Consider the following 57,671-nt stretch of genomic DNA (forward strand, 5'->3'; position numbering starts at 1 on the left):
GATGGAGCGGATGTGTGTGTTACAGATGTAATCCGCCGTGCCCTCGATGCGCTGGCTGAACATGCGTTGGCGGCGCGGGCGATGAATACGCAATTCCTTGGCACCCGCGGCGATCGCGCTGTAGTGCTTTTGCAGTTCGTCCTCGGCTTCTCGTGCCGCTTCGAAACCTTTGATGCCTTTGGCCCGGGCAATGTATTGCACGACGGTGCCGATCACGATCGCGATCAACAGCAGGGCAAACATCGGCAGGGACAGGTAGGCCAGGTAACCCAGGCAACCGAGGGTGACGGTGAAAGCGATCGCCAGCGGCGCAAAGGAAAACGCGAAATCACTCACGGTGTCGACGTCATGGGTCAGCACCGGAATCAGGCGATGACTGCGAAACCGCTCGATCTGTTCGATAGGTGCCAGCAGGACTTTTTCGCCGAGTGATTTGCGCAGGCCGGCGATGATGTGCTGGCCGACATGGTTGGTGCCGATGTCCGACAGAATCGAAGTCAACAAGGCAAACGCGCAGAGGCCGGCAAACGTCAGCAGCACTGTGGCTGACGGAACGCCGCTACCGTTCAGGGCTTTGTTGATGGTCGCCAGCAGGGCGGTGACGCTGACGCCACCAAGCATGCCGAGCAGGATCGACAGCGCCACGACGACCCGGTAAGGCTTGAGCAGGCCGAGGACTTCACTGATGGCTCCGCGCGATTTTGTGGTCATGGAGGTTTCCGCTTCTAGTGCCGCTAACGGCATCGTTTCAAGGATTGGGCTGGTTAAAAGACGAAACCCGTGGGCGGCGATTTAGCCGACCACGGGTTTATCGAGGCTCAGGCGACGAGCGAGCGGCCCGCGCCGCCATGGCGGCTGTCGTTACCGCTGTCCTTAGAGATCGCGCGCGACGCGAAAACCGATCCAGTCGCCGCGCGTATCGCTGTAGGTGGCGTTGCGATTACCCGAGCGCGAGAACACCGGTGCTTCACCCCAGTCGTTGCCGCGGATGCGGCGGATCTTGCAGTCACCGGTCAGCCAGGCACTGCCGTCACTCGGCGCGCCGGCATAGTTTTCGTTGTAGCAGTCGGCGGTCCATTCGTAGATGTTGCCGTGCATGTCGTAGACGCCGAAGGCGTTCGCCGGAAACTTGCCCGCCGGCGCGGTGAAGTTGTAGCCGTCGGCGGCGCCATAGGTATTGGCGTGTTTGGCGATGCTGTATTCCTTGCCTTCATCGAAGGGGAACGGGAAAGGTCCGGCGCTGCCGGCACGGGCGGCGTATTCACGCAGCGATTCGCTGACCAGTCGATACGATTTACCGGTTTTCTTCGACAGCCAGGCTACATAGGCCTCGGCCTCGGGAAAGTCCATGCACACCGCCGGATGCTTGTCGGTGTACTGCTTTTTCGGATCGCTGCCCGCGTAGTCGGGAATACCGGCCTTGCACGCGCGGCCCGGGCGTTTGTCGCCGTCGGGCATCTGATAGCCGGTGTCGGCGAGGTAGGCGTCCCATTGCCCTTTGAGCACCTGGAAACGACTGATGGCCAGCGGTTTGGCAAAGGTCACCGGGTGCATCGGACCTTCGTCCGGCTCGCGGCCGACTTCGTCCTCCGGGGTGCCCATGGTGAAGGTGCCGGTGGGCAGCACGACCATTTCCGGGCAGTCCTTGCAGTCCTTGAAGACTTTGCCCGGTTTGAGCGGTTCGGCCGCTTGCGCCAGCCCCGACAAGGCACAACCGAGCAACGCGGCGAGGCCCAGTGCGGGCAAGGCCTTCAAGGAAAAATTACGCAGTTCACTACTGTTCATCATGACTCTCGATAACAGGTTGAAAGGAAACGTGGGAGCGGGGCGCCTACAGCTGTTTGGCCAATAGCGCCATCAAACGATCGATTTGCGCTTCGTCGTTGAGCAGGCCCGGTGCAGTACGAATCACCGGGCCCACGTCGCGGTTCACGGCGTCGGCGACCACCCGGTTTTGCATCAGGTACGCGGCGACTTTGTCGCTGTCCTGGCCCTTGACCCGGAAGAAAGTGAAACCGGCCGACAGTTGCGGACTCAGCGGCGTGACGAGTTCGATTTGCGGGTGTTCCAGCAGGCGCTTCTTCAGGTAGCTGTTGAGCGCGTGGATGCGCGCTTCGACCTCGGCCTTGCCCAGTTGCAGATGCAGCTTGAAGGCTTCGTCCAGCGCCCAGCGATACTCGAAAGAGTGGTAGCCACCGGGCGTCATGGTGGTGGAAAACGCGGTGGCTTCGGAGAAAGTCGGGGTGATCGGCGTCACGTATTTGACCTCCTCGAAACGGCTGCAGACGATGCCGGTGCCGCGCGGGCCAAACATCCACTTGTGGGTGCCGGCGATGAAGAAATCACAGTTCATCTGCGCAAAGCTCAGGTCGTCGACGCCGAAACCGTGCACGCCATCGACCACATAAATGATCCGGTCGGCATCGCTGCGGCCACGGTTGTGCTTGTCGACGATGGCGCCGATCTCACCGATCGGCAGCTTCACGCCGCTGCCCGAATGCACCCAGCACATCCCCAGCACACGGGTTTCAGGGCGGATGGCAGTGTCGATGGCGGCGAGGATTTCGGCTTTGGTCGCGGTCTGCGGATCCTTGAACAGACGGATCTTGCGCACCTGCGTGCCTTCACGTTCCTTGCGCAAGGCGAGGATGGTGTGGGTGGCGTAGTGTTCGTGGGCGGTGGTGAGGATTTCCTGATCGGGGCGCACATGCACACCGCCGTAAATCATCGTCAGACCTTCAGTGGTGCTGCCGGTCAGGGCGATCTGTTTTGCGTTTACCTGCAGGTATTGGCCGGCCCAGACGCGGACGTTTTCCTCGCGCTGCTCGATCACGCCGAGGTCCCAATCCATGGCCAGGCCGGGATTTTTGTCGAGGGCGGCGCGATGCCGTTCAATCGCTTCGCGCACCGGTTGCGGGTGCGAGGTGATCAGGAAGTTGGAAAAGTGCAGGTAGTCCGGATCCTGATTGAACAGTTGCTGCAACTGCGTCCACTTGCTGCGCGGCATTGGTGCAGCGGGCGCAGCCGTGGCGGCAGCGCTGGCGATGTTCGGCAGGCTGGCGCCCAGTGGCAGCGCAGCGGCGAGCAGTCCGGCCTGTTTCAGAAAATCACGACGATTGCTCATGGCTGCGTCGTTCCCTGCGCGTTGGCCAGCGCCGGTTTCGCGGCTTTTTCGACCTGATCCCAGACGCGCAGGAAGTTGCCGCCCCAGAGTTTGCCGATGTCGGCTTCGGAGTAACCGCGCGACAGCAGTTCAGCGGTGACATTGCGGATCTCGCCGACGTTCTCGAAACCTTTGACGCCGCCGCCCTCATTGAAGTCGGAGCTGATGCCGACATGGTCGATGCCGATCTTGCGCACGGCGTATTCGATGGCGTCGCCGAAATCCTTGAGGCTGGCCTTCGGTTCGTCTTCGAGGATCGCGTACAGACGGCTGGCGTACAGGCCGAATTTCGTTTCGGACCAGGCCGCAATGATCGGGTCGCCCGGCATCAGCGCCATCGCCAGGTTTGGCAGGGGCGGCAGGTCGAATTCCTTGCGCAGTTCGTTGAGGCGATCCTGGGTCTTCTGGGTCAGCGGCCGCAGGTACTGGGAGAACGCGACGATTTGCACCACGCCGCCGCTGTTTTTGATCAACTGCATCTCTTTGTCGCTGAGGTTGCGTGGGATGTCGACCATCGCGCGCGGCGCCGAGTGCGAGGCAATCAGTGGCGTACGGCTCAGCTGTGCGACTTGTTCGAGGGCTTTGGTCGACATTTGTGATACGTCGATGATTACGCCCAGATCATTGAGGCGCTTGACCGCCTGCTTGCCCAGATCGGAGAGGCCATCGAGGGCGTCCGGAGAATCATTGAGAAATGGCAACGGGCGCGATGAGTCCGCCCAGTCGTTGTTGCCGATATAGCTGAAACCGAACATGCGCATGCCACGCGCCGTCCACAGGTCCAGCAGATTCAAGTCATGGCCCAGTGGATAGGCGTTAAGCATGCTGATGAAAATCGCGAACTTGCCTTCGCCGTGCAGGCGGCGCATATCGTCCGGGGTGTAGGCGATCGCGACCTGATTGGGGAAGTCGCGCACCATGCCGGAAATGATCTTGTAGCGGATCTCTTGCTGGTTGCGTGCTTCATCAATGAAGCCCGCGGTAGGTTTGTGCGGGGCATCGGGGCCGTTCCACATTTCCGGCCAGCCGAAAATGGTCAGCGCCGCGCCAGACAAGCGACCGCGACTGGCCTTGGCCAGGTCGAACTGGCCGGAGCCATCCTTGTCGGCCTCGTGACCGTCGGTGCCGAAGTTCTGCATCAGGCTGACATGGCTGTCGAAGGAGAGCATGCGTTCGTGCAGTTCATCTGCCTGTTTCACAATCTTGGCGTCATAGCCAAGGTCGTCCTTGAACCAGTGATGCCAGACGGCAAAGCCTGCACCGGCACTGATCGCCAGGGCTAAGGGCAGGCCGATGAATAGAGCCTTTTTCGAACGTGGTTTTGTCATTGCCATCTCAGTCGGGTTCGCCATCGAGGTGCAGGCGCAAAGCCTTTGCTATCTGGGAAGAACGAGTGGATGGCCGTGGAATTTAGCTTGCCAGGTTAAAAGATCGCAGCCTTCGGCAGCTCCTGCAGGGATATACATTCCATGTAGGAACTGCCGAAGGCTGCGATCTTTTCAAACCCACATAAATTTACCCGCGCAACAAACGTTCTAGCTTGGATAAAGCCTGCTTCATGGCTGACACAGGTAGGGCAATGAAGATTTCTCGACGATGGTTCATGGCAGGTCTGGCGCTGACTGGCGCTGCGGTGCCTGCGGCTTGGTTTGGGCATCGTGAATGGACGAAGCCGGATCCGACGATCACTCCGGGTGAAGCGTCTTTCGACGTCGCCGACCTCGCCGGACAACGCTTGGCCAGTGCCTTGCGGGGCGTCTGGGATATTCGCTTCGAAGGCCGTGACGCAGGCCTTGAAGGGCTTCCGGCCAAGGGCCTGCAAGTGTTCCTCGACATCGGCCAGAAAGGCCGTGGCGTCTGTGGTTTTCTTGATACACCGGAGCGTTTGCGCTCCGGCGAAACACCTCGTTACCGAATTCTTGGCGATCTCGCCGGTGCCGACGCCGCGAAGTTGACCTGGCGGCTGATCGGTGCGCAAGACCAGATCAACTATGAGCTGGAGATGATCCTCGACGAGGTCTGGGCCGATTTCGGCAACGCCGGCAAAGGCACCCTCAGCGGTAAAGCCTTGCGCCTGGATCGCCCTCTGGCCTTGCCCGCACAGGACAACGGCTTCGTAGCGGTCAAGCGACTGTTTCCCGAAGCGCGTGAACGTACGCCGCTGAATCCGACGCTGCTGGCCTGGCTGATTTCCCCCGAGCACCGGCTGTTCCACCAGTTGTGGCATGCGACGCGGGACAAGTGGCACACCTTGCCAGAGGACAAGCGCGAAGCCTTGCGCGGCATCGGCTGGCAACCGGGGCCGCGCGACAAGGAGCGCGATGCTCGTGGGCCGCGCAAGGATCGCAATGGTTCCGGCGTCGATTTCTTCTTTATGCACCGGCACATGCTCGGCACGGCGCGCTCGATGCAGGACCTGCCATCGTGGCAATACTTTCCGCTGCCACAGCCGGAATTGATCCGTGATCGCCCGGGTTTCGCCCGTTACTTCGACAATCATGACGGCACGGCGCTGCCGCCTCCGTGGCTGGCCGACGGTGATGATGAATACAGCAAGTGGGTCAGCGATCTCAAGACGGCCGAGACCTACGAAAGCAACTTTCAGGTCTGGGAGTCGCAATACCGTGATCCGGCGTATCTGGCCAGACTGACGCTGGGCCAGTTCGGTTCCGAGGTGGAGCTGGGTCTGCACGACTGGCTGCACATGCGCTGGGCGTCTGTGCCGCGCGATCCGTCCAACGGTCAGCCCGTGCCTTTTGCGCGTGATCCTGCCGACTTCGCTGCACGTTGGTATGGCCCGGAAAATGACTTCCTTGGCGACCCGTTTTCATCCCATGTCAACCCGTCGTTCTGGCACTTCCATGGCTGGATCGACGATCGTATTGAAGACTGGTTTCGCGCTCATGAGCGTTTCCATCCGGGGGAGGTCACGCGCAAGGTGGTCAATGGTGTGCAGTGGTTTGCACCGGGACGCTGGAACGAAGTCGATGACCCCTGGCTGGGTCCGGTCACCCATGGTTGCAGCACCACGCCGGGGTTGCAGGCGGGCAAGACCGTGGAGATGGACCCGGAAACCATGAAGCTGGCGCTGCGCATCACCTTCCTAAACGACGAGGAAAAACTCGCCGGGCTGTTCCGCCGCGTGCCGCAACGACCGTGGTATGCGCGCAATCTGAAGGCCAAACAGACTCAGGCCTGATTACCGCGTCAACTTCTTCGCGAGCAGGCTCGCTCCCACAGGTTTTTTGTTGGGCCGCAATGGCTGCGACACCTTGAGTCATTGTGGGAGCTGGCTTGCCAGCGATGGCGTTGTGTCAGGCAACTTTGATGTTGGGAGTGGCGGCCTCATCGCTGGCAAGCCAGCTCCCACCGGGTGATTACAGTGCTTGCCAGCCGCCGCCCAAGGCCTTGTACAAGGCAATGCTCGCCTGCATTCGCGACAGCCGCAGTTGCACGTTCTGGTCCTGCGCCGCATACAGCGTGCGCTGGGTTTCCAATACGGTCAGCAAGTCCTCGGCGCCGGCCTGATAGCGGCTCTGGGCGATGTTGAAGGCGGTTTGCGCCTGGTTCAGCTCTTCGCTCTGCCACTGCCGTTGTTCATCGAGGCCGCGGATGCTGTTGAGGGCTTTTTCGACGTCGGCGAAACCGTTGATGATCGCGCCTCGATAGGTTTCCAGCAGCTCCTGCTGACGAGCCGTGGCTTTGTCGCGTTCGGCGCCCAAACGACCATTGTTGAAGATCGGTGCGATCAGCCCGCCGGTGAGGTTGTAGAACGGACTGCGCCACAGGTCACCCGCCTGATTGGCGCCGGAGCCGATGCTCGCGCTCAGGGTGATTTTTGGCAGCATCGCCGCGCGAGCCACGGTGACGTCCGCCTGGGCTGCCGCCAGTTGCGCCTCGGCGCGGGCAATGTCCGGGCGGCGGGTCAACAGCTCGCTGGGCAGGCCGGCAGCAATCTGCGGCCATTGCAATTGATCGAAGGACTCATGACCGGTCGGCAGGTCTTGCACTGGACGCCCGAGCAGCGCTGCCAGCGCGATTCGCGCATCTTGGGCTTGTTGCCGGACGGTCGGCAGTTGGCGTTGTTGTGCGGCCACCAGGCTTTTCTGCTGGGCCAGCTCCAGCGCGGTGGCCGAGCCGGCGTTGTAGCGCGTCTGCACCAGTTGCAGAACGCTTTGCGCATTGGCCAGGTTCAGCTCGGCAATGCGACTCTGCTCCTGCAGCGACAGCACCTGGGTGTAACTGTTGGCGACGCCGCTGAGCAAGGTCAATTCGACGGTGGCGCGATCGAACTCGCTGGCTTGCAGGCTGAACTGTGCACTGTCGCGCGATGCGCGCTTGCCGCCCCAGAAGTCGATTTCGTAACTGGCGTTGAGGCCGACATCGAAGTAGTCCACAGCCTTGTTGCTGCTGTCGGCATCCAGTTGACGGTAACCTTCGCCACGCAACAGCTTCTGCCGATTGGCGTTGCCGGTGCCTTGTATTTCCGGCAATTGCGAGCCACCGGCAATGACGGTGGCAGCGCGCGCCTGACGCACGCGAGCGATGGCTGCGGCCAGATCATAGCTGCCGACCTGAGCCTGTTCGATCAGTTGATTGAGCTGCGGGCTGGCGAAGCGCGTCCACCAGCGCAGGGTGTCGCGCTCGGCGCGGGTGTCGTGTGGCGATTGCCACGCAACAGGCGGGACAATGCCGCTGTCCGGACGTTGTGCGGAACTGCCGCAAGCGCTGAGTATCAGGCAGGCGGTCAACAGGCTGAGGCGCGGTTTCATAGAGCGATCATTCACTGGTAAGGGCCGTGACCGGGTCGAGTCGGGCAGCTTTGCGGGCCGGCATGAAGCCGAAGACAACACCGGTGACCAGGGCGCAACCAAAAGCGCCGAGTACCGCCATCAACGAGAACGCTACCGCGACTTCACTGAGAATCAGCACGCCGCCAATGATCAGCGCCAGGGCGATGCCGGCGATGCCGCCGACCACTGAGAGCATCACCGCTTCAGTGAGAAACTGGCGCAGGATGTCGCGCTGACGGGCGCCGGTGGCCATGCGGATACCGATCTCGCGGGTGCGTTCGCGGACGGTCATGAGCATGATGTTCATCACGCCGATGCCGCCGACCAGCAACGAGATCGCCGCAATCGAGCCGAGCATCAGCGACAGGGTGTTTTGTGTGCGCGCTTCGGCCTGGATCATCGCGGCGTTGTTGGTCAGTTCGAAATCCTTTTTGCCGTTGTGCAGGTTCAACATCAATTGTTCGATGGCATGTTCGGTGTCCTTGACCTTGCGTGCGTCGGCGGCAGCGATGGCCACGTACTCGGGATTGCGCGTGCCGAACAGCCTGACGCTGGCAGCGGAGTAGGGCACGGCGATGCGGTTGTCGCTGTCGGAGTCGCCGGAGCTGGCACCTTTTTCCGCGAGCACCCCGACCACCTGAAACGGTACGTTCTCGATCAGGATGTACTGGCCGATCGGATTGGGTATGTCCTTGAGGAGTTTGGTCCGCACCTTGTGCCCGATCACCGCAACGGCGGCTGCGTTCTGTTCATCGGCCTCAGTGAAGTAACTGCCCTGTACCACCGGCCAGTTGAAGATCGCCGGGAAATTGGTGTCATTGCCGCCGACGTAACTGAGGTGGTCGGCGTTGCCGAAGCGCACGCCGGCTTCGGCGCCATTGACCGGCATGATCCGCTGCACTTGCGGCAGGCTCGCCAGAGCGTGCACATCGTCGAGGGTGATGATGCCCGGTGGCGTTCGCGGGTTGGGCGCCGAGCCGCTGAGATAAATGATGTTCGAACCGAACGCGCCCATTTGCGCCATGACCTGACGCTTGCTGCCCTCGCCGACGGCGAGCATCACCACCACCGAGGCGACGCCGATGATGATGCCGAGCAGGGTCAGCGCGGTGCGGAAGCGGTTGATCCACATCACTCGCCAAGCGGCGTGCAGGGCATCGACCAGTTCACCTTTCCAGGCGCCGGTAGCTTCGGCGCCTTCGCTCAAGCGCTTGCGCAGATCCACCGCTTGCAGGGCGCCGGGATTGGCACTGTGCTGGGCATCGGGGTTGTTTCTGGCGCTATCGCTGATGATCAAGCCATCGCTGATTTCGATAATGCGCTTGGCCCGCGCCGCCACTTCGCGGTCGTGGGTGATGAGAATGACCACATGGCCCTGGCTCGCCAGTTCATCGAGCAGCGCCATGACTTCCTTGCCGCTGTGGCTGTCGAGGGCGCCGGTCGGTTCGTCGGCCAGAATGATGTGACCGCCATTCATCAGTGCGCGAGCAATCGACACGCGTTGTTGCTGGCCGCCGGACAGCTGATGGGGGCGGTTGCCGGTGCGCGCGGCCAGGCCGAGACGGTCGAGCAGGGCGGCGGCGCGCGCATGGCGTTCGGCGGCGGGTGTGCCGGCGTAGATGGCCGGCATCTCGACGTTCTCCTGGGCCGAGCCGGACGGAATCAGGTGATAGCCCTGGAACACGAAACCGAAGGCTTCGCGCCGCAGCCAGGCCAGTTCATCGCTGTCGAGGCCGGCGACGTTTTCCCCGGCGAAGCGGTATTCGCCGGACGTCGGCCGGTCGAGGCAGCCGAGAATGTTCATCAGTGTCGATTTACCGGAACCGGACGCGCCGACAATCGCCACGAACTCGCCGGCGTGAATCGACAGGTCGATGCCGCGCAACACGTGAACTTCGGGAGCGTCACCGCCGCCGTAGGATTTGCGGATGTCCTGCAGGTCGATCAGAGGCGTTTGCATTCAACCTCCGCTGCCGTCGGCCGGGCCGATCAGCAAGTGATCGCCTTCGTTCAAGCCCTCGATAATCTGCACTTTGAGACGGTCGCTGATGCCGGTGCGTACTTCGCGGGACTGAATCTGGCCATTGGCGGCGATGACCTGCGCGGTCTGCCGATTGGCCACCGCGCTGCCTTGCAGGGCAGCGACCGGTGCGGTGAGAACGTTTTTTGCCTGGTCGGCAACGAAGAACACTTGCGTGGTCATCTCTGCCATCAAGGCGTTGTCGGCGTTATCGACGTCCAGCAGCACGGTGTACAGCACCACGCGCGCGCTGCCGCTTTTACTCGAACTGGCCGGGCTGCCGCCGCCCTGACTGGTTTGATCCAGCGGTTTGGGTGGCACCGGCAGAATTTGTCGTACGGTGCTGCTCCAGCGCCGATTACCACCGCTGAGCGTGGTGAAGTACGCGGTCATGCCCGGTTTGACATGGCCGATGTCCGCCTCGGAGACCTCAGCCCAGACCGTCATTGGCGACAGTTTGGCGATACGCAGAATCAGCGGCGTCTGTTGCTGGGCATTGAGGGTCTGGCCTTCGCGGGCATCGAGTGCAACCACCGTGCCTTCCATCGGCGCATAGATGCGCGTGTAACCGAGTTCGGCCTGGTCACTGCGCAGACTGGCCTCGGCCTGACGGATCTGCGCACGGAACATGTCGATCCGCGCTTGGGTGGCCTTGAGTTCGGCGCGCGCGGTCTGCACGTCTTCTTCGCGGGTGGCGCCACCGGCCGCGAGGTTCTGCTGGCGTTGGTACTTCTGTCGCGCCAATTCGTGCTGCGCCTGTTGTTCTTGCAACTGCGCCTTGAGGTTCTCGATGGAGAACTGGCTGGCGTCGAGTTTGGCCTTTTGCGTCGATGGATCGATTTCGACCAGCAATTGTCCTTGCTTGACCACGTCGCCGACTTCCACGTGGATTTTGCGGATCTGCCCGGAAGCCTGCGCACCGACATCTACGTAGCGCCGTGGCTGCAACGTGCCCAGCGCGGTGACGCTGCTTTCAATGTCGCCGCGACTGACTTGCACGGTGGCGAACTTGTCCCGGCCAGGGGGCAATATCTGCCAGGCGGCTACGGCGACAACGGGAATCAGACAAAGGGCTACGAGCAGGGCGCGTCGGGCGGGGCGGGGACGTTTCATGCAGGGTTCCGGCCAGTGGAAATCGACCCGTCATCCAGCCGGCACCGCACAGGGGCCAAGACCGAACGCTGGCGCAGGAGGCGACAGATACGGGGAACTGTTTTTTAAACGAGGGACGCGTTGGGTAATTTAAGTGCTGAAAAACGCGGTAACAGGTATAGAAGCTAACAATTTGTCGGGCAAATCGAAACAGCGCTTTAAATCTATATGAGAATTACTATAAATTACGCATCTGAAATTGCCAGCATCGTGCCACTGTCGTTTTGACGGTGGCGGGTGTGGCTCAAGGATCGAAACCGCACTGCTGCGGCCGGGAGTCATGTTGGAAAACTACTATCGCGAGCTGGTGTGTTTCCTGAACGCCAAGCTGGGCAACCGCCAGGTTGCCGAGGATGTGGTGCATGACGCCTATTTACGCGTACTCGAGCGCTCCAGCGACACGCCGATCGAGCAGCCCCGGGCGTTTCTTTATCGAACGGCATTGAATCTGGTCATCGACGACCATCGTCGCAATGCCTCGCGCCAGGTCGAATCGCTGGAAGTGCTCGACAACGAAGAGCGCTATTTCAGCCCGTCGCCCCATGGCACCCTCGATCACGGTCAACGCCTGGAGATGCTCCAGCGCGCGCTGGCCGAATTATCGCCGCTGTGCCGCGAAAGCTTTCTGCTGCGCAAGATCGAAGGCCTGTCCCACAACGAAATCGCCGCAAGCCTGGGCATTTCCAAAGCGCTGGTGGAAAAGCACATCGTCAATGCCATGAAACATTGCCGGGTGCGCATCAAACAATGGGACGCCCATTGATCCCTCCTCAGTAAATTTCTTTTCACCGTCCTCGTTCCTACTCAACAGACGATCTGCTGTCCTGCTCCGGGCCGGTCAGGTCACCCAGGCTTTATCCCCACGGTTGAGGGGTTCATCCAGAGGACACTGGAAATGACACAGGCAATTGCATCGCCCATCGTTCACGACCTGATCGGCGTCGGTTTCGGCCCTTCGAACCTGGCGCTGGCCATCGCTCTGCAAGAGCGCGGCCCGATCCAGGGTGAGCTGGATGTGCTGTTCCTCGACAAGCAGGCCAACTACAGCTGGCACGGCAATACCCTGTCGACGCAAAGCGAGTTGCAGATTTCCTTCCTCAAGGATCTGGTGACCCTGCGTAATCCGACCAGCCCGTATTCGTTCGTCAATTACCTCAAGTACCACGGGCGTCTGGTCGACTTCATCAACCTCGGCACCTTTTACCCATGCCGCATGGAGTACAACGATTACCTGCGCTGGGTCGCCGGGCAGTTCACCGAGCAGAGCCGTTACGGCGAAGAAGTGCTGACCATCGAGCCGGTGCTGCACAACCATCAGGTTGAAGCATTGCGGGTTATTTCCCGTGGCAGCGACGGCCTGCAACATGTGCGCACGACCCGCTCGGTGGTGGTCAGCGCCGGCGGCACGCCGCGTATTCCCGAGGCGTTCAAGGCGCTGAAGGGCGACACTCGCGTGTTCCACCACTCGCAGTATCTGTCGCAGATGGCCAAACAGCCGTGCGTGAACAATCAGCCGATGAGCATTGCGATCATCGGTGGTGGGCAGAGCGCGGCGGAAGCCTTTATCGATCTGAACGATTCGTTCCCGTCGGTGCAGGTCGACATGATCCTGCGCGGCTCGGCGTTGAAGCCTGCGGACGACAGCCCGTTCGTCAACGAAGTGTTCTCGCCGGAATTCACCGACCTGGTGTTCCAGCAGAACAGCGCCGAGCGTGAGCGCCTGGTCAACGAGTACCACAACACCAACTATTCGGTGGTCGACATCGACCTGATCGAGCGCATCTACGGCATCTTCTATCGTCAGAAGGTTTCCGGGATTGCCCGTCACGCGTTCCGCACGCTGACTACCGTCGAGAGCGCTACTGCCACCGACAACGGTATCGAACTGGCCGTGCGCAACAACGCCACCGGCGAAGTCACCGTGCGCAACTACGACGCGGTGGTTCTGGCCACCGGCTACGAGCGGCAGATGCACCGTAAACTGCTGGCACCGCTGGAAGAGTACCTGGGCGACTTCGAGGTTGATCGCAACTACAAACTGATCACCGACGAGCGCTGCAAGGCCGGCATCTACATGCAGGGCTTCTGCCAGGCCAGCCATGGTCTGAGCGACACGTTGCTGTCGGTGTTGCCGATCCGCGCGGACGAGATTGCCGGTTCTTTGTATGAGCATGGCAAGCATCGTGGGCATCGTTCGATGGCGGATCTGCTGTTGGCGACTGCCAGCTGAATCTGCTGCGCCTGAACCAGATCGTTCCCACGCTCTGCGTGGGAATGCCTCTACGGACGCTCCGCGTTCGGCCTTTGATAGGGACGCGGAGCGTCCTGGGCTGCATTCCCACGCAGAGCGTGGGAACGATCATCCTGAACCCTTCCTGAACATCCCCCACATTCCCCGACACACGGGCTTTTGCGGGTTTACTCTCCAATCATCGGGGCGTAAGCTTCGCGCGTTTTCATCAATAGCGGAGACCCACAGTGGGTACTTGTTCGAGTGACAGTTGTCGGCCGGTCTCGGTAACCGGCAGATTCTCGGCAAGATAACGCGCAGCCTTTCTCTGCCGTTGTCTCGCCGTAAAGCGAGCAGCGGCATCCCGTGCATGACCCGTCCTGGGCCATGTCTGGACGTTCCTTCTCATCGACGCTGAACAGAGCGTGATTGCGACTTTATTGTCGTGATCGCAGCCCTATCGACACGCCTGTCTTTTCTGACCGGCGCGCCAGGCCTTGCCGTGCCGGTTTTTCCGGCGCACGAGGCGCGGCCGTACCTGCTTGACGGTTTCCCGGCTGACCATAGGGGCAACAGCCATGAAACTTACGCTCAAGGAATTTTTCGCAGGTTTTCTGCGGACCCGCCACATCGCCCGGCATTTCCGTCGTCTGGCGCTGCTGGAATCGATCAACGACACCACGGTCAGCCGTGAAGTCCCACCCACTCTGGCCAACACCCTGGTCGATGCCGCGCATTGCGACACCGCTGGTTTACTGTCGTCACTCGGCACCCACTCCGATGGGCTTACCGATTTCGAAGTCGATGCGCTGCGTGCGCAATACGGCCTCAACGAAGTCGAGCACGAGCAGCCGCTGCCTTGGTGGATTCACCTGTGGCACTGCTACAAGAACCCGTTCAACCTGCTGCTGACCCTGTTGGCAGTGGTCTCGTGGCTGACCGAAGACCTCAAGGCCGCCGTGGTGATTTTCTCCATGGTGGTGCTGTCGACGCTGCTGCGCTTCTGGCAGGAAAGCAAATCCAACCAGGCCGCCGATGCGCTGAAAGCCATGGTCAGCAACACCGCCACGGTGATGCGCCGTGACGCGCCGCGCAGCGAATTGCCGATCAAGCAATTGGTGCCGGGCGACCTGATCGTGCTCTCGGCCGGTGACATGATTCCTGCCGATTGCCGGGTGCTCAGCGCCAAGGATCTGTTCGTCAGCCAAGCGGCGATGACCGGAGAATCGATGCCGGTAGAGAAGTTTCCGCGTCAGGCTGATCGCGATACACGCAATCCGCTGGAGCTGGACAACATCCTGTTCATGGGCACCAACGTTGTGTCAGGCACGGCGGTGGCAGTAATTCTCACCACCGGCAACAGCACTTATTTCGGTGCGCTGGCCCAGCGGGTTGGCGCAACCGATCGCGCAGTGACTTCGTTCCAGCAAGGTGTCAACAAAGTCAGCTGGCTGTTGATCCGCTTCATGTTCGTCATGGCGCCGCTGGTGCTGTTCATCAACGGGTTCACCAAGGGTGACTGGACTGAAGCACTGCTGTTCGCGTTGTCGGTTGCCGTCGGCCTGACCCCGGAAATGCTGCCGATGATCGTCACCTCGACGCTGGCCAAAGGCGCGGTGTTCCTGTCGCGCAAAAAAGTCATCGTCAAACGTCTCGACGCAATCCAGAACTTCGGCGCCATGGACGTGCTGTGCACCGACAAGACCGGCACGCTGACCCAGGACAAGATCTTCCTGGCGCGCAATGTCGATGTCTGGGGCGCCGATTCCGACGACGTGCTGGAAATGGCTTACCTCAACAGCTACTACCAGACCGGCCTGAAAAACCTGCTTGATGTCGCTGTACTGGAACACGTGGAAGTCCACCGTGAACTGAAAGTCGGCACGGCATTTCGCAAGGTCGACGAGATCCCGTTCGACTTCAATCGTCGGCGCATGTCGGTGGTGGTCGAAGGCCGTGGCCAGCCACATCAACTGATCTGCAAAGGTGCGGTGGAAGAAGTGCTGGCGGTGTGCAGCCGTGTGCGCCATGGCGAGGTCGATGAAGCCTTGAGCGATGAATTGCTGACCCGGATTCGTCAGGTCACCGCAGCATTCAACGCTGAAGGCTTGCGCGTGGTGGCGGTGGCCGCCCGCTCGATGCCCGCAGGTCGCGAAATTTACAGCCTGGCCGATGAACAGGAACTGACGCTGATCGGTTACGTGGCGTTCCTCGATCCACCGAAGGAAAGCACCGCGCCAGCGCTCAAGGCCCTGGCCGAACATGGCGTGGCAGTGAAAGTGCTGACCGGCGACAACGAGCTGGTAACCGCAAAGATCTGCCGCGAAGTCGGTCTCGCTCAGCAGGGCTTGCTACTGGGTAACGACGTTGAACGCATGAGCGATGCCGAACTGGCCGTGGCCGTAGAGACCACCAACGTCTTCGCCAAACTGACGCCGTCGCACAAGGAACGCATCGTGCGCATCCTCAAAGGCAACGGTCACGTAGTCGGGTTCATGGGTGACGGCATCAACGACGCACCCGCACTGCGCACCGCCGACATCGGCATTTCCGTGGACAGCGCGGTGGACATCGCCAAGGAAGCGGCTGACATCATCCTCCTCGAAAAGAGCCTGATGGTGCTGGAGGAGGGCGTGCTCGAAGGGCGGCGCACCTTCGCCAACATGCTCAAGTACATCAAGATGACCGCCAGCTCCAACTTCGGCAACGTGTTCTCGGTGCTGGTCGCCAGTGCGTTCATTCCGTTCCTGCCGATGCTGCCAATGCACCTGCTGGTGCAGAACCTGCTCTACGACATTTCGCAGATCGCCATTCCGTTCGATAACGTCGATGAGGAGATGCTGAAAAAACCACAACGCTGGCAGCCGGGCGACGTCGGGCGCTTCATGCTGTTCTTCGGCCCGATCAGTTCGATCTTTGACATCACCACGTTCGCCTTGATGTGGTACGTATTCGATGCCAACACCCCGGATCACCAGACCCTGTTTCAGTCCGGCTGGTTCGTGGTCGGGTTGCTGACCCAGACGCTGATCGTGCACATGATCCGCACGCCGAAAATTCCGTTCCTGCAAAGCCGTGCAGCGATGCCGCTGCTGGTGATGACCGGGATCATCATGGCGGTCGGCATCTTCCTGCCGATGGGGCCGCTGGCGCACTACTTCAAATTGCAGGCGCTGCCGTCGCTGTACTTCGTGTTCCTGCCGGTGATCCTGCTGGCGTACATGGCGCTGACCCAGGCGGTGAAAGGTTTTTACATCCGCCGGTTCGGCTGGCAATAACCGCAGGATTGCTCTCCCCTGTAGGAGCTGCCGCAGGCTGCGATCTTTTGATCTTGTCTTTTAAAAACAAAATCAAAAGATCGCAGCCTGCGGCAGCTCCTACAGGGGGATTTGTGTATTCAGGGAAATTACTATGCAAGCCATCAACAACCTCAACCTCGATTCGCTGCTCGACACCCTCGTCAGCCTCAGCTCCGCGTTCATCCTCGGTGGCCTGATCGGCTTCGAGCGCCAGTACCGGCAACGCACCGCCGGTCTGCGCACCAATGTGCTGGTCGCGGTCGGTGCAGCGATTTTCGTCGACATGGCCAACCGTCTCGCGGGTGCCGAAGGCGCGGTGCGCGTGGTTGCCTACGTGGTCTCCGGCATCGGCTTTCTCGGCGCCGGGGTGATCATGCGCGAAGAAGGCAACGTGCGCGGTCTCAATACCGCCGCGACCCTGTGGACTTCGGCGGCGGTGGGCGCCTGTGCCGGTGCCGATCTGCTTGCCGAAGCCGTGCTCGGCACGCTGTTCATCCTCGCCGCCAACACTTTGCTGCGGCCGATCGTCAACAACATCAACCGTCAGCCACTGGACGTGGTCTCGGCGGAAGTCACCAACATCGTCTATGTCATCGCCCGACGCTCACAGCAAACCGCCGTGTTCGCCTTGCTTGAAGCCGAGCTGGAGCGAAGCAACTACCCGGCCAGCGATGTTGATGTGCATGCGTTTGGCGCCGATGAAATCGAGATTGAAGCGACGCTGGCGACGACATCGGTCGATGGTGATGAACTCGACGCACTGGTTGCGCGGATTTCCACATCGGCGCTGGTGGTGCAGGCGTTCTGGAGTCCGAGTACCACCGAATGAACCGCGCTCGTCCGTTCAGTAGCACCGCCACATCCGGTCATACCGGGTTTGGCTTTTTTGCTTGCTCTCGGCTGTTCTCCATTCATTTTTAAGATTCGTCCTACAGGCGTCACGGCTCCTTTTGCTTAGCCTTGTCATTCACGTGATGAGCGTGATTTTCCTGGGCTGTGAAAGACAATGTCCTACAAACGCTGGCGAATCCTTATTGCCGACGAGCAACGGTCGCTGCATGTGCGAATCGGCAAATGCCTCAACGAACTCGGCTATCGCGGGTACGCGTCGGTGTATTCGTTTCGTGAGCTGCTGGGTACGACGCATTACTCGTCCGATCCGTTTGAGCACTATGACCTGCTGATCATCAACGCTGAGCTGATAGCGGTAGGTGGAGACGATCCTTTGCGTTTTTTTCAATGCAACCTGCAGATTCGTCATGCTGTTATTACGACAAACGTCGCGGCGAGGCAGGCGCGCAGGCGATATACAGCGCTGATCGACGCTATTTGACCCTGATCCGTATACCGGATCGGCAGACACTCGGCCCTTTGATCGCTGACCTGGCGACATCACAGTGATGGGCAGGACTCGGATGAGTAACCTTTTTTTTCGGATTATTCCTACAGAACCCGCCACGCAGCTTGCGTAGTCTTGCCGCACCCAGAAACCGTGACCCCGGGAGATCGATCATGATCAATAAAGCCCTGCGCATTCTGATCGCAGACCCTCAGCATTTTCACCGGATGAAAATCGAGCGACTGTTCAATGGCCTCAATTATTACCGCATTGCTCCGGTGCAGAACCTTACCGAGCTGCTGACTCTGGTGGACTACGGTTGCGAGCCCTTCGATGTGGTGGTCATCAACGCCGAACTCGCTGCAGGCTCACTGGATCTGCTGGGTTTTTTCCTCGATAACCCGCAGGTTCGTCAGGCGTTGATCTACAACGAGCAAACGGCGCCGTTGCAGCTGGCTTCCGGCTTCGCTCAGGAAAATGTACAGATCAGCCATTTGTCACTGCCATCAAAACAGTTGATCGAGCAGTTGATGGCGCTGGTCGACGCTCCGGCACGGGCACAGACGTTATCAGCCCCCAGGGTAAATCCGTTGGTGCAGAGCGCTGCGCATGCATAGAAAAGCACTTCCTGCACCTGTCAGATCTGACAGGTGATTTGCGCGCCGTTACGTGTAACAGTCCCTGCGCAGCCACTGAGTCCGGAGCAGCCCCAATCGGTGGCCTGTTCGTCAGACTTTGTACTGGGAGTGGCCATGAAGTCAGCGCTGATCGTCGACGATCATCCAGTGGTGTGCGCCGCCATCCGGATCGTATTGCAAGCCGAAGGATTCAAGCAGATATACGAGGCGTCCAGCGGCAACGAGGTGCTGTCGCTCTTTCGTGAACACAAGCCGCAACTGGTGATACTCGACCTGCGTTTACCGGCACTCGACGGGCTGGAGGTGCTGGCACGCATCAAGGCCAATGATCCTCGTTGCCGGGTTCTGATCTTCAGTTCTCACGACCCTCTGTTTTATCAGGAGCGCTGTCTGCGTGCCGGGGCCATGGGCTATGTGACCAAAACCAATCAGTTGCACCATCTGCACAAAGCCATTCAGGCGCTGATGTCGGGCTACACCTATTTTTCCTCGATGCCGGAAAACCTCAGTGTGTTGAACGCGGTGCAGACTACGGAAAAGCAGATGGTCGATCAGCTTTCCGATCGTGAACTGAGCATTTTCGAGCAACTGGCGCGGGGCAAATCGAACAAGGCGATTGCCGCGGACATGCACCTGAGCCACAAAACCGTCAGCACCTATAAAACCCGTCTGATGAAAAAACTCGGGGTGTACTCATTGGTGCTCTTGCGCGAGTTCGCCAAGCGCAATCATGTGATCTGAGCAAGCGCACATGAGGCACGGATGCTGGATTGTCTGCCTGTGGTTGAGCCTGATCGCCAGCAGTTGGGCGGGTGACGCGCCGCAGGTGCTGCAGGTATTGACCCGTACTGGCCTGGCAAACGTCCAGCTGCGACTGGACAAGCAGGACCGCCAGTGGCTGCGTCAGCACCCGGTGCTACGCATGGGTATTTCCGGTCCGGATTACCCACCGTTCGAGATCACCCGCAATCACCAGGAACTCGAAGGGCTCACCGCCGATTACGCTGATCTGCTGGCGCAGTTGCTCGGCATACGCATTGAAGTCCGGCGCTTTGCCAACCGCGATGCGGTGATGGCGGCACTCAAGCGTGGTGACCTCGATCTGCTGGGGACCTCGAACAATTTTGAAGCCGCCGACCCGGATTTCATCCTGTCCCGCGCTTACGCCGAAGATCAACCGATGCTGGTGACTCGCCTCGATGAAAAGCTGCCGGCAGATCTTGCCGGCAAGCGCGTGGCCATGGTCGAGGACTATTTGCCGCTGGCGAATGTGCAGGGGTTTTATCCCTATGCCAGTGTGCAGCGTTACCCTTCGGCAATGGATGCGCTCGGTGCGGTGGCCTTCGGCGCGGATGATGTGTATCTGGGCGACTTCATCAGTGCCAACTATCTGATCAACACCAATTATCGCAACGACCTGCAATTAGCCGGCCCGTCGGGGCTGGACGCCAATTCGTTCGCTTTTGCCTTGTTGCGCAGCGATGTACGCCTCAAACGCATCGTCGACAAGGTGCTGGCCGCCATTCCCATGGAGCATCGCCAACGCATCGAGCAGCGCTGGAGCGTTGGCCTTGCCGAGATGGCTGAACAATCACGGGTGCAACTCAGTGCCAGTGAGCAGGCCTGGCTGGACCAGCATCCACGGGTGAGGGTCGGTGCCATCGACGATTTTGCGCCGCTGACTTTTTTTGATGCCGACGGCCGCTTCAGCGGGTTGTCCGCGCAGTTGCTGAGTTTGATCAGCCAGCGCAGCGGGTTGAACTTCGAGATCGTGCGCGGGGCATCGCTGGATCGTCAGATCGAACAGCTCAAGGCCGGGGAGCTGGATGTGTTGCCGGTGGTGACGCCGAGCAGCGAGCGTGAAATCGAACTGCAATTTACCCGCGCCTACCTGAACAATCCGTTTGTGCTGGTCAGTGCGATCACTGTTCAGGGGCCACTCAACCTTGATGACCTGGCCGGCAAACGGCTGGCCATTTATCGCGGCCATCCTTTGCGCAGTTATCTATTGGGCCGCGTGCCGCATCTGCGTCTGGTCGAGGTCAAAAGTCCCGCGGAGGGCATGGCATTGATTGCCAAAGGTCAAGTCGACGCCACGGTGAGCTCGCTGTTGGTGGCGCGCTTTCTGATCGCGCGCCATTACCGCGAACGTCTGCGCATCACCGGCACGGTCGGTGACCAACCGGCGCGCATTGCGCTGGCGACATCCCCGCAAATGCCGGCACTGCATTCGATCCTGAACAAGGCGCTGTTGAGCATCGCCCCGCAACAGATGGACGAACTGGTTGAACGCTGGAGCCACGATGTGGTGGTGGATGGCAGTTACTGGTTACAACATCGCCGCGAGATTCTCCTGGGGTTCGCCGGTGCGGCGGTCTTGCTGGCACTCGCGCTGGCCTGGATCGTTTTTCAGCGCCAGCAGATCCGCCGACGCCAGCAATGGTTGCAGCAATTGCAGGAAGCCAAGGATGCGGCGGACGACGCCAATCGGGCGAAAACCACGTTTCTGGCGACCATGAGCCACGAAATCCGCACACCGATGAATGCCTTGATCGGCATGCTCGAACTGGCCCTCAAGCGCGCAGAAGAAGGCGTGACCGATCGCTTGGCGATTCAGGTGGCGTCCAACGCCGGGCAACAATTGCTGGCCTTGATCGGCGACATTCTCGACATCGCGCGGATCGAGTCCGGGCACTTGTCCCTCGCGCCTGAACGCGCCAACCTGCGCGAACTGGTGGGGTCAGTGTGTCGGGTGTTTGAAGGGCTGGCGCGGCAGAAGCGCTTGCTGTGGCACATCGAACTGGATCCCCGTAGCAACGTTGATGTGCTGATTGATCCGACGCGGTTCAAACAAGTGCTGTCGAATTTGCTGAGCAATGCGATCAAGTTCACTGAAGAAGGCGAGGTCAGTCTGCGGCTGGTGGTGAGCGCAGCGGTAACAGAAACACTGGCCGTGAAAGTGCGGATCGAGGACAGCGGGGTCGGGATCAGCCACGACGATCGGCGGCGCTTGTTCAGCCCGTTCGTGCAGGCGAGCAATCACTCGCAGTCGGCACGCAGCGGTTCCGGGCTGGGCCTGGTCATCAGTCGCAGCCTCTGCGAAATGATGGGCGGCACGCTGCGGCTCGACAGTGCGCCGGGCGAGGGAACGCAAGTCGAAGTCAGTCTTGAACTGCCGCTGTTGGCCGCCCTCGCTCAGACCCCGGCACCCCCGCAAGCCGTCGTTGCTGCTGCGTGTTCTCTGAGTGTGCTGGTGGTGGACGATCACCCGGTGAACCGTCTGCTGCTGTGCTGGCAGTTGAGTGAACTCGGCCATCGCACGGTCGACACCGAAAACGGTGATGAAGGTCTTGAGCGCTGGCGTACGCAAGCGTTCGATGTGGTGATCACCGATTGCAATATGCCGAGGCGTAACGGTTATCAACTGGCGCAGGCCATTCGTGAAGAAGAAGCGATTGCCGGGCGCAAGCCTTGCCTGATTCTCGGCTTTACCGCCAACGCGCAGGCCGAGGAAAGGACGCGCTGCCTGAAGGCCGGCATGGACGAGTGCCTGTTCAAACCGATCCGCTTGCACGATCTGGCGCAGGCATTGATGGCGGCCAGTCATTGCGACATCGCGGCGGCCTCGAGCGCGGCGCCAGCATTGGCGGAGATCGATCTGAGCACCCTGGAGCAAATGGCCGGGAATGATCGTGGCTTGATCGAGCATTTACGCAAGGAGGTGCTGAACAGCTTGCACCTCGATCTGCAACGTCTGGATCTGTTGCAGCAAGAGCAGAATCGCGCAGGGCTTCGCGAACTGGCTCATCACATCAAGGGTGGGGCGCAGATGGTCGGGGCCGCGCGGGTGGTGGCGGCGTGTATCGAGCTTGAACAGGCGTGTCGCGAAGCGCACGCGGCGCCTTTGGATACGTCGAGCGATGCGTTGCGCGAGGCCATGGCCGGCCTCGCGCAACGCCTGCAAAGCTGACGGGTGCCGAGTCAATCCCAGGCAGGCGCAATGCCTTTCGGGCTGGTCAGGCGATGGCCGCGATCCAGCGTGGCAATCAGCGCCATGTCGGCATCGCTCAAGGTCAGCGCCGTGGCGGCAAGGTTGCTTTGCAGGTTGGCACGTTTGGTCGACGACGGAATCACCGCGTAACCCGATTGCATCGCCCACGCCAGGGTCACTTGCGCCGGGGTGGCGTGCAGACGTTCGGCGATCTGCTGGATCAGCGGGTCTTTCAACACTTCACCGTAGGCGAGGGTCATGTACGACGTGGTGTGGATGCCCTGGCGCTGAGCGAACTCAACTACTTTGCGGTTCTGCAGGTACGGATGCAGTTCGATCTGGTTTGTCGCGATGTTTTCTGCACCGACCGCAGCAATCGCCTGCTTCATCAAATCGATGGTGAAGTTGGACACACCGATCTGCCGGGTCAGGCCCAGGCGCTTGGCCTCCAGCAGGGCGCCCATGAATTCTTCCACCGGCACCTGATTTTCCGGCGAGGGCCAGTGAATCAAGGTCAGGTCGAGGTAGTCGGTCTGCAATTTCTGCAGGCTGTCCTTGAGGCTGTCGATCAAGCGATCCTTGGCGAAGTTGGCGACCCAGATCTTGCTGGTGAGGAACAGCTCTTCACGCGGGATGCCGCTGGCGGCGATGGCCTCGCCGACATCGGCTTCGTTTTCGTAGATTTGCGCGGTGTCGATGACCCGGTAGCCGAGTTCGAGGGCAGTGCTCACTGAGTCAATGACGACCTGGCCTTGCAGACGAAACGTACCAAGGCCGAAAGCGGGAACAGACATGCAGGACTCCAAGGGTTGCAGTGGGAATGGGCAGGAGTATCCGCGTCTGCATCGTTGAGAAAAACCGCTGGTGGGGCAAAGCACTGTTGACCGCAAGTCATGAATCAAAAGGGACGTTTGGGTTGTCTGGGCTGGCCCCATCGCTGGCAAGCCAGCTCCCACAGAGATTTGTGCATGTGAATGAATGATGTGTACACCCCCGAAACCTGTGGGAGCTGGCTTGCCAGCGAAGGGCGCACCACCGATTCAGGCAATGTCACTGTGCGCAAATTCCTCGCCGAGAAAATCAATCAACGTACGCACCGACGGCAACAACCCGCGCCGCGACGGAAAGATCGCATGCACCACCCCGCATTTCGGTGCCCAGCCCGGAATCAACTCCACGACGCGCCCGGCGGCAATGTCCTCTCGCACGACTACGCTCGGCAAATGCGCCACGCCAACCCCGGCAATTACCGCCTGACGCAACGCGATCAAATCATCGGTGACCAGCCGTGGCGTATGGCGAATCAGCGCCGTGTTGTCATTCGGCCCCAGCAACTCCCACTGATATTCACGCTGCGCTGCGCCCCAGTGCAGGCTCGGCAAACCATTGAGGTCAGCGGGCGAGGGCGGAGACGACAGGCGTTCGACAAACTGTGGGCTACCGACCACCGATTGCGTGCTGTTGCCCAGTACCTTCATGACCATGTCGGTGTTTTCCAGCGGCGGAAAACGCACGCGCAGCGCGATGTCGAACCCTTCATGAAGCAAGTCGACCCGGCGATTGGTGCTTTCGATGAACAACTCCACCAGCGGGTACTTGAGCATGTAGCGCGTGAGCATCGGCCCGACCCACGAGTTGAGCAGCGCCGTCGGGCAACTCAGGCGTACCAGGCCTTGCGGTTCGGAGCGGTTGCGTTCGATCAGTTCGGCGGCGCTCTCGGCTTCGATGCGCATGGCCAGGCAACGCTGGTAATAGGCCTGGCCGATTTCGGTCAATGAACAATGACGGCTGGTGCGGTGCAGCAGGCGCACGCCGAGGCGTTCTTCCAACTCGGCAATGCGCCGGCTGAGTTTTGATTTGGGCATGTCCAGCGCGCGCCCGGCAGCGGCGAAACCGTGGTGTTCGACCACTTGAGTGAAGTAATAGAGAGTGTTGAGGTCTTCCACCATCGTTCTCCAGATAGAACGCTAAGGCCGATTTTTGCAGTCTAGTGCATTAATGGTCATGGATTTAAGCTTAATCCATCGCATCACTCACCCCCATTGGAGACAACCATGAAAAACATCATCGGTATCTACACCAGCCCGCGCGGCCATTGGGTCGGCGATGGTTTCCCGGTTCGCACGCTGTTTTCCTACGACAACCTGGGCAAACACATCAGCCCGTTCCTGCTGCTCGATCACGCCGGTCCCGCCGATTTCACCGCGACCACCGAACGGCGTGGCGTTGGTCAGCATCCGCACCGTGGTTTCGAAACCGTGACTATCGTGTATGAAGGCGAAGTGCAGCACCGCGATTCGACCGGCAGTGGCGGCGTCATCGGCCCTGGCGATGTGCAATGGATGACGGCCGCGTCCGGGATCCTCCACGAGGAGTTTCATTCGGAAAATTTCGCCAAAACCGGCGGCAAACTGGAAATGGTGCAGTTGTGGGTCAACCTGCCGGCCAAGGACAAAATGGCCGCGCCGGGCTACCAGACCATTCTCAACAGCGACATCCCGAGCATCGCGCTCAAGGACAATGCCGGCCGCCTGCGTCTGATCGCCGGTGAATTCGATGGTCACACCGGCCCGTCGCGCACCTTTACGCCAATCGACGTATGGGATCTGCGCCTGAACGCCGGCAAGTTGCTGACGCTGGAGCTGCACGAAGGCCGCAACACCGCGCTGGTGGTATTGAAAGGCTCGGTGCAGGTCAACGGTGTGGAAGCGGTGCGTGAAGGGCAGTTGGCGCTGTTCGAACGTGACGGTCATCAACTGACCCTCGAGGCCAGCCAGGACGCGGTGGTGTTGCTGCTCAGCGGCGAGCCGATCGACGAGCCGATCGTCGGCCACGGCCCGTTCGTGATGAACACCGAGCAGGAAATTCACCAGGCCTTCGCCGACTTCCAGTCCGGCCGCTTCGGCCAGATGCACGCTTAACGCACAACCACTCCGCTCTACACAGGACGCGTAGGCCGGTTCGCAGGCCAGGGATGGCTGTTGCCTAAAGAAAAGAGGACACGCACATGAACACAGTCAATGCCGCGAACTTCGACGGCCAGAAACCGACCATCGATGCCAGCGACGCAGCCATGCTGCTGATCGATCACCAGAGCGGTCTGTTCCAGATCGTCAAGGACATGGACGTGCCGCAGCTGCGCGCCAATGCCATCGCGCTGGCGAAAGCGGCGACCCTGCTCAAAATGCCGGTAATCACCACCGCCTCCGTGCCGCAAGGACCGAACGGGCCGTTGATCCCGGAGATTCACGAAGCGGCGCCGCATGCGCAATACGTGGCGCGCAAAGGCGAAATCAATGCCTGGGACAATCCGGAATTTCACGCAGCGGTCAAAGCTACCGGCAAGAAAACCCTGGTGATCGCCGGCACGTTGACCAGCGTTTGCCTGGCGTTCCCGTCCATCGCTGCCGTGCATGAAGGTTACAGGGTGTTCGCCGTGGTCGATGCGTCCGGTAATCACTCGAAACTGGCCACTGATCTGACCGTCGCCCGTTTGGCCCAGGCCGGGGTGGTGCCGATCGACATCATGGCTACGCTTTCCGAGCTGCAAGGCTCGTGGAACCGTCCCGATGCCGAGCAGTGGGCGGCCGTCTACGCCCAGGCCATGCCGCATTATCAATTGCTGATCGAGAGCTACCTCAAGGCTCAGCAAGTCGCGAACGAACACGAAGTGCTGGATTCCCAGCGCTGATCGAGTCTCCTGAGGCCGACCACCGGCCGGCCTCTTCAACCCGCGAGGATTACTGCAATGACCACTCAATACAAACGTCTGGACAAGAACAACGCTGCGGTGCTGCTGGTCGACCATCAGGCCGGGCTACTGTCGCTGGTGCGCGATATCGACCCGGACAAGTTCAAGAACAACGTGCTGGCGCTGGCCGATCTGGCCAAGTACTTCAAGCTGCCGACGATCCTCACCACCAGTTTTGAAACCGGCCCCAATGGCCCACTGGTGCCTGAGCTGAAAGCGCTGTTCCCGGATGCGCCGTATATCGCTCGCCCAGGGCAGATCAACGCTTGGGATAACGAAGATTTCGTCAAGGCGATCAAGGCGACCGGCAAGAAGCAGCTGATCATTGCCGGCGTGGTCACCGAAGTCTGCGTGGCATTCCCTGCGTTGTCGGCGCTGGAAGAAGGCTTCGATGTATTCGTGGTGACTGACGCGTCCGGTACGTTCAACGAACTGACCCGCGAATCGGCGTGGAACCGCATGTCCACGGCCGGTGCGCAATTGATGACCTGGTTCGGTCTGGCCTGCGAGCTGCATCGCGACTGGCGCAACGACATCGAAGGATTGGGCACGCTGTTCTCCAACCATATCCCCGACTACCGCAACCTGTTCACCAGCTACAACAGCCTGACCAACGGTAAGTAATCTGTCACCCCGTAAACCTGTGTAGGAGCTGCCGCAGGCTGCGATCTTTTGATGTTGTTTTTTAAAGATCAAAAGATCGCAGCCTGCGGCAGCTCCTACATGGGTTTTGTGGTGTTTTTGCGCGGGCGTTCATCCGCTGAAATCAATTGCTCCTACACTTGCTCAATCTGTGCGATCTTCTCGCGATTGGCCCCCGTCGGAGTTGTTTGATGCTGTCTCTGCTGACCGAACATCCGTTGTTCTGCGCGTTGATCCTGATCCTCCTCGATCTGGGCCTGTGGCGCCTGATCTCCTCCCATGGCAGCGAGTGGAAACTGCTGGTGCGGGTGCTGATTTTCACACTGTTCAGCGTGCTGTTGTTCAACGAAGGCCTCAATCCGATGGAGCCGGCACCGTGGGCCGACAACGTGCCGTTGCATCTGGCGGCGACGGGGTTGCAGATCGGCTGGTGGCTGTTCGGCGCGCGCACCCTGACGGTGTTGATCGGCGCGGTGATGATGCAGCGAGTCGGTCACACCGGGCGGCTGTTGCAGGACTTGCTCGGCGCGATAATTTTCCTCATCGCGATCATTGCCGCGCTGGCCTATGTGCTGGATCTGCCGGTCAAAGGCGTGCTGGCGACGTCTGGCGCGTTGGCGATCATTGTCGGTCTGGCTTTGCAGAGTACGTTGAGCGATGTGTTTTCCGGCATCGTCCTCAACACCACCAAGCCTTATCAACTCGATGACTGGATTTCCATCGACGGTACCGAAGGTCGGGTCACCGACATCGACTGGCGCGCTACGCGTCTGCAAACCAGCCAGGGCAGCATGGCGGTGATTCCCAACTCGCTGGCGGCCAAGGCCAAGATCATCAACTTCAGTCGGCCGAGCAATATGTTTGGCGTCTCGGTCAGTGTGCAGGTCAGTCCGCATGCCCGGCCCAATTCGGTGATCGATGCGCTGGAGCGGGCGATGCAGGGTTGTCGGCAATTGCTCGACACACCTGCGCCGAGCGTGGCGCTGAAAAACTCCAGCAATAGCGGTGCGGAATACGAGATCAGCGGGTTTGTCGCCTCGATGGGCGAGAAACGCGTGGTGCGCAATCAGCTGTTCGACCTGGCTTACCGGCACTTGCAGGCGTCCGGGTTCAATCTGCTGTCGAGCGATGAAAGCAATGCGCCCAGCAACCTGTCGCGGCCGCGCGCGCTGCTCGACAGTTCGCCGATTTTCTCGACGTTGCGTCAGGAAGAGAAAGACACCTTCAGCCAGAACATGACGCTGAAAACCTTTCGCGCCGGCGAGACGATCCTTGAGGCGGGCGAGGTCAGCGATCATTTGTTCATCATCGAATCCGGCGTGGTCACGGTGACCTTGATTCGTCACGGTGCGCCGTTCGAGTCCGGGCGCATGGGGCCCGGCGAGGTCATCGGGGAGGCGGGCATTCTCTCCGACACTTCCGTGCCGGCGACGTTTGCCGCAAAAACCTTCTGTGCGTTGTACCGTATCGAAAAGACTTACCTGAAACCGTGTCTGGATGCTCGTCACGACATCAACGATGCGATGAAAGCCTTGCTCGATTACCGTTTGCACAAGGCCCAGGCCTTGACGGCGGACGCACCGGCGGTGGTCGCCAGGAAGGGTTTTTTGCAATGGCTGCGCAATAAGGTCTGAGCGCCTTGCGGGAACCGGGCAAGTGGGTGGTCTACTCGTCTTCCGGGAGATTGGCTATTTGTCCGGCGGCGTTGCGGGACTACTTTAGGCCACACATTCACATTCCCCGGAATACCGCCATGAAAGCTCGTACCGATTTCTACACCGCCTCACCAGACGCCCTGAAAGCGATGATTGCCCTGGAAACCGCGGTCGCGAAGCTGCCGCTGGAAAAGACCCTGGTCGAATTGGTCAAGTTGCGCGCTTCGCAGATCAATGGCTGCGCGTTCTGCATCGACATGCACACGGCCGATGCGATCAAGGGCGGTGAAACGCCGCGTCGTCTGTTTGCGGTCACCGCATGGCGTGAAGCGCCGTTTTTCAGCGAGCGCGAACGTGCCGCGCTGCTGTGGACCGAGTCACTGACGCAACTGAGCCTGACCCACGCCCCGGATGAAGATTACGAAGTGGTCGCCGCGCAATTCTCGCCGAAAGAAATGGTCGACCTGACCGTCGCGATCAGCACCATCAACAGCTGGAACCGCCTGGCCGTAGGCTTTCGCAAAACCCCACAGGCTTAAGCCTCAACGCATAACCCCGTAAGAGCTGCCGAAGGCTGCGATCTTTTGATCTTGCTTCTGAAAAAACAGATCAAAAGATCGCAGCCTGCGGCAGCTCCTACAGGGGGAAGGTGGGTCAGTGGGCATCCGCACTTGGCGCGGTCGGTGGCTGCACCTTGCGCATCAAGGGCACCATCGCCGTGGCGATGACGAAGCACACCATGATCATCAGGAAAGTGTCACCGTAGGTCTGCGTTTGCGCCTCGCGGTAGGTCAACAGCCATAACTGGTGCAGGCTGGCGGTGACGCCGACGTCACCGCTCTGGCCCAGTGTCGCGAGGTTGCCACCGACCTGCGCCAGCCATTGATTCAGCGCCTCATTGCTGCTGTTCAAATGTTCGGCCAAGCGGGTGAAGTGCAGGTTGGTGCGGTCATTGAGAATGGTCGCGCACGCCGCAATACCAATCGCCCCGCCCAGATTGCGCATCAGGTTGAACAACCCCGACGCATGCTTCAAACGTGCCGGTGCCAATCCACCCAAGGTCAACGTCACCGCCGGCGGCACTGCCAGTTGCTGGGCAATCCCGCGCAACGCTTGCGGCAGCATCAACTCGCCAGCACCCCAGTCGTGGGTGATCGGGCTGAACTCCCACATCGACACGGCAAACAGACCCAGACCGACCATCATGATCCAGCGCAGGTCCATGCGATTGGCCAGAAAGGCATACAGCGGAATCGCCATGATCTGGAACACGCCAGTGGAGAAAACCGCCAGACCAATGTCCAGTGCGCTGTAGCCGCGCACCCGGCCGAGAAACAGCGGCGTCAGGTAAATCGTCGCGAACAGGCCGATGCCGGTAACGAATGAAAAGAAGCAACCGAGGGCGAAATTGCGATCCTTCAAGGCGCGCAGATCGACGATCGGATTGGCCACGTGCAAGGTGCGGCCGATGAAGACCAATCCCGCGAGGCCGCTGATCCACGCCGTGGTGAGAATGGTCTGGTCGCTGAACCAGTTCCAGCGCGGGCCTTCTTCGAGGGTGTATTCCAAACAGCCGAGAAACAGCGCAAGAAACACCATGCTCAAATAATCCGCGCCCTTGAGCAGCGACAGTTCCGGCTGGTCGATTTTCACCAGCATCGGCACTGCCACAGCAACGAAAATCCCCGGTACCAGGTTGATATAGAACAGCCAGTGCCACGAGGAAATATCAGTGATCCAGCCGCCGATCACCGGGCCCAAGGTTGGCGCCAGCGAAGCGACTGCGCCAATGGTCGCCGCAGCAATCACCCGTTGTTTGCCGGTGAAGAAAAAGAACGCCGTGGTGAACACCAGCGGAATCATCGAACCGCCGAGAAAACCTTGCAGGGCACGGAAAGCGATCATGCTCTGGATGTTCCAGGCGATGCCGCAGAGCAGGCTGGCAAGCGTGAAACCGACCGCCGAAGCGCAGAACAACCAGCGCGTCGAGAACACCCGCGACAGCCAGCCCGACAAGGGAATCACGATGATTTCGGCGATCAGGTAACTGGTCTGCACCCACGCAGTTTCGTCGGTGCCGGCGGACAGCCCACCGCCGATATCGCGCAGCGACGCCGAGACGATCTGGATATCCAGCAGCGCGATAAACATGCCGATGCACATGGTCGCGAAGGCGAACACTTTGGTCGCGGTCGCCATGTCCGCCGCGTTGAACGGTTGCGCAGAGGCGGTGAGGGCGGTGCTCATCGCGCAGCGGCCACAGCGCTGGTTTCCGGTTGCGCGCGGGTGTCGACTTCAGCGGTGACGGACAGGCCTGGACGCAAGTGCCCGAGGACGCCATCAGCCGGATCAAGGAGGATTCGCACCGGTACACGCTGGACGATTTTGGTGAAGTTACCGGTAGCGTTTTCCGGCGGCAGCACACTGAATTGCGAACCGGTGGCAGGGGCGAGGCTGTCGAGACGACCGTGGAATTCCTGACCCGACAGCACGTCGGCGCGGATGCTCACGCGTTGCCCTGGCCTCATCCGCGCCAGTTGGTCTTCCTTGAAATTGGCATCGACCCACAACCCGCTGGCCGGGACCACCGACAGTTGCTGCGAACCGGCCTGCGCGTAGGCGCCAACCCGCGCGCGGCGGTTGCCGATCACCCCATCGACCGGCGCGCGCAGTTCGGTGTAGCCGAGATTCAGTTGCGCCAGATCACGTTCGGCGCGGGCTTGTTGAAGGGCGGCGCGGGCCTGTTGTTTCTGGGTGTCGATCACCGCGAGTTGGCGTTGCGCGGCGAGCAGTTCGGCCTGGGCGCGGGCGCTCAGGGCTTGCGCGGTTTTGAAGGTGGCGTCGGCGCGTTGTGCGCTTTCCACGGACACGGCATTGGTGGTCACCAAGCGCTTGTAGCGTGCGTTGTCATCCCGCGAGCGCGCGGTTTCCGCGCCGGCGGCGTCGATGCCGGCGCGGGCCTGGCCGATCACCGCTTGTTGCAGTTGTTCGGTGGCGTCGAGGTTGGCCAGCAGCGCTTCTTCGGCGGCGACGGCACCTTCGGCTTTGGCGAGGTTGGCGCGATAGTCGCGGGCGTCGAGACGAATCAGCACGTCGCCAGCCTTGACGTGCTGGTTGTCGCTGACCAGCACTTCGTCGATGTAACCGGCGACTTTCGGCCCGATCACCGTGACATCGCCACCAATGTAGGCATCGTCGGTTTCTTCGAGAAAACGCCCGGCGCCCCACCAATGCACGGCGTAGACCCCGGCGAAGATCAGCGCGAGCAATCCGCCGCCCGGCAGCAGCAAGCGTTTAAGCAGGGGCGGTCTGGTCTTGACCACAACAGGTTCGAGGGTGGGCATGCTGGTCATGGCGGATTACCTGATCATCGGGTCGTTATTACGGTTGTAATATGACGCAGGTAATATTTAGTCGCAAATGATTTCTGACGCCGATCGTCAGTTGCTCACTTGAGCCAGTGGCCCGGTGTACTGCCAGTCATGGCTTTGAACGCAGATTTGTTGCGGCAGCGTGGCGCTCAGTTCGGGGATCAGTAGATGGAGCGGTAATCGACACACTGCTGCATCACCGCGCGATGGCTGACACCCGGCGCAATCCACGCCGCCCGCGACGGCGGCAGCAGACACAATTACCTGCTGATCGGCGTCGGATTGCTGCTCGCAGGCGTCGCTCAAGCCCTCGGGGAAAACCTGATAGCGGGTAGCACCGTGGTGTTGCTGCTGACGATAAAGCCAGGCAAAGCAATTGTTTAAGAAGTGTAAGCGCTGTAGGAAGCGTCTTGCATTTGTGTAGGAGGGCTCCGACTATCACGATTATTGATAGGGTGGCATTACGCCATTTGATGATCGCAAGGAAGTTGCGTGCCGTTTTCGTTTCGCGCTGTTTTTCGTCGTTGCTCCACGCGTTGCCCGCTGTTGTCGGCCTTTGTGTTGAGTGTCTGTGCCTCTTCGCTTGAAGCTGCCGAACCTGTCGCGCCGGGCCAGGAAGTGTTGCGCCAGCAACAACAGCAACAGCGCGATCTGCAACAACTGCAACTGGAACAACGCAAACGTCAACTGGAGCGCGGAGCTTTCGGGTCGGCGCCAGCGACCCCTGCGCTCGCACCAACCGTTACCCCTGATGAACGTTGCTGGCCGTTGAGCGGCACGCGCATCGGTGGCGTCACGCTGATCGACAGCGACAAACTCAATGCACGCATCCAACCGTTGCTGGCGCCGTGCATGGGCGTCAGGCAGATCAATCATCTGCTCGCGACGATCACTGCGATCTACGTGGAAAAGGGCTACATCGCCAGCCGCCCGTATCTGCTCAGCGCACCGGTGGCGGGGCAATCACTGGATATTCGTGTTGACGAAGGCTACATCGAGTCCATCGAGCTGGCCGATCAGAGTTTGCCGGTGTCCCTTGGCGGTGCGTTCCCGAACATGCTCGGCGAACCGCTGAACCTTCGCGATCTGGAGCAGGGCCTCGATCAATTGAATCGGCTGCGCTCGGTAGACCTCACCGCCGACATCGCCCCTGGCAGTGAGCCCGGCGCCTCGCGGATCATCCTGCGCTCGCGCAGCGCTGCGCCGTCACGCTGGGCCTTGAATGCCGGTATCGACAACCTCGGCAGCGCCAGCACCGGACGTGACCGCGACGCCGTCAGCCTGAGCCTGGACAGCCCGCTGGAGCTCAACGATTTATTGAGCCTCAGCGCCAGCGACACACTCAATCGGGGCGACCGCTACAGTCGCAATGCCAGCCTGTATTACGCGATTCCTTACGGTTACTGGACCTACAGCGCGTTCGCCAGCCACGCCGAATATCGCGCGCCGTTCAAGTTGCCCAGCGTGACCTTTCACAGCCGCGGCATCACCGATCAGGTCAGCCTGCGTGCGGACCGCGTGTTGTGGCGCGACCAGAGTCGCCAGCTCAGCGCCAACCTGCAATTGGCACACAAGGATGTCGACAGCTATCTGGAAAACATCCGGTTGGGCATTCAGAGTCCGACCCTGACCGTGGCCGAAGCCGGACTCAATCTGTTCTGGCTCGACCGCGCGGTGTGGAACCTCGACATCAACTACGCCCAGGGTTTGCGCTGGTTCGGTGCCGATGACGACTCCCGGCAATCGGTCAATAACCTGCCCAAGGCACAGTTTCGCAAGTACCGCGCCAGCCTCAGTCAATGGCGCAATGGTCAGTTCGGCGCGCAGGCGTGGCAGTGGCAGAGCCAGCTTAACGTGCAGTACAGCCCGGACCCGCTACCGGCCATCGAACAGTTGCTCGGCACCGACGATTCGGCAGTGCGCGGTTATCGCGTCAGCAGTGCCTCGGGTGCCAGCGGTACGATCTGGCGCAACACTCTGCGCCTGCCGCTGCGCAGCGAATGGCCAATACAGATCACCCCGCGAATGGGCCTCGACAACGGCTGGATCAAAGCCGATCACGGCGCCCACGGGCAACGCCTCAGTGGCGCCAGCCTCGGTCTGAATCTGGGCTGGAAAAACCTGCAAGTGGACGTCGATTACCAACGTGCCCTCAACACCCCCGACGGTCTGCAGCACGAGCCGCAAACCTGGCTGATGCGTGTCGGGGTGCAGATATGACCGCGACCTGAATCGATAACGCAGTGAACCAACAGCCGTCGGAACTGAGCGCGTCAGCCACGGCCAAGATCAAAAACGCGCGACGTGATGCCGTACTCACATGGAGACGTTTTTATGCCAGCACACACCTTTGCATTTCATCTTTCGCCTCGGGGCAAATTGCGCTGGGCAATCGCCAGCCTGTTCTTCGCCGTGCACCTGCCGAACGCGATCGCCGGCGGCGTCGTGGTCGCGCCGGGACCGGGCGGCACCGCGCAATTGCAAACCCAGGGCGGTGTGCCCATCGTCAACATCGTCGCGCCCAACGGTTCGGGCCTGTCGCATAACCAGTTCCTCGACTACAACGTCGACCGTCAGGGCCTTGTGCTGAACAACGCCTTGCAGGCCGGGCAATCGCAGCTGGCCGGGCAACTGGCGGCCAACCCGCAACTGCAGGGGCAAGCGGCGAGCGTGATCCTCAACGAAGTGATCAGCCGTAATCCGTCCGCGATCAACGGCGCGCAGGAGATCTTCGGCCGTGCCGCCGATTACGTGCTGGCCAACCCTAACGGCATCTCGGTCAATGGCGGCAGTTTCATCAACACGCCGAACGCCAACCTGGTGGTCGGTCGTCCGGAGCTGATCGACGGCAAACTGCAAAGCCTGAACACCCGCGACGCCAGCGGTCAGTTGCAGATTCAGGGCGGCGGCCTGCGTAACGCTGAGGGCTCGATCAACCTGATTGCCCCGCGTATCGACAGCCAGGGCGCGATCAGTGCTCGCGATAGCCTCAACCTCACGGTCGGACGCAATCAGGTCGATTACGCCAGTGGCCAAGTGAAAACCGTAGACCCGGCGGGCAACACTGCCGACGGACGCATCGACGCCAGCCTGTTCGGCGCCATGCAGGCCGGACGGATCAATATCGTCAGCACCGCCGAAGGTGCCGGCGTGCGCGTGGGTGCGGTGCAGGTCGCCGGACGCGATGGCGTGCAGATTCGTTCTGCCGGCGACCTCACGGTCAGCGGTGAAGCGCTGCCCAACAGCCTTGATGTCACCCGCGCCGGTATCCGTAGCAGTCACGGCGATGTCGGCCTGCACAGCGGCAAAGACCTGACCCTGGCCGCCACCGACGTCAGCGGCCGTGACGTGATTGCCGAGGCCAGACGCAACCTCACCCTGACCACGGTCGAAAGCCGCAAGCTCCAGGAAAAGCGTGAAAGCTGGAACAACAGCACCATCGGCATCACCTGGGAAACCTACGACCGCACCCAGACCGATAGCGAAACCCGCCAGCATGGCAGTCAGATCGTTGCCAGCCGCGACGCCAGACTGTCGTCCGGCAAAGACACCGAACTGAAAGCCGCCAAGGTCGAAGCGGCGAAAAATCTCAGTGTGCAAAGTGGCGGCGATCTGCGCCTGAGCGCCGCCACCGAAAGCCATACCCAGACCGATCAGGGCAACCATCGCAAGCATCTGTGGAAAGCCGACTGGAACAACAGCAGCGAAGAACAGCGCAATATCACCAGCCAGTTGAAGGCCGGCAATATCGCCCTGCAAACTGCCGCATTGTTGCGCTCCGAAGGCGCTGAACTGACCAGTAGCGGCGACCTGCAACTGGCCGGCAAACAAGTGGAAATCACCACTGCCACGCGGACTGATCGCAGCAGCGACACTCGCTATTCCGGCGACCTGGTCGGTGGCGGTTTCTTCGGCAAGACCGGCGATGCCGACAAGGGACAGACCCACCATCAGGGCAGCAAAATCAACGCCGCCGGCAAGCTGATCGTCAAGGCTGACGACGTGCGCATCAGCGGCAGTCAAGTGCGCGGCGGCAGCGACGCCAGTGTGATCAGCGACAAGGGTTCGCTGGTGATCGATGGCGTACAGGACACCCGCCACAGCAACAATCACGACAAAGACAGCAAGTTCTTCGGTATCAGCAAAGACGAGTCGCGGCAGAACAGCAATGACAGCACCACGGTGCGCAGCGAACTGGTGTCCGACAGCAACCTCAAACTCAAGAGCGCCAAAGACCTTGCAGTGGCAGGCTCGACGGTCAAGGCAGGCGGTGCGTTAACGGCCGACGCGGCGGGGAATGTCAATGTGCATTCCGCACAAAACACTCACGACAGCAGTGCGATCACTGAAACGCGTGGCTTTGATGCCTACGCCAAAGAGCAGACGCCAGAGCAATATCGTGCCGGCGTTCACTACGAAGCCAAACAGCAGACAGTGACCAGCACCGACGTCACTCAGCAAGCCTCCAGCCTCAGCGGTGGCAGCGTGCAGGTGAAGGCGGGCGGTGACGTCACGCTCAAAGGCGCACAGGTGAAATCCACGGCGGGTGATACCACGCTGAGTGGCAAGAACGTCTCGTTGCTGGCCGAACAGGACAGCCACAAAACCAGCTCTGACACATCCAGCACCGGCGGCGGTTTCTACTACACCGGCGGTCTTGATCGCGCGGGCAGTGGCGTCGATTTCGCCCACAGCAGCGTGCAAGACTCGACCGGCAAAAGCACGGCGCAAACCACTGACCTGCAGAGCAGCGGTGGCCTGAGCATCAATGCCGACAAACTCGCCACCGAAGGTGCACAACTGCAGGCAGGCAACGGTCTGCAGGTTGTCGCCAATGCAGTCGACAACCGCGCGGCCAGCAACAGCGACAGCAGCACCCACGCCGAGAGCAACTGGTCGGCGGACATCGGCGCCAATGTCGAGTACAAAGACATCGCCCGACCGATTGCCGGTGTGGTCAAAGAGGCCTTGAACGGCAAGGTGCCGGACAAGGATGCTTTGGCCAATCTCGGTCAGCCGAATGTCGGTATCGACGTCGCGATCGGTCATGGCAGCGCGACTAAAACCGAGCAGACCAACAACGCCGTGGTCAGCCGTTTTGATGGCGGCAACGTCGAAGTGAAAGTCGCCGGCACATTGCATGACCAAGGCAGCCAGTACAACGCCAGTGCCGGCACAGTGAACATCAGCGCCGACACACTGGTCGCCGATGCTGTCAGCAACACCCACAGCAGCACTGATAACGCCGTGGATGCCAAGGTCGATGTGCGCGTCTACACCAAGACCGGTGAAGACGTGAACGTCGCCGGCAGTGGCGCGGGTGGCAGTCGCACTTCGAGCAAAGACAGTTCCACTGCGGTGGTCGGCGGTTATGCCGGCAGTCAGGGCGTGAACATCAAAACCGCTGGCGATGCACAATTCGCCGGCAGCCGTTTCGATGGCGGAGAGGGGGGCGTGAACATCCACAGCGGTGGTGATCTGGCGCTGAACCAGGCCAATGGTCGCCAGCACAGCAGCGACAGCAACCTGCGCGGCAATGGCTCGTTGACGGTCGGAACCTTGCCGGGCACTGACGGTACCAACGTCGATCTCGGCGCCGGCTTCCAACTCGATCACAGCGGCAAGCAAACCACTGACACTCAGGCGCACGTGGCAAGCATCAGCGGCAACGGCGTGCAGTTGAGCAGCGCTGGCAATCAGGTCCAGCAAGGCACGAAAATCGACAGCAGCGGCGCCATCGATTTGCACGCCGAAGGCAAACTCGATCTGCAAGCAGCCAGCGATACCCACACCGCTTCCGGCAGCAATCTCGGCGGTGGCCTGAAGGGCGGCGGCAGCAAGAGCAGCAGCGAGAAGAGCAGTGATCAGGGCGCAAATCTGAGCGCCAACTTCAACATCGGTCGAGTCAACGAGAACGCGCAGACCCTGACCGGTGGTCAGCTCAACAGTCAGCGCGCAATCGCCTTGAGCGGCGATTCGGTGCACCTGCAAGGCACGCAAGTCAGCGCGCCAAACGTCAGCATCGACGCGCAGAAGGGCGGTTACGTGCAGGAGTCGGCGCAGTCCACCGATAACCGCAACAACTGGAACGTCGCGCTGAACGCCGGCGGCAACCTGAGCAAAAGCACGCCCACCGCTGCCGACGAAAAGGCCAGCAGCGATCACGGTTTTAATGCCGGGGCCAAGGTCGCTGTCGATTATCAGCAAGGCACCACGCAGCAGAACAGCCAGATCAAGGCTGACACAGTGCTGTTGAACAGTGCGGGTGACGCACAACTGGCGGGCGCGCGCATCGACGCGAACCATGTCAGCGGCAAGGTCGCCGGTGATCTGACCGTCGAGAGCCGTCAGGACTCGCAAACCCAGGCCAAGGTCGATGTCGATCTGGGCCTGACCGCGAAGAAAACCCCAGCCGATGACAAAGGCAAACTTGCCGGCACCGACTACAAGCCAACGCTGAAAGCGCAGGGCGAATACGCACACAAGGACAGTGTTGCGCAGGCATCCGGCATCAGCGGCAACCAAGGGGTCAACCTTGCCGTCGGCGGCGCCACGCAATTGACCGGCGCGCGGATCACCTCGTCAGAAGCCAAAGTCGATCTCGGTGCTTCGAAGGTCAGCAGCAGCGACTTGAGCAACCGTGACTACGGCGTCAAAGCCGGTCTCGACCTGCCGCATAAAACCGAAGAAAACGCACCGAAGGTCTCCCTTGAGAACGGCAATCTGAAAATCGGGCCGGTTACCCTCAGCGGTCATCTGGACAGCCAGACCCTGCAAGCGGGCATCGACGAAAAAGGCTGATCCCCAGCGCAAAACCCTGTAGGAGCGAGCCTGCTCGCGAAGGCGTCCATTCAGTCAGCGAAATACTTGACTGATGTGGCGCTTTTGCGAGCAGGCTTGCTCCTGTTCTTTTTGTGCTCGCTGCAAAACGGCAAGGGCTGTTGTTTCCCGTCATGTTCTCGTTTCGGTGGCGTAACGAAGGTGCATTCGTGTCGAAATTGAAGTAACTGAACCTGCCCAGCTCCTCGTTACGCACCTGTGGGACATTGAACTGATCCGACTCGAAATTCTTCATCGGCTTACAAAATCCGGATACGCGCCACCGCTGATCGTGCGGTGCGACTTAAAGAGATTGGTTGACATCAATTTGGCATCACGCCATCGTTCCAGGGGTATCCAGGGCCGTGAATTTGCCCCGCGGAACTCGGACCAGAGCTAATGAATTTCTCATTTGTTCGATTTGTAGATTCTAATGGAGTTGTAAATGAGGTTTAGGCGTTTTTTTGCAGTTTTCAAAAATCCGTTGGTTTGGATTGTAAACCTTTCAGCAGCCTGCTTTTCATGGAAGTACTGGGATTGTTTTTCACCAGACAATGTCGGATGGATGAGCGCCAACGTTACATTGTTTTCTATTGTGGTGCTGACATCATCTAGTTTGGTGGTCTATTTGCGCAATGATAAGTTTGTTCGTGAATTTCTTCGGGAAAATGGAACGCGACCTTTTTTTACGACAAATGAATCCTTAAAGAAGGTTTCTGATAATCCTTTGCTGAAGTATCTTTTTGAAAAAAGCAGCATGCCAAAGTTCGCTTCTGCAATTTTCTTGTCAAGTGTATGGACCTTTGCTTTCCTAGCTATTGTCTTGGCAACACCCTCTGATCTCCAGGCCTCAGCTTATCCCGCGAAGTTAATAGCTTGGGTTGGTTTAGGGATCTCAAGCATCATATGGATTTCTATTTCCGTCAGGTTGGGTAGCGCTGAAAGCATAGCGAAAAAAAAATGGTTCAGCCTATGCGAGGAGCAGCCAAAAAATTCCTATGCACCCACGGGAACTGTCAATGGTGAGGTGCTATGCAAATCTCCTGTACCAGTTGCTAACTGGGGCGGTAAGAAATACTACGTTTGTCAAATATCAGCTTTAAATGGGCCGAAGATGCCAACTAACGGCAAAGTTAGGGATGCAATACAATGGACTTATATTGAGTCTTGATACTTCTGTGAGAACTTCAATTACTGGCTCTTCAGTATGAGTCTTTGATTGATGACTTCGGTTCATAGGGAGATTGGCAAGGACGTTCGCCCACAGCGTCAAATTTTCTCCCTCTCGATCCGAGGCTGCCTGGATGGCACGACCACCCATGCAGGGTTTGCAGGCCCTGCGTGGGTGCTGTGCTATAGCATGTCAAAGAAGGAATTGCCGGGCTTAATAGGAAGCATTACTATTCACGCCCCTTTCCTCAGCACACCACCCATACCCCCATGCGTCCCCGCAGACCCGGCTTTTTCGAGCATTACGAAGAGTTGATCGGCACCTGGACTCGTCGCCTGCGCAATCGCGCGCAGGCCGAGGATCTGGCGCACGACACCTTTGTGCGGGTGCTCGAGTCGGATTCGGCGGCGGTGCAGCAACCACGGGCGTATTTGCACCAGACCGCGCGCAATATCGCCGTCGATGGTTATCGGCGTGAGGATCGGCGCGGCGCCATGGAGTCGGAGGCGCTCGATCACAGTGCGTCCTCCTCCGGCGACCCGGAGCATTACATGCATGCGATCCAGCTGGCCGATTCCATCGAGCGCGCGCTTTGCGAGTTGCCGGTCAATTGCCGGAAGATTTTTGTCTGGCAGAAGATCGAAGGCCTGACCCAGGCGGAAATTGCCGAACGCCTGGGCCTGTCCAAGAACATGGTCGAAAAGTATATGATCCGCACCCTGCGGCATCTGCGTGATCGACTGGACGGGTTGCAGTCGTGATGGGGTGTGCCGTTGAAAAGATCGCAGCCTTCGGCAGCTCCTGCAGGGGGCTGTGTGTGTTTATATTCCCGGCCGGACAGGACATTCCATGATGGAGACTCGTGATTGCGCGTGCGGGCAAACAACGGTGCGTGATGACGCGGCGCGCTGGTTTGTGCGTTTGCAGGAGCCGACCGTTGATGTCGACGAGCAGGAGCGCTTTGACGCCTGGCTCAATGAACATCCGCAACACCGTGACGAGTTTCAGTTGTTGCAGGGGCTGTGGACGGCCGCTGATTTGCTGCCGGCGCCACGCCTGAAAGCGCTGGTCGAGGCGCCGCCGAGTCGCCGCGAACGCCACCCATTGATGCGTTATGCCGTGGCCGCCAGTGTGCTGGCGGTAGCGCTCGGGCTCGGCTTGTTCAGCGGATTGAATCACCCGCAGGGGTACAGCGCCGAGTTCACCACGGCGTTGGGCGAGCGCAAGCATGTGGCGCTGCCGGACGGTTCGCTGATCGATATGAACAGTCGCAGCCGCTTGCAGGTGCGCTATGACAACGATCACCGGGTGATCGAACTGAGCGAAGGCGAGGCGATGTTCAGCGTCGAGCATGACACGTCGCGACCGTTTGTGGTCGAGGCTGGCAGCGGCAAAGTCACCGTTACCGGCACACGTTTCGATGTTCGTCGCGACGTCACGCAAACCCGCGTGGCAGTCGAGCAGGGCACGGTGAAAGTGCAGGGGCGCAATGCTCCGGACAACCAATTCATCAGCCTGACCGCCGGCCTCGGCAGCTTTATCGATGCGCAAGGCAACGTCGCGGCAGCTTATGCGGTCAACCCGGCAGAACTCACCGCTTGGCGCAGCGGCAAACTGGTGTTCAACAACGCCAGCCTCAGCGAAGTCGCGGCAGAAGTGTCGCGTTATCGCGAGCATCCGTTGACCGTCAGCAATCCTGCGGTCGCCAGCCTGCGCCTGACCAGCGTGTTCAAATCGGACAATACCGAGGCCTTGCTCAAAGCCCTGCCGAACATCTTGCCAGTGGCTGTTCGCACGCATGCCGATGGCAGTCAGGAAATAATTTCAAAATAAAATTCAGGTTTTTTTCGAGTTCATCGTCTTCCTGTTCAACTGCAACTGGTTTGCATTAACAGCCGCACACTCTTGCGATCCACAGGACTACGTTCGACGTGAAAAACACCACTGCCAACAACAAAAAATCCCCTTGGTTACCGCTGGCCCTCGCGCTGGCGGTCAATGCTGCGATGCCGCTGGCGTTTGCCGGTGAAGCGATTCATATCCGCGCCCAGCCGCTGGGCCAGGCCTTGAGTGAGCTGGGCCAGCAAACCTCGCTGCAAGTGTTTTTCAGTCCTGATCTGGTCGTCGGCAAACAGGCCCCGGCGGTCGAGGGCGACATCTCGCCGGAGCAGGCGCTGCGCCAGTTGCTGCAAGGCAGTGGGCTGGATTATCAGATCAACGAAGGTTCGGTGACCTTGTCGCCCGCGGCAACTTCCGCCGCCAGCAATGGCCCGCTGGAGCTGGGTGTGACCGACATCAAGGTGGTTGGTGACTGGCTCGGTGATGCCAACGCCGCTGTGGTGCAGAATCACCCTGGCGCGCGTACGGTGATTCGCCGCGAAGCGATGGTCGAGCAAGGCGCAATGAACGTCAGCGACGTGCTCAAGCGTGTGCCGGGCGTGCAGGTGCAGGACTCCAACGGCACTGGCGGCAGTGATATTTCCCTCAACGTCGGCGTGCGCGGTCTGACGTCGCGTCTGTCGCCACGCTCCACCGTGCTGATCGACGGAGTACCTGCCGCGTTCGCACCGTATGGCCAACCGCAATTGTCGATGGCGCCGATCTCCTCGGGCAACCTCGACAGCATCGACGTCGTGCGCGGCGCCGGTTCCGTGCGTTATGGGCCGCAAAACGTCGGTGGCGTGATCAACTTCGTGACCCGTGCGATTCCGGAAAAAGCCACCGGTGAAATCGGCACCACTCTGGAGACCACGCAGTACGGTGGCTGGAAACACATCGACAGCGCGTTCCTCGGCGGCACTGCGGACAACGGCATGGGTGTGGCGTTGTTGTACTCGGGCGTCAACGGCAACGGTTACCGCGAGCGCAACAACGGCAACGACATCGACGACGTGCTGCTCAAGACCCACTGGGCGCCAACCGATCAGGACGATTTCAGCCTCAACTTCCACTACTACGACGCCAGCGCTGACATGCCCGGCGGCCTGACGCAAAAGCAGTACGACGATAAACCCTACGATTCGGTGCGTGACTACGACCAGTTCAGCGGTCGACGCAAGGACGTGTCGTTCAAATGGATCCGGCAGATCGACGAGCGCACTCAGGCGGAGATTCTGACGTACTACACCGACAGTTTTCGCGGCAGCACCATCGCTGCGCGCGATCAGAAAACCCTCAGTTCCTATCCGCGTTCGTACTACACGCTGGGCATCGAGCCACGGGTGTCGCGCGTCTTCGATGTCGGCCCGACCACGCAGGAAGTCAGCGTCGGTTATCGCTACCTGAAAGAGGCGATGCACGAGCAGTCGAGTCGTCTGGCGCTGGTCAACAACCAGCCGGTGGTGACGCCGACGTCCGACGGTCACGTATTTCAGGATCGCACCGGCGGCACCGAGGCCAACTCGGTCTACGTCGACAACAAAATCGATGTCGGCAACTGGACGATCACGCCGGGCATTCGCTTCGAACACATCAGCACCGACTGGCACGATCGCGCCGTGCTCGACACCGCCGGCAAACGCGTGCCGGAGAAAAACCGCAGTATCGAAAGCAACGAACCGCTGCCGGCACTGAGCGTGATGTATCACCTGTCGGACGCATGGAAACTGTTTGCCAACTATGAAACCTCGTTTGGCAGCCTGCAGTATTTCCAGCTGGGTCAGGGCGGATCGGGGGACAACACTGCCAACGGCCTGGAGCCGGAAAAGGCCAAGACCTACGAAATCGGCACGCGCTACAACGATGACGTGTGGGGCGGTGAAGTGACGCTGTTCTACATCGACTTCGATGACGAACTGCAATACATCAGCAACGACGTCGGCTGGACCAACCTCGGCGCGACCAAACACCAGGGCATCGAAGCCTCGGTGCATTACGACATGGCTGCGCTCGATCCGCGTCTTGACGGTCTGACCGCCAATGCCGGTCTGACTTACACCCGTGCGACTTATGAAGGCGAGATTGCGGGCTTCAAGGGCCGTGATCTGCCGTTCTATTCGCGCCAGGTGGCAACCGTCGGTTTGCGTTACGACATCGACCGCTGGACCTACAACCTCGACGGTTTCGCCCAGTCGAAACAGCGTTCGCCCGGCACGGGAGTGAATGCCGATGGCAGCTTCAATGGCAACTACATCACCGAGGGTACGGCGGATGGGCAGTACGGCGACATTCCGGGTTACGTGACCTGGAACGTACGCGGGGGTTATGACTTCGGGCCGCAGGTGTCGAACCTGAAGCTCGGCGCCGGGGTGAAGAATATCTTCGACAAGCAGTACTTCACCCGCTCCAGCGACAACAACTCGGGGATGTATGTCGGCGCGCCGCGCACGTTCTTTGTGCAGGCCAGCGTCGGTTTTTGATAAAGCGCGGCGTCTTCTTCGCGAGCAGGCTCGCTCCCACATGGATCACTGAAACCTGTGGGAGCGAGCCTGCTCGCGAAGCTTTTAGACTTTAAGGACTTTACCGCCGATGGCTACTGCAACTAGCAGCACCGCCATCAAACCAAAGGCAAAACTCAAACTGCTGGCATGGGCGACAAAGCCGATCACCGCCGGCCCCGCCAGAATCCCCGCATAGCCCAGCGTAGTAATGGCCGGCACCGCGATGCTCTCTGGCATTACCGTCTGCTTGCCCACCGCCGTGTACAGCACCGGCACGATGTTCGAGCAGCCAGCGCCGACCAGCGCATAACCGACCAACGCCGCTTCCCAGCTCGGTGCAAACGTCGCCAGAAACAAACCGGCCGCCGCCAACAGACCACCAAACAAGATGATCCGCGTTGCCCCGACAATCCGCACAATCCGGTCACCCATCAAACGTCCGGCCGTCATGGTCAATGCAAACGCCGCATAACCCAATCCCGCGTACGCCGTGTCGATCCCGCGTTCCTGCGCCAGAAACACCGCGCTCCAGTCCAGCGCCGCGCCTTCGGTCAGAAAGACGATAAAGCACATCCCGCCGATAAACAGCACGATGCCGTGGGGAATGGCGAATGCCGGTCCGGAGCTTTCACTGCCGTAAGGCAGCATGTGCGGCACGCACTTGAACAGCGCGGCGATCAGCACCACAACCACCACCAGCATCGCCGCAAGCGGCGTCAAACCCAGGCCGAGCAGGGCGCTGACGCCCGCCGCGCCGACAATCCCGCCGAGGCTGAACAAGCCGTGAAAGCCCGACATCATGTTCTTGCCGCTGGCGCGCTCGACGATCACCGCTTGCAGGTTCACCGTCGAGTCCACCGTGCCCAGGCCTGCGCCGAACATGAACAGCGTGGCGATCAATGCCGGTATCGACGACACCGTGGCCAGTAACGGCAGCGCTGCGCAGATGAGCAGGGTGCCGCCAGTTGCAACGCGTCGACAGCCGAAGCGCGTAGCCAGAATCCCCGCCAAGGGCATGGCCAGAATCGAACCGACACCGAGGCATAACAGCAACAAGCCCAACGTGCCCTCATCAAGCCCGGCGCGGGCCTTGGCATACGGCACCAGCGGCGCCCACGCGGCAATGCCGAGCCCGGCGATGAAAAAGGCGATGCGCGTGGACATCTGTTGCAGGCGTCCGGGGACGAAGGTGGCTTGGGCGTTGAGGCTGGTCATATCGATCCTTGGCAAAAAACTTCGCGTCCCCGAAGGACAGTGATTCGGCGACGAGGTTCGATCGCTCGTCATTCGAGGAAGCACAGACAACATCGTACCCTGTAGGAGTGAGCCTGCTCGCGATAGCGTAGTGTCAGTCGATATATTTTTGTCTGACACACCGCTATCGCGAGCAGGCTCACTCCTACATTAGATGGCGGTTTACAGTGAGTTTCTTCTGCAACAGGGATAAAGGGTGATGACACAGTTCTACGATGCACGGGGCAATATCTACGGCGTGGTTTCGCCCGCAGCACTGCGTCAGGCGGGCATTGATCTGCCTGCAAAAGCTGCCGAATGTGCGTCCTCCCGTCGGTCCTGGAGCGCAGCGGCCATCAAGCTCTGCTGCGACTGGCCCGAGGGCCAGCGCCCAGCCAACAGCAAATCCCACCGCAGCGACGGCCTGCTGATCGGCCCGTTCCAGAACTCACCGCCGTTCGATGTACTGATCGTCAACACCGACGGCACCCTTGCCGAGCGCAGTGGCAACGGTCTGACGATTTTCTCTCAGGCACTGAGCGAACAGGGATTGCTGCCGGAAGCGGGCGCGTTGTTGCGCGTTCATCACGACAAAGGTGAGGCGGTGGCAACCTCGGTGAAACCTGCCGAAGTTGAAGGTGTGCAAGGTTTCTGGCTCGATCTCGGGCAAGCGGATTTCGGGCCGCGTGCGGTGGGTGCGCAGAACGTTGAAAGTGTCGATTTCAGTGGACGAGAAGTCAGCAGGGTTCAGCCGTTGGCGGCACTTGATCCCGGCTGGGAACACAGCCAGTTTGTGCGCATCGGCAATCCGCATTGCGTGACACTGCTTGGTGACGGTGCGGCGTTGCCGAGCAATGATCAGATGCGTGAATCACCGCTGAACGAAGGTCTGACGCAAATCGCCTACGCCATGCCGACCGGCGCTGGCGAACCATGTCCGGCGGGCGTCAATCTGCAATGGGCGGTTCGTGAGTCTGCGCAGCGAATCATCGCGCGCGTCTTCGAACGTGGCGAGGGGCCGACCGCATCATCAGGCACCAGCGCCAGTGCGGTAGCGTCTGCGGCATGGCGGCTGGGTTGGGTCGAAGCAGGAGAAGTGCAGGTGGTCATGCCCGGTGGCACGGCACCGATTCTGCTGGAAGAAATTGATGGCGAGCGGGTGCGTGTCAGGTTATTTGGTACGGCGCGGTTGATCGGCTGAATTCGAAACCGCCATCGCTGGCAAGCCAGGCTCCCACAGGGTTTTGTGCTGAACACAAAAACTCGGTATGCCAATAATCCACTGTAGGAGTGAGCCTGCTCGCGATAGCGGGCTACCCTTCAAATCATATGCTGCCTGACTCACCGCAATCGCGAGCAGGCTCACTCCTGCAAGGGTTCATAGGTGGACACGAATCATGTGTTCCCCCCAAAACCCTGTGGAAGCCTGGCTTGCCAGCGATGGGGGCCCGCAAATTCACCTCGTCAGTGAGCCTTGAACAACGTCACCGCCCCCACCTGATCACCCTGCACCGTCAACCGCAGCAATGCTCGCGGCGTCGGTGCAGGCGGTGATGCCAGCCCGGCCTCGTCGAACAGCCGATTGAGTTGTTCCGCCGCACTCACCGCCCGAGGAAACCCCGCGAATGCCGGGGCTTGCAACAGCACTTCGGTCATTTCACCGGGCGCCAATCCCGAAGCCAGTCCTGTCTTGAGGTGCACACTCAATGGCGGGCCGACCATGCCTGACGCAATGATTGCGGCGAACGAAACCGCTTCCCTCAAGCGCGGGTCGAGGCCGGGCCGGGCGTGCAAATGCCCGTAGACCACGCCAACCGCCAATTCACCCAGCGCGGGCACGGTGTGAAACAGTGCATCGAGGCGAGCGCCGCCATCGGGTACAAGTTCGGTAAAGGTCTGTCGGCCTTCGTGGTACAGCGAGGCCATGGGCGAGGGTTGGTTGTTCATGGGGTAATCCTCAAGAAAATGAGGATGGCGGCTGATCAACTACGCACGAACTTCAGCCTGAAGGAGCATCCATCGCAGGGGGTTGCCGGCGTCATTGCGACGCCGGTTTCTTCACCTTAGACGAACTCCACCACCGGCATCTGCCGTTTCATCAGCACTTTGCCTGCGCGAATCGAATACAGCGGCAAGCCCTGACTACGGATCACCTCGTAATCGCTGTCCGCCGACAGAATCAGCAAGTTCGCCGGGCGCCCCTGTTCCAGCCCGTAACGTTCGCCCAGATGCATGGCTTTGGCGCTGTTGTCGGTGACCAGATCCAGCGCACTTTGCAGATTGCGATAACCGAGCATGTGACAGATGTGCAGCCCGGCCTCGAGCACGCGCAGAATGTTGCCGTTGCCCAGCGGATACCACGGATCGACGATGGAATCCTGGCCGAAACACACGTTCATCCCGGCTTCGAGCAACTCGTTCACACGGGTGACGCCACGGCGTTTCGGGAAGTTGTCGAAGCGCCCTTGCAGGTGAATGCTTTCGGTCGGGCAGGAGACAAAACTGATCCCGGAATGCCCGAGCAAGCGGAACAGTTTGGCGCAATAGGCGTTGTCGTAAGAACCCATCGCCGTGGTGTGGCTGGCGGTGACCAGCGCGCCCATGTCGCGGCAGCGCGCTTCTTCGGCGAGCACTTCGAGAAAGCGTGAATGCGGATCGTCGGTCTCGTCGCAATGCACGTCGACCAGGCAACCGGTGCGCTCGGCCAGATCCATCAAAAACTTCACCGAACTGACGCCCTGATCGCGGGTGTACTCAAAATGCGGAATGCCGCCAACCACGTCCGCGCCCATACGAATCGATTCTTCCATCAGCTCGCGGCCATTGCGGAACGACTCGATGCCTTCCTGCGGGAACGCGACGATTTGCAGGTCGATCAGGTGGCGGCTTTCCTCACGCACCTCGAGCATGGCTTTCAGTGCGGTGAGTTGCGGATCAGTGACGTCGACGTGGGTGCGCACGTGCTGAATGCCGTGCGCTGCCAAGGTCTGAATGGTTTTCCTGGCGCGGGTCTTGGTGTCTTCTTCGGTGATGGTGACCTTGCGCTCGCCCCAGCATTCGATGCCTTCGAACAGCGTGCCGCTCATGTTCCAGCGCGGCTCGCCAGCGGTGAGGGTGGCGTCGAGGTGAATGTGCGGCTCGACGAAGGGCGGCACCACCAGATTGCCGCCGGCGTCGAGGTCTTCCGGGCCCAGCGTCGGCGCTTCGGTCTGCCGGGCGATGCTGCGGATCAGGCCGTCTTCAAGGTGCAATTGGTGCAAACCTTCCTGGTTGCGCAGTCGGGCGTTGATGATGTGCATCAGGCGAATCCTTTTTTATAAGTCTTGTAGTGGCGCGGCCGCGCTACGAGCGCCGAGCACGCCGGTGACGATGACATACGTTAGCGCGGCAGCAGCGATCCCTACCAGCGGCGCGACCCACGGCGAGTTGAATGCGGCAACGGTACCGACCGCGTAGGCCCCGAGCCCCGGCCAGTTGAACGCCGGCAACCGTGCGTCGGCCAAACGCGGATAGTGCCCGCGCCAGCGGTAGAAAAAGTCCGCCATGATCACCCCGCCAATCGGCGGAATCACCGTGCCGAGCAGAATCAGATACGGCACCAGCATGTCGTACATGCCCAGCAAGGCGAGCAGGGTGCCGATCACTGCGCCGGCGAGGGTCACGGTCTTGCGCCGGCCAGTGCGCAGCAGGTTGCAACCGGCGACGGCGAAGTTGTAGATGGTGTTGTCCTGGGTGCTCCAGATGTTCAGCAGCAACATGGCCATCGCGGCCATGGCGAAACCTTGCAACAGCAGCACTTCAACCACGTCCGGTTGTTGATAGACGATGGCGCCGTAGGCGCCGATCAGCACCATCAGGCCATTGCCGATGAAAAAACCGATCAGGCTGGCCAGCACCGCGACTTTTGCCGAGCGCGAAAAACGTGTCCAGTTGGTTGCTTGCGTGGCGCCGCTGACGAAGGTGCCGAACACCAGGGTGATCGCGGTTGACCAGTCCAGCGAACCGCTTGGCACGACGCTGAGCAAACCCTCGAAACCACCGACTTTCACCGTCGCCACCCACATCGACAGCATCAGCAGCAACATCATCGCCGGCACCGCGATGTACGAAAGAATCTCCAGCCCGCGATAACCGACGTACGCGGTGGCACAGAACACCAGACCGAACAGCACCATCAAGCCGAGTACCGTACCTTCGTTAAGATCGAAATATTTGCCAAGCACCACTGCGGCGGTCGCGGTGCCCCAGGCGTACCAACCGATCTGGGTGAATCCGAGAATCAGGTCGCTGAGTTTGCTGCCGACTTCGCCGAAGCAGAAGCGCCCCATCAGGACCGAGTTGAGGCCGCTCTTGAAGGCGATGTAGCCGAGGCCTGCCGCGTAAAGACCCAGCAGCAGGTTGCCGACGATGATCACCGCCATCATCTCGGCGAAACCAAACGCCACGCCGAGCTTGCCGCCGGCAAACATGGTCGCGGTGAAAAACGTGAAGCCCAGTAACACCATCGCCGTGGAGGCCAGGCCTTTGCGCGCATGCATGGGGACTTCGCTGAGGGGGTAATCGTTGCCGGGAGCGTGCTGCGTCATGGGGCGGTCCTTGCTGGAATAGAGGAGACGCGGGGGAGGGTTGCAGTGGTCGTGCCAAATGCCGGATGGCGCGGGTTATGTATAGACGAGACACGCCAGTCGGCGCGAAAACAGTGCACCTGAACACACTAAAGCCCAATGTAGGAGCTGCCGAAGGCTGCGATCTTTTAGATCGTTCCCACGCTCTGCGTGGGAATGCAGCCCGGGACGCTCCGCGTCCCACTCCAAAGCCGGACGCGGAGCGTCCGTTGAGGCATTCCCACGCAGAGCGTGGGAACGATCGGTGTCAGGGGCATTTGGGGCCTGTCAGAGGAAGCGCATCAGGGCGGCAACGATGGCTTCGGGGGCATCTTCCTGAACGAGGTGGCCGGCGTTGGCGATGGCGTGGAATTGCGAGCCGGGGATCATTTGGTGCAATGCGCGGCCACGCTCGATGGGAATCCACTGGTCTTCTTCGCCCCAGAGAATCTGCACCGGGCAGCGAATCGTCGGGTACAAACTTTCGGCCTCACGGGTATAGCGCTCGTCCATTTGCGCAATCTGCCGATAGAACGCCGCTTGCCCCGGATCACCGAGCCACGGCCGCACGTAGGACGCGAGTTCGTCATCAGGAATATCCCGGTGGATCGCCCCGCGAATATAAGTCGGCACGATGGCGCGCTGGATGTAATCGGGCAGGCCGCTGAACGCCGCTTCATGCTGACGCACATGCTGCACGAACGGTGAACCCCACGGCGACAATGCCACCGGATCGATCAGCGTCAGGCTGCGGTAATCCTTGTTGTTGAGCAGATGCGCACGCAGCACGGTGGCACCGCCGAAGTCGTGGGCGACGACGTCGGGGTTTTGAATATTCCAGTGGTCGAGCAACTGCGCCAACAGTTGGTTTTGCACGCCGAGGGAGACATCGGCGTCGGGTTGCTCGGAGCGTCCATAGCCCAGCAGGTCGAAGTAATGCACGCGATGCGTGGCGAAAAAGTGCGGCGCGATCCGATGCCACACGTATGACGAAAACGGCGTGCCATGCACGAACACCAGCGGCGGGCCGTCGCCGCGTATGGCGTAGCGTATCTGTTGGCCGTTGAAGTCAAAGACCTGATCCAGCAGCCAGTCTGTCATGGGCCTGTCCTCTTGGCGGGTGGGAGCCAAAAAGCATAGGCGTAAAAAAACAGCCGTGAAGGCTGTTCTCTGGCAAAACACCAATCCCTTGTAGGAGTGAGCCTGCTCCGGGCGGCGTTCCGACGATAGCGGTGTATCAGTCGACATCCATGTTGAATGTCAATCCGCTATCGCGAGCAGGCTCACTCCTACAAGAGGCAATTCGCGTGGCGTTATTCACCGCGATAGATGCAACCGCTGGTGCACGTTTCGTGAATACGGATCGCGCTCAGTTCCGGCAGCAAGGGCTTCATTTCATTCCAGATGAATTTGGCCAGCACTTCACTGGTCGGGTTTTCCAGACCAGGAATGTCGTTCAGGTAGTTGTGATCCAGACGCTCGTACAGCGGCTTGAAGATCGCCTTGATTTCCGAGAAGTCACGGATCCAGCCCGTGTGCGGATCGAGGTCGCCGCTGAGGTGAATCGCCACTTTGAACGAGTGACCGTGCAGACGTCCGCACTTGTGGCCGTCCGGGACGTGCGGCAGGCGGTGGGCGGATTCGAAGGTAAACTCTTTGAAGATTTCCACGGTAATTTCGGCTCTGTTCAGATGGCGTTCGCCGCAGCGATTCGGGCAGGCGGCGAGTTTACCAGCTTGTCTTTGACCGTGCTGACTAAAGGGTCAGCAAGCGCTCGGCGAGGCGACCATTGGCAGTCAGTTCGAGGAACTCATCGCCCAGGCGCCGGCTCTCGTCCATCGCCGCGTGCCAGTATTTCTGCCGGCTCGGCGCATCGCCCATAAAGCGTTTGAAGTCGTTGCGGTCGGGCAGTTTGCCGTAGGGCAGGCGCGCCAGATATTCCTTTGATGGCGCGAGCAACAGCACGTGCTGCAAGCGTTCCACCGAGGCCTTGCGCCACGGCAGGGTCTTGTCGAACCAGCCGGGAATCACCCGGTCGGTGAAGTGCGGATAGAGCACGATGCCGTCGCCGCTGTAGGGCAAGTCGAGGTGGTAGTCGAGCAAGCCACCGTCGCGGAAGGTTCCCGCACCGGCGCCCGGCAGATCACGCACGCCTTCCATGACCATCGGTATCGAACCCGAGGCCAGCAGGGCCTGGCGCAAGTTACCGGCATTGAGCGTGACGAAACGCGACGGGAAATCGTTGAGTGCGTTGACCGGCGGCGCCAAGCGCGGGTCGTGGATGATCAGCCGTTCGAAGTGCCGCGACAGCCGTGCGCGACCGCGCAGGTTGTCGGCAATCACCGAGCCTAGCGCCAGCCCGAGGCGACCGCGATGGTCATCGGCCAAGCGACCCTGACTTTTCACCACCATGATGTTCAGACGGTAATCGGCGTTGCTGAGGATGCTCTCGTCGCGGCCATCGAGCAGGTCATTGAGCATGCGCTGTGAGCTCTGGCTGATCTCGGCCATGGTCACGCCTTTATTGAAATTCTGCTCGGCGTACAGCTGGCCGAGACGGCGGATACCCTCTGCGGCATTCGGCAGGCAGGCACTCGCAAAACGCCAGGAGCCGACCGAGGCACCGATCAGCGAACGCTCGCGCGGCGCGCCCGGCAGCCATTCACCGAACAATGCCAGATCCAGTCCCTGAATGCCCAAAGCCTTCGGCCCACCAGCGGCGCCGGGCAGGGTGCCGACATCGGCAGCGTTCAGGCCCTGCGCCCGAATCCGCGCCATGGCACGCGGGCCGGCCTTGAGGGTGAGGGCGGGGAATTTGATGTGGATGGCGGTCATACCGGTCTCAATCGTTAGCAAGCGAACAATTATAAGCACATGTTACAAAACCTTGTAGGAGTGAGCCTGCTCGCGATAGCGGTTTATCAGTCAAATAAGTGCTAACTGACACACCGCTATCGCGAGCAGGCTCACTCCTAATGGGGATATATGTTGAGCTGGAGCAATGATGGCAATTCAGTTTCAGTTAAGTTCAAATCGCTAAGGTGCCCACCGTAAAGCTGCATATAAAAAATACGGAGACACCATGAAAACCCTGACTGCCCTGTCCATTGCCGCGATCATCGGCCTCACTGCCAGCACCGTTCACGCTCGCGATCTCGGCCCTGATGAGGCCCTGCGTCTGCGCGACGCTGGTACTATCGTCTCCTTCGAGAAGCTCAATGCCACCGCGCTGAGCAAACATCCGGGCTCGACGATCACCGATACCGAGCTGGAAGAACAGTACGGCAAGTACATCTACCAGATCGAGGTACGTGACCCGCAGGGGCTGGAATGGGATCTGGAATTAGACGCGGTGACCGGGCAGGTTCTCAAGGATCATCAGGATACGTAATGAAGGTTAATGTTCGCGCCACCCGCCGCACGGCGTGGGTGCTGGTGTTGTTTTGCTCGACGGCGATGGCCCGCGACCTCGGTCCGGACGAAGCCCTCAATCTGCGCAAGCAGGGCGTGATCCTGCCGCTGGAGCAAGTGCTGCAGCAGGCGATGGATCGCTATCCCGGCGCGAAGCTGCTGGAAGTCGAGCTGGAAGAAAAACACGATATCTATATTTATGAAGTTGAATTGCTGACTGCCGAAGGCGTGGCCCGCGAGCTGCACCTGAAGGCCGCTACCGGCGAACTTGTGAAAGACAAGGAAGATTGATCGATGCGTTTGCTATTGGTGGAAGACCACGTACCGCTGGCTGACGAACTGCTCGCCGGCCTGCAACGCCAAGGCTATGCGGTGGATTGGCTGGCAGACGGTCGTGATGCGTTGTATCAGGGCAGCAGCGAGCCGTATGACCTGATCATTCTCGACCTCGGCCTGCCCGGCGTGCCGGGGCTTGAAGTGCTGGCCCAATGGCGTGCCAACGGTTTGGCGATCCCGGTGCTGATCCTCACCGCACGCGACTCCTGGGCCGAGCGCATCGAAGGGCTGAAGGCCGGTGCCGATGATTACCTGACCAAACCGTTCCATCCTGAAGAGTTGTACTTGCGCATTCAGTCGCTGTTGCGCCGCTCCAAGGGCCAGGCCAATCAATCGACGCTGAAGTCTGCCGGGTTGCATCTGGACGAGGGCCGCCAGTGCGTCATTCGCGATGGTGCCGACATCCAGCTGACCGCTGCCGAATTCCGCCTGCTGCGCTATTTCATGCTGCACCCTGAGCAGATCCTTTCCAAAAGCCATCTCGCCGAACACCTTTATGACGGTGAAACCGAACGTGACTCCAACGTTCTCGAAGTGCATGTCAATCACCTGCGCCGCAAGCTCGGCAAAAGCGTGATCGAAACCCGTCGCGGCCAGGGTTACCTGTTCGGCGGGCAAGCTTCGTGAGGTCAATCCAGCGCCGCTTGAGCCTGGGCTTGATCAGCGTGATGGTGATCGTCGGCGTGGTGCTGGCGCAAACCAGTCTGTGGCTGTTCGAGGTCGGTTTGCAGCGCTACCTCGAAGCCGGTCTGCGCAACGACAGCGAAAGTCTGCTGGTGGCACTGGTGCGTGGCCCGAACGGTTTGCAACTGGATGAACGACATTTGTCGCCGGCTTATCAGCGACCGTTTTCCGGGCATTACTTCCGCATCGATTTTGCCGACAGTCATTGGCGTTCGCGCTCGTTGTGGGATCAGGATCTGCCGCTGCTGGATCATCCCGGGCTGCACAGCAATCTGCAGTTGGGGCCGGACGGACAGCAGTTGCTGGTGCTGCGTTCGGACTATCGGCGACTGGGTCAGTCGATCTCGATCAGCGTCGCGCAGGATTACACGCCGGTCAACGAGAGCTTCCAGCGCATGCGTCAGATCGGCCTAGGGCTCGGTCTGGCGGCATTGTTGTTGATTCTGTTCTTGCAGCGATTGACCGTGCGGCGCGCCTTGCGCCCACTGGAGAAGGCTCGCGAACAGATCGCGCAATTGCAGCAGGGTCAGCGTTCACAGCTGGACGATCAAGTGCCGGTGGAACTGGAGCCGTTGGTGGCGCAGATCAACCATTTGCTCGCGCACACCGAAGACAGCCTCAAGCGTTCACGCAATGCCTTGGGCAATCTCGGGCATGCGTTGAAAACGCCGTTGGCGGTGTTGTTGAGCCTGGCCTCAAGCGAAAAACTTGATGCTCATCCTGAGCTGCGCAAGCTGCTCAAGGAACAACTGGAACAGGTGCAGCAGCGGCTCAATCGCGAGCTCAATCGGGCACGATTGTCCGGTGATGCGCTGCCCGGTGCGTTGTTTGATTGTGATGCGGAGTTGCCGGGATTGCTGGCCACGCTGAACATGATTCATGGCGAGCATCTGGCGTTGAGTTATGTCGCGCCGGCAGGGCAGCAACTGCCGTGGGATCGTGAGGATTTGCTCGAGTTGCTCGGCAATCTGTTGGACAACGCTTGCAAGTGGGCGGATGCCGAAGTGCGCCTGAGCGTGATCGAACGTACGGACGGCTTTGCCTTGAGCGTGGAAGATGACGGCCCGGGGATTCCTGAAGAACAGCGCACTGAGGTGTTCAGCCGGGGCACGCGGCTGGATGAGCAAACCCACGGGCATGGCCTGGGGCTGGGGATTGTCCGCGATATTGTCGAGACCTGGGGCGGGTTGCTGGTGTTGGGAGAGAGTGAGTGGGGCGGCTTGAAGGTGGTGATCGAGTTGCCTCGGCGATGAACCTTTAGAAGCCCCTCACCCTAACCCTCCCGAAACGTCGGACCGCCCAGAGGGAGAGGGGACTGACGGAGTTGTTTGGGAGAGGTACACCGACGTGAGATACCGAGTCGAACTCAGGTTTTGAAAGCCTTCCGATAACCGGAGATGCCGGGTGAGCTCAGGTCTTGAAAGCCTCCCCGTGATCTGAAATACCGAGTCGAACTCAGGTTTTGAATGACATGGAGATCGGCTCCCTTTCCCCCTCGCCCCCCTTGGGGGGAGAGGGCTGGGGTGAGGGGGGAATCCAGCTGACACCCCGCAACCTTTGAATCAAACGCGAAACTGATCCATCAAACGCTGCTGCTGATTCGCCAGACTATTGAGCGACTGACTCACCCGCGCCGACTCATTCGCCTGCCCGGACAACGACTCGGTCACGTCACGAATCGTCGCCACGTTGTTATTGATCTCCTCGGCCACCGCACTCTGCTCTTCAGCGGCGCTGGCAATCTGCAGGTTCATGTCGCTGATCACCGTCACCGCATCACCGATCTGGCGCAGCGCGGTCACCGCTTGGCCCACCTGTTCGACGCTGCCCTGGGCCTGACGATGGCTGTTGCCCATCGAACCGACCACATCCTGCGTGCCGCTCTGCAATTGTTCGATGACCTGGCGGGTTTCTTCCACCGATTCCTGGGTGCGGCGGGCGAGGTTGCGCACTTCGTCGGCGACCACGGCAAAACCACGTCCGGCTTCACCGGCACGGGCCGCTTCGATCGCCGCGTTGAGCGCCAGCAGGTTGGTCTGTTCGGCAATGGCACGGATGGTTTCCAGCACCGCGCCGATCTTCTCGCTGTTGGCGGCCAGACCTTCGACCTGCACCATCGCCGCGCTCATGTCGGCGGCGAGGGTGTCGATGCTCGCGGTGGTGCGGTCGATCACGGTCAGGCCCTGACGGGTGGCGCGATCGGCATCCTTGGCGGCTTCGGCGGCCTGTGCAGCACTGCGCGCGACGTCTTGCGCGGTGGCGCTCATTTCGTGGGACGCGGTGGCCACCTGATCGACCTGACGGTATTGCTGCTCCATGCCGGCGCTGGTCTGGGTGGCGATGGCCGAAGACTGGTCGGCGGTGTTGCGCGCATCCTGCACCGAACGTTTCACTTCGGCGATGATCGGCTGCAACTTGTCGAGGAAGCGGTTGAACCAACCGGCCAATTGCCCGAGTTCGTCCTGCTTGTCGTAGGCCAGCCGGCGGGTCAGATCGCCTTCGCCGCTGGCGATGTCTTCGAGCATGTGCGCCACGCCGAGAATCGGTTTGGTCACGCTGCGCGCCATCAGCCACACCAGCAACAGGCCGATCAACGCAGCCAGAACACCCAGGCTCGATTCGATCAACGTGCCGGAATTATTGCTCGCGTCCAGTTGTTGCTTGAGCGCTTCGGCGCGGCTGACCAGGACTTTCTCAGGCACATCCAGCAACACGCCCCACGCCGGGCCGCCCGGTATCGGCTGGAACGGCGAGAGCACTTTCAACTGGCCGTTGCTGTGCAGGCTGCTGACGCTGCTGCTGGAGGCGAGCTTGCTCAGCAACTCGGCACCGCTGACTTTGTCGACGGCATCCAGACGCTGGCTCAATTTGCTCGCGTCCGGGCTGTAACCGGCGAGCAGACCGGCGGGGCTGATGATGCTCACGGCGGTCTGGCCGTCATAGAGCTTTTTGCTCGCGCTCTGGCTGATCGCTTGCAGGCTGTTGAGGTT

Annotated in this window: 44 protein-coding genes and 2 pseudogenes (2 of these 46 cut by a window edge); 25 read left to right on the forward strand and 21 right to left on the reverse strand. The window is 60.3% G+C overall.

Annotated elements, in window-relative coordinates; all coding sequences use genetic code 11:
• The 4 genes from ACIPIZ_RS04405 to pvdM all read right to left on the reverse strand — a co-directional run.
• On the reverse strand, positions 1-711 hold the beginning of the coding sequence (locus ACIPIZ_RS04405; protein WP_105707970.1) for a cyclic peptide export ABC transporter. 951 nt of this gene lie to the left of the window's left edge; the window shows 711 of its 1,662 coding nt (coding positions 1-711); its start codon is at positions 709-711; the stop codon falls past the left edge of the window.
• A 162-nt stretch (positions 712-873) separates the two neighbouring features.
• Positions 874-1,785 (reverse strand): formylglycine-generating enzyme family protein, encoded by a 912-nt coding sequence (locus ACIPIZ_RS04410; RefSeq protein WP_401164276.1) that lies wholly within the window; start codon positions 1,783-1,785, stop codon positions 874-876.
• Between the two features lie 46 nt (positions 1,786-1,831).
• On the reverse strand, positions 1,832-3,124 hold the full coding sequence (locus ACIPIZ_RS04415; protein WP_401164278.1) for an aminotransferase class V-fold PLP-dependent enzyme: 1,293 nt from the start codon (positions 3,122-3,124) through the stop codon (positions 1,832-1,834).
• The gene (gene pvdM / locus ACIPIZ_RS04420) at positions 3,121-4,491 is read right to left on the reverse strand and encodes a pyoverdine-tailoring dipeptidase-like protein PvdM (RefSeq protein ID WP_105707976.1); all 1,371 of its coding nucleotides are present in this window, start codon (positions 4,489-4,491) and stop codon (positions 3,121-3,123) included. Before pvdM ends, ACIPIZ_RS04415 begins: the two co-directional genes overlap by 4 nt.
• A gap of 251 nt (positions 4,492-4,742) precedes the next feature.
• On the opposite strand from pvdM, the gene ACIPIZ_RS04425 reads away from it, so the two are divergent.
• Positions 4,743-6,362: a PvdJ/PvdD/PvdP-like protein gene (locus ACIPIZ_RS04425; protein WP_401164280.1), complete on the forward strand. Its 1,620-nt coding sequence runs from the start codon at positions 4,743-4,745 to the stop codon at positions 6,360-6,362.
• Between the two features lie 178 nt (positions 6,363-6,540).
• Here ACIPIZ_RS04425 and ACIPIZ_RS04430 read toward each other — a convergent pair whose 3' ends face one another.
• From ACIPIZ_RS04430 to ACIPIZ_RS04440, 3 genes are read right to left on the reverse strand one after another with little or no spacing between them, the layout of a single operon-like run.
• Positions 6,541-7,935: an efflux transporter outer membrane subunit gene (locus tag ACIPIZ_RS04430; protein ID WP_122854347.1), complete on the reverse strand. Its 1,395-nt coding sequence runs from the start codon at positions 7,933-7,935 to the stop codon at positions 6,541-6,543.
• Positions 7,936-7,942: 7 nt separating this feature from the next.
• Positions 7,943-9,916, reverse strand: a complete 1,974-nt coding sequence (locus ACIPIZ_RS04435; protein ID WP_064389814.1) for a MacB family efflux pump subunit — start codon at positions 9,914-9,916, stop codon at positions 7,943-7,945.
• A complete protein-coding gene (locus ACIPIZ_RS04440) occupies positions 9,917-11,089 on the reverse strand; it encodes an efflux RND transporter periplasmic adaptor subunit (protein ID WP_105707983.1) in 1,173 nt (390 codons plus the stop codon).
• Positions 11,090-11,408: 319 nt separating this feature from the next.
• On the opposite strand from ACIPIZ_RS04440, the gene ACIPIZ_RS04445 reads away from it, so the two are divergent.
• From ACIPIZ_RS04445 to ACIPIZ_RS04480, 8 genes are all read left to right on the forward strand, one after another.
• A complete protein-coding gene (locus ACIPIZ_RS04445; protein WP_064389816.1) occupies positions 11,409-11,891 on the forward strand; it encodes a sigma-70 family RNA polymerase sigma factor in 483 nt (160 codons plus the stop codon).
• A 132-nt stretch (positions 11,892-12,023) separates the two neighbouring features.
• Complete coding sequence (locus ACIPIZ_RS04450) at positions 12,024-13,358, forward strand: SidA/IucD/PvdA family monooxygenase (RefSeq protein ID WP_122661613.1); 1,335 nt, start codon at positions 12,024-12,026, stop codon at positions 13,356-13,358.
• 578 nt (positions 13,359-13,936) lie between these two features.
• Complete coding sequence (gene mgtA, locus ACIPIZ_RS04455; protein ID WP_105707993.1) at positions 13,937-16,636, forward strand: magnesium-translocating P-type ATPase; 2,700 nt, start codon at positions 13,937-13,939, stop codon at positions 16,634-16,636.
• Positions 16,637-16,769: 133 nt separating this feature from the next.
• The gene (locus ACIPIZ_RS04460; RefSeq protein ID WP_122661610.1) at positions 16,770-17,486 is read left to right on the forward strand and encodes an MgtC/SapB family protein; all 717 of its coding nucleotides are present in this window, start codon (positions 16,770-16,772) and stop codon (positions 17,484-17,486) included.
• Between the two features lie 177 nt (positions 17,487-17,663).
• A complete protein-coding gene (locus ACIPIZ_RS04465; RefSeq protein WP_401164285.1) occupies positions 17,664-17,990 on the forward strand; it encodes a response regulator in 327 nt (108 codons plus the stop codon).
• Between the two features lie 179 nt (positions 17,991-18,169).
• Positions 18,170-18,613, forward strand: coding sequence for a chemotaxis protein CheY (locus ACIPIZ_RS04470; protein ID WP_064389821.1), 444 nt, complete (start codon positions 18,170-18,172; stop codon positions 18,611-18,613).
• Positions 18,614-18,748: 135 nt separating this feature from the next.
• The gene (locus tag ACIPIZ_RS04475; RefSeq protein ID WP_064389822.1) at positions 18,749-19,375 is read left to right on the forward strand and encodes a response regulator transcription factor; all 627 of its coding nucleotides are present in this window, start codon (positions 18,749-18,751) and stop codon (positions 19,373-19,375) included.
• A 10-nt stretch (positions 19,376-19,385) separates the two neighbouring features.
• Entirely contained in the window at positions 19,386-22,604 is a 3,219-nt protein-coding gene (locus ACIPIZ_RS04480) for a transporter substrate-binding domain-containing protein (protein ID WP_401164288.1), read from the forward strand.
• A gap of 11 nt (positions 22,605-22,615) precedes the next feature.
• On the opposite strand, the gene dkgB is transcribed toward ACIPIZ_RS04480, so the two are convergent.
• Positions 22,616-23,419 carry a 2,5-didehydrogluconate reductase DkgB gene (gene dkgB, locus ACIPIZ_RS04485; RefSeq protein ID WP_122661606.1) on the reverse strand — a complete coding sequence of 268 codons (804 nt, stop codon included), beginning with the start codon at positions 23,417-23,419 and terminating at the stop codon, positions 22,616-22,618.
• A gap of 246 nt (positions 23,420-23,665) precedes the next feature.
• The gene (locus ACIPIZ_RS04490) at positions 23,666-24,574 is read right to left on the reverse strand and encodes a LysR substrate-binding domain-containing protein (protein WP_105708002.1); all 909 of its coding nucleotides are present in this window, start codon (positions 24,572-24,574) and stop codon (positions 23,666-23,668) included.
• 105 nt (positions 24,575-24,679) lie between these two features.
• Between ACIPIZ_RS04490 and ACIPIZ_RS04495 the strand changes: the two genes are divergently transcribed.
• The 5 genes from ACIPIZ_RS04495 to ACIPIZ_RS04515 all read left to right on the forward strand — a co-directional run bounded on the left by ACIPIZ_RS04495 (position 24,680) and on the right by ACIPIZ_RS04515 (position 29,212).
• Positions 24,680-25,546, forward strand: coding sequence for a pirin family protein (locus tag ACIPIZ_RS04495; RefSeq protein WP_401164291.1), 867 nt, complete (start codon positions 24,680-24,682; stop codon positions 25,544-25,546).
• Between the two features lie 86 nt (positions 25,547-25,632).
• Complete coding sequence (locus ACIPIZ_RS04500; RefSeq protein ID WP_122661605.1) at positions 25,633-26,316, forward strand: isochorismatase family protein; 684 nt, start codon at positions 25,633-25,635, stop codon at positions 26,314-26,316.
• A gap of 57 nt (positions 26,317-26,373) precedes the next feature.
• Positions 26,374-27,000 (forward strand): isochorismate family cysteine hydrolase YcaC, encoded by a 627-nt coding sequence (ycaC, locus tag ACIPIZ_RS04505; protein WP_105708004.1) that lies wholly within the window; start codon positions 26,374-26,376, stop codon positions 26,998-27,000.
• A 209-nt stretch (positions 27,001-27,209) separates the two neighbouring features.
• Positions 27,210-28,652, forward strand: coding sequence for a mechanosensitive ion channel domain-containing protein (locus ACIPIZ_RS04510; RefSeq protein ID WP_150647179.1), 1,443 nt, complete (start codon positions 27,210-27,212; stop codon positions 28,650-28,652).
• A 119-nt stretch (positions 28,653-28,771) separates the two neighbouring features.
• On the forward strand, positions 28,772-29,212 hold the full coding sequence (locus ACIPIZ_RS04515) for a carboxymuconolactone decarboxylase family protein (protein WP_064389829.1): 441 nt from the start codon (positions 28,772-28,774) through the stop codon (positions 29,210-29,212).
• A 115-nt stretch (positions 29,213-29,327) separates the two neighbouring features.
• Here the strand turns inward: ACIPIZ_RS04515 and ACIPIZ_RS04520 are convergent, their stop codons facing one another.
• From ACIPIZ_RS04520 to ACIPIZ_RS04530, 3 genes and pseudogenes are all read right to left on the reverse strand, one after another.
• Complete coding sequence (locus ACIPIZ_RS04520; protein WP_401164294.1) at positions 29,328-30,920, reverse strand: DHA2 family efflux MFS transporter permease subunit; 1,593 nt, start codon at positions 30,918-30,920, stop codon at positions 29,328-29,330.
• Entirely contained in the window at positions 30,917-32,026 is a 1,110-nt protein-coding gene (locus ACIPIZ_RS04525) for an HlyD family secretion protein (protein ID WP_401164296.1), read from the reverse strand. The genes ACIPIZ_RS04520 and ACIPIZ_RS04525 overlap by 4 nt, the downstream gene beginning before the upstream one ends.
• A gap of 138 nt (positions 32,027-32,164) precedes the next feature.
• Positions 32,165-32,304 (reverse strand): annotated as a pseudogene (locus tag ACIPIZ_RS04530) (AraC family transcriptional regulator); the annotation flags it as partial.
• Between the two features lie 232 nt (positions 32,305-32,536).
• On the opposite strand from ACIPIZ_RS04530, the gene ACIPIZ_RS04535 reads away from it, so the two are divergent.
• The 6 genes from ACIPIZ_RS04535 (at position 32,537) to ACIPIZ_RS04560 (ending at position 44,392) form a co-directional block, all read left to right on the forward strand.
• The gene (locus ACIPIZ_RS04535) at positions 32,537-34,264 is read left to right on the forward strand and encodes a ShlB/FhaC/HecB family hemolysin secretion/activation protein (protein ID WP_105708010.1); all 1,728 of its coding nucleotides are present in this window, start codon (positions 32,537-32,539) and stop codon (positions 34,262-34,264) included.
• Positions 34,265-34,378: 114 nt separating this feature from the next.
• Positions 34,379-38,845, forward strand: a complete 4,467-nt coding sequence (locus ACIPIZ_RS04540) for a hemagglutinin repeat-containing protein (RefSeq protein ID WP_401164298.1) — start codon at positions 34,379-34,381, stop codon at positions 38,843-38,845.
• Positions 38,846-39,308: 463 nt separating this feature from the next.
• Positions 39,309-40,034: a hypothetical protein gene (locus tag ACIPIZ_RS04545; RefSeq protein ID WP_401164300.1), complete on the forward strand. Its 726-nt coding sequence runs from the start codon at positions 39,309-39,311 to the stop codon at positions 40,032-40,034.
• Between the two features lie 269 nt (positions 40,035-40,303).
• Complete coding sequence (locus ACIPIZ_RS04550) at positions 40,304-40,795, forward strand: sigma-70 family RNA polymerase sigma factor (RefSeq protein ID WP_064389835.1); 492 nt, start codon at positions 40,304-40,306, stop codon at positions 40,793-40,795.
• 88 nt (positions 40,796-40,883) lie between these two features.
• Entirely contained in the window at positions 40,884-41,867 is a 984-nt protein-coding gene (locus ACIPIZ_RS04555) for a FecR family protein (RefSeq protein WP_401164303.1), read from the forward strand.
• Positions 41,868-41,965: 98 nt separating this feature from the next.
• A complete protein-coding gene (locus ACIPIZ_RS04560) occupies positions 41,966-44,392 on the forward strand; it encodes a TonB-dependent receptor (protein ID WP_122854336.1) in 2,427 nt (808 codons plus the stop codon).
• 84 nt (positions 44,393-44,476) lie between these two features.
• Here the strand turns inward: ACIPIZ_RS04560 and ACIPIZ_RS04565 are convergent, their stop codons facing one another.
• Positions 44,477-45,628 (reverse strand): MFS transporter, encoded by a 1,152-nt coding sequence (locus ACIPIZ_RS04565; protein WP_064389838.1) that lies wholly within the window; start codon positions 45,626-45,628, stop codon positions 44,477-44,479.
• A 238-nt stretch (positions 45,629-45,866) separates the two neighbouring features.
• Between ACIPIZ_RS04565 and ACIPIZ_RS04570 the strand changes: the two genes are divergently transcribed.
• Positions 45,867-46,847, forward strand: a complete 981-nt coding sequence (locus ACIPIZ_RS04570; protein ID WP_122661596.1) for a diaminopimelate epimerase — start codon at positions 45,867-45,869, stop codon at positions 46,845-46,847.
• 263 nt (positions 46,848-47,110) lie between these two features.
• Here the strand turns inward: ACIPIZ_RS04570 and ACIPIZ_RS04575 are convergent, their stop codons facing one another.
• The 6 genes from ACIPIZ_RS04575 to ACIPIZ_RS04600 form a co-directional block, all read right to left on the reverse strand.
• A complete protein-coding gene (locus ACIPIZ_RS04575; RefSeq protein ID WP_150647186.1) occupies positions 47,111-47,593 on the reverse strand; it encodes a carboxymuconolactone decarboxylase family protein in 483 nt (160 codons plus the stop codon).
• Between the two features lie 116 nt (positions 47,594-47,709).
• Positions 47,710-48,945 carry a cytosine deaminase gene (gene codA / locus ACIPIZ_RS04580; protein WP_401164306.1) on the reverse strand — a complete coding sequence of 412 codons (1,236 nt, stop codon included), beginning with the start codon at positions 48,943-48,945 and terminating at the stop codon, positions 47,710-47,712.
• Positions 48,946-48,960: 15 nt separating this feature from the next.
• Positions 48,961-50,232, reverse strand: a complete 1,272-nt coding sequence (gene codB, locus ACIPIZ_RS04585; protein WP_122854333.1) for a cytosine permease — start codon at positions 50,230-50,232, stop codon at positions 48,961-48,963.
• 306 nt (positions 50,233-50,538) lie between these two features.
• The gene (locus ACIPIZ_RS04590; protein WP_401164309.1) at positions 50,539-51,351 is read right to left on the reverse strand and encodes an alpha/beta fold hydrolase; all 813 of its coding nucleotides are present in this window, start codon (positions 51,349-51,351) and stop codon (positions 50,539-50,541) included.
• 212 nt (positions 51,352-51,563) lie between these two features.
• Positions 51,564-51,920 carry a 6-carboxytetrahydropterin synthase QueD gene (queD, locus tag ACIPIZ_RS04595; RefSeq protein WP_003223505.1) on the reverse strand — a complete coding sequence of 119 codons (357 nt, stop codon included), beginning with the start codon at positions 51,918-51,920 and terminating at the stop codon, positions 51,564-51,566.
• A gap of 85 nt (positions 51,921-52,005) precedes the next feature.
• Positions 52,006-53,085, reverse strand: a complete 1,080-nt coding sequence (locus ACIPIZ_RS04600) for a patatin-like phospholipase family protein (RefSeq protein WP_401164311.1) — start codon at positions 53,083-53,085, stop codon at positions 52,006-52,008.
• A 247-nt stretch (positions 53,086-53,332) separates the two neighbouring features.
• Here ACIPIZ_RS04600 and ACIPIZ_RS04605 point away from each other — a divergent pair, with 247 nt between their 5' ends.
• The 4 genes from ACIPIZ_RS04605 to ACIPIZ_RS04620 are packed head-to-tail and all read left to right on the forward strand — an operon-like array spanning position 53,333 to position 55,934.
• Complete coding sequence (locus tag ACIPIZ_RS04605; protein ID WP_122661592.1) at positions 53,333-53,641, forward strand: PepSY domain-containing protein; 309 nt, start codon at positions 53,333-53,335, stop codon at positions 53,639-53,641.
• Complete coding sequence (locus ACIPIZ_RS04610; RefSeq protein ID WP_064389847.1) at positions 53,641-53,952, forward strand: PepSY domain-containing protein; 312 nt, start codon at positions 53,641-53,643, stop codon at positions 53,950-53,952. The genes ACIPIZ_RS04605 and ACIPIZ_RS04610 overlap by 1 nt, the downstream gene beginning before the upstream one ends.
• 3 nt (positions 53,953-53,955) lie before the next feature.
• Positions 53,956-54,624: a response regulator transcription factor gene (locus ACIPIZ_RS04615; protein ID WP_401164314.1), complete on the forward strand. Its 669-nt coding sequence runs from the start codon at positions 53,956-53,958 to the stop codon at positions 54,622-54,624.
• Positions 54,621-55,934 carry a sensor histidine kinase gene (locus ACIPIZ_RS04620; protein ID WP_064389849.1) on the forward strand — a complete coding sequence of 438 codons (1,314 nt, stop codon included), beginning with the start codon at positions 54,621-54,623 and terminating at the stop codon, positions 55,932-55,934. Before ACIPIZ_RS04615 ends, ACIPIZ_RS04620 begins: the two co-directional genes overlap by 4 nt.
• 309 nt (positions 55,935-56,243) lie before the next feature.
• On the opposite strand, the gene ACIPIZ_RS04625 is transcribed toward ACIPIZ_RS04620, so the two are convergent.
• Both ACIPIZ_RS04625 and ACIPIZ_RS04630 read right to left on the reverse strand, forming a co-directional pair.
• The gene (locus ACIPIZ_RS04625; RefSeq protein ID WP_371920172.1) at positions 56,244-56,999 is read right to left on the reverse strand and encodes a methyl-accepting chemotaxis protein; all 756 of its coding nucleotides are present in this window, start codon (positions 56,997-56,999) and stop codon (positions 56,244-56,246) included.
• Between the two features lie 102 nt (positions 57,000-57,101).
• Positions 57,102-57,671: pseudogene (locus tag ACIPIZ_RS04630) on the reverse strand (HAMP domain-containing protein); its annotated part runs 720 nt beyond the window's last position; the annotation flags it as partial.

The sequence above is a fragment of the Pseudomonas sp. NPDC087690 genome, assembly GCF_044743175.1.
Classification (GTDB): domain Bacteria; phylum Pseudomonadota; class Gammaproteobacteria; order Pseudomonadales; family Pseudomonadaceae; genus Aquipseudomonas.

Excerpts from the sequence above, each read along its gene's own strand:
- ACIPIZ_RS04475 (WP_064389822.1), top strand. The coding sequence starts at position 18,749 with ATGAAGTCAGCGCTGATCGTCGACGATCATCCAGTGGTGTGCGCCGCC.
- ACIPIZ_RS04460 (WP_122661610.1), top strand. The coding sequence starts at position 16,770 with ATGCAAGCCATCAACAACCTCAACCTCGATTCGCTGCTCGACACCCTC.
- ACIPIZ_RS04540 (WP_401164298.1), top strand. The coding sequence starts at position 34,379 with ATGCCAGCACACACCTTTGCATTTCATCTTTCGCCTCGGGGCAAATTG.
- ACIPIZ_RS04605 (WP_122661592.1), top strand. The coding sequence starts at position 53,333 with ATGAAAACCCTGACTGCCCTGTCCATTGCCGCGATCATCGGCCTCACT.
- ACIPIZ_RS04510 (WP_150647179.1), top strand. The coding sequence starts at position 27,210 with ATGCTGTCTCTGCTGACCGAACATCCGTTGTTCTGCGCGTTGATCCTG.
- ACIPIZ_RS04450 (WP_122661613.1), top strand. The coding sequence starts at position 12,024 with ATGACACAGGCAATTGCATCGCCCATCGTTCACGACCTGATCGGCGTC.
- ACIPIZ_RS04550 (WP_064389835.1), top strand. The coding sequence starts at position 40,304 with ATGCGTCCCCGCAGACCCGGCTTTTTCGAGCATTACGAAGAGTTGATC.
- ACIPIZ_RS04545 (WP_401164300.1), top strand. The coding sequence starts at position 39,309 with ATGAGGTTTAGGCGTTTTTTTGCAGTTTTCAAAAATCCGTTGGTTTGG.
- ACIPIZ_RS04500 (WP_122661605.1), top strand. The coding sequence starts at position 25,633 with ATGAACACAGTCAATGCCGCGAACTTCGACGGCCAGAAACCGACCATC.
- ACIPIZ_RS04435 (WP_064389814.1), bottom strand. The coding sequence starts at position 9,916 with ATGCAAACGCCTCTGATCGACCTGCAGGACATCCGCAAATCCTACGGC.
- ACIPIZ_RS04410 (WP_401164276.1), bottom strand. The coding sequence starts at position 1,785 with ATGAACAGTAGTGAACTGCGTAATTTTTCCTTGAAGGCCTTGCCCGCA.
- codB (WP_122854333.1), bottom strand. The coding sequence starts at position 50,232 with ATGACGCAGCACGCTCCCGGCAACGATTACCCCCTCAGCGAAGTCCCC.
- ACIPIZ_RS04570 (WP_122661596.1), top strand. The coding sequence starts at position 45,867 with ATGACACAGTTCTACGATGCACGGGGCAATATCTACGGCGTGGTTTCG.
- ACIPIZ_RS04625 (WP_371920172.1), bottom strand. The coding sequence starts at position 56,999 with ATGGAGCAGCAATACCGTCAGGTCGATCAGGTGGCCACCGCGTCCCAC.
- ACIPIZ_RS04495 (WP_401164291.1), top strand. The coding sequence starts at position 24,680 with ATGAAAAACATCATCGGTATCTACACCAGCCCGCGCGGCCATTGGGTC.
- ACIPIZ_RS04615 (WP_401164314.1), top strand. The coding sequence starts at position 53,956 with ATGCGTTTGCTATTGGTGGAAGACCACGTACCGCTGGCTGACGAACTG.
- ACIPIZ_RS04430 (WP_122854347.1), bottom strand. The coding sequence starts at position 7,935 with ATGAAACCGCGCCTCAGCCTGTTGACCGCCTGCCTGATACTCAGCGCT.
- ACIPIZ_RS04555 (WP_401164303.1), top strand. The coding sequence starts at position 40,884 with ATGATGGAGACTCGTGATTGCGCGTGCGGGCAAACAACGGTGCGTGAT.
- ACIPIZ_RS04565 (WP_064389838.1), bottom strand. The coding sequence starts at position 45,628 with ATGACCAGCCTCAACGCCCAAGCCACCTTCGTCCCCGGACGCCTGCAA.
- ACIPIZ_RS04465 (WP_401164285.1), top strand. The coding sequence starts at position 17,664 with ATGTCCTACAAACGCTGGCGAATCCTTATTGCCGACGAGCAACGGTCG.
- ACIPIZ_RS04600 (WP_401164311.1), bottom strand. The coding sequence starts at position 53,085 with ATGACCGCCATCCACATCAAATTCCCCGCCCTCACCCTCAAGGCCGGC.
- ACIPIZ_RS04425 (WP_401164280.1), top strand. The coding sequence starts at position 4,743 with ATGAAGATTTCTCGACGATGGTTCATGGCAGGTCTGGCGCTGACTGGC.
- ACIPIZ_RS04515 (WP_064389829.1), top strand. The coding sequence starts at position 28,772 with ATGAAAGCTCGTACCGATTTCTACACCGCCTCACCAGACGCCCTGAAA.
- ACIPIZ_RS04445 (WP_064389816.1), top strand. The coding sequence starts at position 11,409 with ATGTTGGAAAACTACTATCGCGAGCTGGTGTGTTTCCTGAACGCCAAG.
- codA (WP_401164306.1), bottom strand. The coding sequence starts at position 48,945 with ATGCACATCATCAACGCCCGACTGCGCAACCAGGAAGGTTTGCACCAA.
- ACIPIZ_RS04480 (WP_401164288.1), top strand. The coding sequence starts at position 19,386 with ATGAGGCACGGATGCTGGATTGTCTGCCTGTGGTTGAGCCTGATCGCC.
- ACIPIZ_RS04415 (WP_401164278.1), bottom strand. The coding sequence starts at position 3,124 with ATGAGCAATCGTCGTGATTTTCTGAAACAGGCCGGACTGCTCGCCGCT.
- ACIPIZ_RS04490 (WP_105708002.1), bottom strand. The coding sequence starts at position 24,574 with ATGGTGGAAGACCTCAACACTCTCTATTACTTCACTCAAGTGGTCGAA.
- pvdM (WP_105707976.1), bottom strand. The coding sequence starts at position 4,491 with ATGACAAAACCACGTTCGAAAAAGGCTCTATTCATCGGCCTGCCCTTA.
- ACIPIZ_RS04610 (WP_064389847.1), top strand. The coding sequence starts at position 53,641 with ATGAAGGTTAATGTTCGCGCCACCCGCCGCACGGCGTGGGTGCTGGTG.
- ycaC (WP_105708004.1), top strand. The coding sequence starts at position 26,374 with ATGACCACTCAATACAAACGTCTGGACAAGAACAACGCTGCGGTGCTG.
- mgtA (WP_105707993.1), top strand. The coding sequence starts at position 13,937 with ATGAAACTTACGCTCAAGGAATTTTTCGCAGGTTTTCTGCGGACCCGC.
- ACIPIZ_RS04440 (WP_105707983.1), bottom strand. The coding sequence starts at position 11,089 with ATGAAACGTCCCCGCCCCGCCCGACGCGCCCTGCTCGTAGCCCTTTGT.
- ACIPIZ_RS04575 (WP_150647186.1), bottom strand. The coding sequence starts at position 47,593 with ATGAACAACCAACCCTCGCCCATGGCCTCGCTGTACCACGAAGGCCGA.
- ACIPIZ_RS04470 (WP_064389821.1), top strand. The coding sequence starts at position 18,170 with ATGATCAATAAAGCCCTGCGCATTCTGATCGCAGACCCTCAGCATTTT.
- dkgB (WP_122661606.1), bottom strand. The coding sequence starts at position 23,419 with ATGTCTGTTCCCGCTTTCGGCCTTGGTACGTTTCGTCTGCAAGGCCAG.
- ACIPIZ_RS04525 (WP_401164296.1), bottom strand. The coding sequence starts at position 32,026 with ATGACCAGCATGCCCACCCTCGAACCTGTTGTGGTCAAGACCAGACCG.
- ACIPIZ_RS04590 (WP_401164309.1), bottom strand. The coding sequence starts at position 51,351 with ATGACAGACTGGCTGCTGGATCAGGTCTTTGACTTCAACGGCCAACAG.
- ACIPIZ_RS04520 (WP_401164294.1), bottom strand. The coding sequence starts at position 30,920 with ATGAGCACCGCCCTCACCGCCTCTGCGCAACCGTTCAACGCGGCGGAC.